The sequence below is a fragment of the Nocardia sp. CC201C genome, assembly GCF_030010695.1.
Lineage (GTDB): Bacteria > Actinomycetota > Actinomycetes > Mycobacteriales > Mycobacteriaceae > Nocardia > Nocardia otitidiscaviarum.
The window spans coordinates 1-54607 of record NZ_JASCXP010000001.1 but is presented as its reverse complement, the minus strand read 5'-3'; the positions used below and the strand labels follow the sequence as shown (position 1 = coordinate 54607).

Genomic DNA, 54607 nt, shown 5'->3' with positions numbered 1-54607 from the left:
TCGTAGGCGCTCGGCCACGCCACCACCCATCCGCACGCTGGCATCAGGGAATGACCAGCGCCGTCGCCGCGCACGCCGTCGCGGGCGGCGCGACGTAGGTGATGTGCATGTCGAGATGCTGGTCGGCGGCAATCGGGGCGAGCAGCTTGCCCGGCGCGGGCGGGTCGGGCGCGACCGCGGGCTGCAGGTCCACGTCGTAGGGGCCCACACCCCATTGCGGATTGAGCTGCGTGCGCGCGTTCTCGATTTTGAACTCGGCCGCGCCGTTCTGAATCGTGAAGCTCGCCAGGCGGCCACCGTGCAGCCACGGCGCCAGGAAGTACCCGTAGGGCTTCAAGGTCGTGCACGCGATACCGGGAATGTCGGTCCAGGTCTCGAGGGCCCAGTCGGTACCGATGACCTGCCCGACCCGGATGCCGACGGCGTTGCCGTCGTGGTCCATCACCAACGGCTGACCGAGGATCATCGCCAGCGCGTCGGGGTTGACGCCGGTGAACGCGACATTGACGTTGACCCACTTGATCTGGTCGTCGTCCTTGAACAGGTAGGCGAATCGGCCATCGGCCTTTTTCAGGCTCGACTCTTCGCCGTCCTCGTACTCGGGCGCGTACTCGACCGAGGTGAAACCGTCGGTGGCGAGGGAATTGGTCGGCCCGGCCGCGGGGGCGCCGCAATTGGTGAGCTTGGTGAGTCGTGCGACCTTGCCGCGGACGCTGGACCAGCAGGTAGAAGGCATCGGGGTCTCCAGCCGAGGTGATCGGTGGCTCGGCCCGCAGCCAGCAGCGCAGTTACTCAGAGAATAGTCGCTCGACCGCGCCCATCCCTGGTACGCGGTCGAGCCATGGGGCCTCAGGTCAGGAAAAACAGGATGGCCTCAGCCACGAACACCAGACCGGCTCGAATCAACTCCCACACGCGCACTCACCCCCTCCCCTGTCAGGTGATCCGCACGTAGGTCGCGCTGCCCGACTGAATCGTCAGCGACCCACTGAAATTCGAGGTGACCTCGACCGAGACGAGCGCGCCGTTGGCGAGGTCCATGGTGTGGCTGAGCTGCACAGTGGTCGTCTGGAATCCGGCGCAGGGTGTGGCCGATCCGGTCTTGACGATCGCGCCGTTCACGCGGATCTGGATCGTCGCCGAGACCGACCCCGCGCTGCTGTTGGCGATGCTGTACTGCACTTCGATCAGCGCGGCGGGTTTGCCGCCCTGGGTGACCAGGGCATGCGAGCTGACCGTCGATCCCGGCGCGGCCGTCGTGTCGGCGACCCAGTTCTGCACGGCCTGAAACGTCGGCGAGGTCGCGGTGATCGAGTGCGTGCCGTTCTTGTTCATCCGCGAGGGCGCGAACGTCGGTGTCGTCGGCGCGGGCATCGTCGCCGTCGCCGCCGCGGCCGGCGCGACCACCGCCATCCCCACACCGGGGACCGGCGTCGCTGAGGCTGCCGTCGCCGCGACCGCGGGTACCACGCTCGACACCGTCGCCGCCATGGCCGCCGTCGCCGTCCCGGACGGCACCGGCGCGGCCAGCGCCAGCACCGGCGCGATCGTGTCCGCTCCGGCCGCCGCCGCCGACGGAGCCACCAGCAGCACCACCGCAGGGGCAGGTAGCTGGGCGTCGGCGAGCGCGGGCGGCGTCTGGATGAGCAGCGCCGTCGTCGGTACCGGCGTGGGCATGATCGCGGTGGCGTCGGCGTACGGTGCCAGCACCGCGAGGTCCAGCAGCGGACCCGGCAGCACTGCGGACGCCAGCGCCGATGGCGCACTGATGGATTCGACGAACACCGGCTCGGCCTCGGGCATGGCAGCGACCGCGGCGGCCGAGGGTGCCCCGACGGCCAGGCTCAGCGCGGGCACCGGCAGCACGGCCGTCGTTTCGCCGGGCGGGACCGGCAGCGCGGCACCGAACGCCGGGATCGGCGCCTGCGCGCTCGCCTCGCCCGCCACCGCGGCCAGCTCGCCGCCCAGCACCGGCACCGGCAGCACCGCGGTCCCGGTCGCGGCTGGGGCGAGCACCATGCCTTCCACGTCGGCCCACACCAGCGTGCCGCCGAGGTAGACCCGCCGAATCCGCTGGTCGCCCAGATAGATTCGGTGCACGGGTGCGCCGAGAACGAACAGCCCCATCGCGGCGCTGTCAGGCCGCGGTCAGGTTCAGCACGCCGAGCGCATCCCAGATGACCGAGAACGTGATCCCGCTCGGGGACTGGTCGGCGCCGAAGTCGACGAACCCCAGCAGCGGCTTGGTCGCCGCGGTCGCGGGGGTGTCGTCGTAGATCACCAGGTTGCGGGCGGTGAATGTCGCGCTCGGCCATGAGATGTCGTTCGCGTCGAGGATGACCCGGTTCGATCCTGCGTCGTAGCTGAGCGGGATCGTAGTCAGCAAGACACCGCCAGCGGTGTATCCGGTGCCCGTGATCTCGTTGGTCACATCGGATTTGTAGCCGTGGGTGTCCTGGTTGGGGACGTAGGTGGCCGTGGTCAGCATCGCGCGGATGCTGTCGGAATCCCAGTCGATTTCCTTGTTGCACAACGCTTTCAGGCCGGGGCCGTACCACTTCGCGGTGACTGCCATGACTCAGCTCCTATTCGGGGATCACGTAGAGGGTGTGGGCATTGGGGCTGGGCAGCGCTTGGAAGGCGTCGAGGGTCATCGTCCGCGCACCGGAGATCCCGCCGAGGTTGCGCACCGCGCTCGCTTCCTCACTCGGTGGCACCGGCAGCGCGGCGGCCAGCAGCGGACCGAGCCGGACCGGGGTGGCCCAGTCGGGGATCTCGATGTCGTAGGCGCGGCCCTCGATTCGTACGCGCGCCGGACCGGGCTCGAAGTCCGGGGAGGTGAACGAGCCATCGGCCGCGATCGGCACCGACACCCATTGCGAGGTGATGATGCGATCACCGGCCGCCGCGTCCCGCAGCAGCGGCGCACGGAACTGGATCGCGCCGATGTCGGCGTGCCCGCCCAGGTCTTCGCAGGTATCGGAGATGACCGTCATGACGAGCTACTTCGCGCGTGGTGCGCGCTTGGCCGCAGGCTTGGGTGTCTCGGCGCGCGCTGGCTCGGCGGTGAATCCGGCCGCGCGCGCGAGGTCGTCGTCGACGCTGAAACCGAGGTACTTGCCGCCGGTGACGACCTTGACCCGATCGGGTCGGTCGCCCGCGGCGGCGAGCAGCTTTTCGGCGATCTCGATCGCGTTGTTGTTGACGGCGAGGATGGTGGGCACGGCAGCGCTCCTAGGTGAGGGTGACCGGGACCGCGGCGCGCACGCAGTCGTCCCACGAGACGACATAGACGCGCTCGGCGACCGACCGAATTTCGTTGGTGTTCGCGTCGAATGCCTGCGTCATGCGGGCAGGCCGATGGACGACCGGGCCCCGCCGGTAGAACACCGCGCCGGTGACCACGAGCCATGCGGTACCGGCCGCCGCCGCAGCACCGTCGGGCCCGGTGTTCGGATATCCGGCACCGAAGGCCCACCGGTTACCCAGCGCGGTCACCAGGCGCCCGGTCTCGATGCTGATCTGCTGTGCGGCAGCCGCGTGGGCGGCCACCAGCCGCGGCGCGTGCAGCACACCGACACCGCCGTAGTTCGCGGCGAGGAACGCCTCGGCCAGCGCGATCCCGTGCACGAGCGAGACCGGGGTGGCCGACAGCACCGCGGTGTTGGCGGGGTCGTCGTCAGCGGGCACGGCGACATCGCGCATCAGCCGCAGATGGGTACTCGACCACACCGCGGACTCGACAGCGGTCCATTCCCCACTCGCCAGGGCCGTGGCCGCGCGGTCGAGCATTTCCTGCTCGGTGAGACCGACAGCGCGGCAGACGAATCCGGCGTAGGTGTGGATCGGCTCGGCCCGGTCCAAGGCGCCGAGCCCGTCGTCGAGTACCCGGTTGGTGGGGGGATCGGCGCACGTGGCGGGATCGAGGTGCGCGGGCCCGCACGGTGGCGGCTCCCACGCGATGCCGCGGTTCAGGTTCGCGGCGTCGGTGACTTGGTCGGCCGCCGCGCGTAACCCGGCCCGCGCCGGGGTGAGAGTGGGGGCGGGAACGATGATCGGCGGGAATGCCACCGGATTGCCTCCTGGCTGATGGGCGGAACCGGAACAGCCCCGGCCACCACGCGATGCGGTGACCGGGGCTCAGACCGACTACGGCGCAGGCGGAACGACGTTGCCGTTGGCGTCGAGGACCTGGCCCAGCGCGGTCGACCCGTTCGCCGACAACGCGATGCTCAGCCGCCGCGGCTTGTAGCGGCGCTTGATCACCATCAGCTTTTCTTCGGTGAACAGGTGCAGCACATCGTTGTTGGCGAGATTGGTGCTGTCGTAGACCGCGCTCATGGTGATCACGTCACCGCGCGAACGCAGGTAGGTGCCCGCGACGTACACCAGCGCCTCGACCGAGGTGGGCCACGCGGTCACCGGGGTCACGCCACCGAAACCGGAGGCGACGCCGGTGAAGGCGTCCTGCCAGTCGTACACCCAGTGCACGACCGCGTTCCGGCGCGCGAACCAGTCATCGATCCGGGCGTCGACCACGTCGTACGCCTCGGTGGTCGAGGAGTTCGTGCGCACCGCCTGATCGGCCCGCACGACCGGCTTAACCCACAGCGGCAGCACCACTTCGAGTGCGGCGTCGTCGCTCATCCGGTTCTGGTAGCGGATGTCGGTGATCTGGCAATCGATCGAGTTCAGCAGCGACGGCGTCGCCGACGGACCCAGATTGATCGCGATCGTCGAACCCGCCTCGGCGACCATGCGGTGGATGGTGCGCGCGTTCACGCGGTGGGCGTGCGCGATGAGTGCGTGCGCGATCACGTCCTCGGTCAGCTCCGAATACGCGTCGTGCTGCAGGATGCCGCCCGCGATGCCGAAGCCGATCGCCTCGGCGCGCTCCTCTTCCCAGTTGTCCGGGCACGGCACCCGGAAGATCGGCTTCGTGGTTCCGGCGATCGTGCCGCCGGTCGGGGTGGTGAACCCGCTGCCCGCGATGGCCTGCGCCTCGGTCTGGATGAACCCGGTGCCGTTGTAGATCGCGGTGTAGTCCGGACCCTCGGTCCACATCAGACCACCGCGCGGGGACTGCACATCGGCGATATCGATCATTCCGGCCGAGGCGTCGGCCAGGATCGGCGACATCTCGTAGAGCCGTTCCGATGGCGAGCACCAGCCACCGGCGGCCACCAGCGAGGCGTTCGGCAGCCGCGACGGATCGACGGCTCGCTCGATCACCTTCGCGTCCTCGGTCGGGTGGCGGGTGATCAGGTCGTCGGGGAACGCGATCGCGAACTGCGCGATACCGGCGTGGATACGTGTGTTCGGCACGATGTCGCGCGGGAACGCGTCGAACTTGCTGGTACCAGCGCGTGCGACCGCACCCAGATCCGCCATCGGCGCACCAGCGGCATACCCATCGATCTCGGCGGCGGCGGTGATCGCCACACCGCGCGGCGTCGGATCGGGACGACGCACCTCACGCGCGGGCAGGTCGGACAGCCGCACGGCGCGACGCCGCGGCGGTGCGGCGGCGACGAGCGCCGGTTCGGCCGCCGGTGCCGTTGCGGGCTCGGCCGGTGTCGCCGGTGCTGTGTCGGCGGGCGGGGTGTCGGCCGGTGTCGCGTCGGTGGCGGGCTCTCCCGCGCTGGTGTCCTCACCGGTCGCCGGTTCGCCGCCTTCACCCTCGTCGGTGGTGTCGCTGGTGTCGGTGCCCTCGTCGGGGGTGGGGGTGACGCGCGCGGCCAGCTCGGCGATGCGGGCGGCCTGGTCGCTGATGACCTGCTCGCGGCGCTGGACTTCGGTGCGCACACCGGTCGCCACGTCGGCGAGGGCTTCGAGCGCGGCGACTTCGTCCTCGGAGTAACCGGCCGAGCCGTCGCCCTTCAACTCGCCGAACTTGTCGATGGCTTGGTCGAGGAGAGCCTGAACGTCGATATCGCTGGGCGCCTCGGCCAGCAGGGCAGCGACAGCATCAGCCGGGGACTGACCTTCGCCCGCGCCGGTCGCGGCATCGATAAGGGACTGAAGCGTGATCTTCACTGCTGCCTCCGTGCGGGCAACCAAAAGGATGGATGCCCGGCCCGGAGCCAGCGGCTTAGCTGCGTCTACTGTATCCGCTCACCGCTGGATCGCCTGGTACGTCCCACCGACCTGATCGGCGATCGCGCGCGCGGTCGCCTCGTCGGGATAGGTGATGGTCTGCCCGCTGGGATGGACCACCTGATGCAGGACACGCGTGGGTCCACAACCGCACCCCATGATCACTCCTTGTCTTCGGGCTGGTCGGGGCCGAGTGACTGCAGCAGCTCACGCTGCTTGACCTGCCACTCGGCGATCAGCGCATCGGCCGCGGCCTCATAGTCGGCGCGGTCGGCATCGCTCCAGTTCGCGCCGTCGATATCCAGACCGCGCGCCTTGATGAATTCCCGGTACAGCTTCGCCGTCGCACGGCTGCGGTCCTTGATGAACTCCTGCACTTCCGGGCGCACGTCCTCGCTCACAACCACATCACTCCATACCAATCCGACCCCCGCAGAATCTGCTCGCCGAGGCGGGGATTGTCCCCGGCAAGCCTGGTCAACTCCAATGGCGAGGGCCAGCCCGCCGGTGGGCCCGCGAAACGGGAAAGTAGCTCATCCATCGCCGCGGCGTCCGCGGCCGAGGTCGCCGGGTCCAGGCGCACGGTCATGATCTGGTTCATCATCGACGACCGGTTGTTGCGCGTCATGTGATCGTTGGCGTTGTTCCAGTCGAAACCCGTACGCGCCCAAGCCCATCCGCCATCGTCATCGCTGGCGAAGATGCTGATCCGTGTCGCTCCCGAGCGCTCATAGTAGCTGTGCAGGTTGTTGAACAGATCCGTCGAGAATCCGCGCCCGCGTACGGGCTCGTCGAGTTTGAGCAGCGCGTGCTCGACATGCACCTCGCCGTCGCGTTCGAGGTAGAAGGTGCGCTGCATGCGACCTACCGGATTGCCCTCGTGATCGAGGATCTGCCCGTAGGCGTGGACCATGCGCCGCCCGGTGGTCGACTCCTCGGTCTCGGCCTGGATCATCGCCAATCGCAGCGGCGGATGTCCGTCCTGGCCCCGCCCGTACTCGCCGTCGAATCCGGCTTGCAAGGTGGTGAATAGCTCGTCGTCGTCGAGGTCGAAGAGGCGGCGGATCTCCGGCATGCTCGACAAACCCCCAGCGCGAGAACGAGGTTCGGGCTCCTCGTCGGGCTTGTCCGTGCGGCCACCACCGATCGGCGACCCGATCGGCTTGCCGTACTTCTTCGCGCCCTCCGGGGTGCGTACTCGCCGCTCCTTCTTCAGCTGGGCGATGCGCCGGGCCACGGTGTCGGCGCGCAGCGCACGCATTCGCGTGGCGGCCGAGGTGACCCGTCGCCGGTGCAGCAGCGTCGCCAGATGTACCCGCGGCACAGCGGCGGCCGGACGGCGGCGCACTCCGGCAGCGACGAGCGACCGCACGCCCGCAGCGGCCAGGGCCCGGCGCAGCACCGGGAATCCCGGCACATTCACCCCCAGCACCGCGACCAGTTCGATGTCCGAGCTGCCGCGCCGGACGCCGCGCCAGTCCCCGGAGATCCCTGAGCGGCGCAGTTCGTCGACCCGCTCGTCGGAGATTCCGGGCAGGATGCGCCCCGACAGCCATGGCCCGAGCGCACCGTCGCGGCAGCGGACGACCGCGACCGCAGAGCCGGTGTTGTCGTAGTGCTCGGCTGCGGCGCGCGCGCTGGCGTGCAGGCTGGCGTGCCCGGTGCCGAGGGTGATCTTTCCGACCGCGAGCGGACCGGTGTCGGTGCGGATCTCGCCCTGGTGGAAGTACGCATACCCGGAGGCGCTGACCGGCGGCGAGACGCAGATGTCGAATCCGATGTGGCAGCTGTCGTATTCGGCGAGATGCCCGAACACGCGACCGTCGTCGGTGATGGTCAGCGCGGTCACCTCATCCGGTTCAGGCACCAGGAAATCGCGGTGGTCGTAGACGACCGCCGCCGCGGTCAGCGCCGCGGTGACTGGTTCCAGGGCGATGTCGTCGTTGCTGCCCGCGAAGGCCACCCGCAGCCGATCGAACCGAATCGGCCCGGTCGCAGAGAGCTGGTCGACCCCCAGCTCGTACCCGGCGGTCACGTGCGGCACGAACGGATCATGTTGTTCGGGGACCGGACCGCCGGTGTCGAGCAGCGCGCCGAGTACCGCCTGCCGCAGATCGGTGAGACCGTCGGCACCGACGAGGTAGACCGCGCACGGCTGCTTACCGTCGGTGTCGGGATTGAACAGCGCGTGCCCCCACACCTCACCGAGCACCGGCCCCGATGGCGCGAGTTCACTGATCGCCATGCGCACAGCGTCGGTCTGCTCGGGCGTCCACTCTGCGGCCTCGCCGAGGTAAGCCAGCGTGAGATGCAGTTCGTCGACGGGCTCACCGCCGTCGAGGGCCAGCCGCGCGGCGTCCTCGGCCGCGGGCACCAGCGCGACCATGGCGCCGGTGTGCTGGGGCTTGCCGCCGTCGCTGCCGCCCTCGTCGTCGGCCGGTGAGGTGCCGGGCTCGGCGGCGGCGGTCAAGGCCACGTCGGCGGCCGGAGCGATCTGGGCGCCCTCGAATGCCGGAGTGCTGACGAGGGTCGCGCTCATGAGTTTCCAGCGGTCGAATCGGTAGAGCCAGTCGACGACCGGGCTCGGTTCCGGTGGCTGACCGGGCACCGGCTCGGCCGTCAGCCACGCGGTGTACACCTCGGCCGGTACCTCGTTGCCGTCGGCGTCGAGCGGTACCTCGGTGACCGCGATATCGGACAGATCCGCCGACACCCATCCGGCGACACCCCGTGCCATCCGCCCCGCCCAGTCGGCGGCGATCGGGTCGACCAAGTCGAAGCTGCCCTCACCCCACACCGCACCGTCCTGCACCCACAGGCGCGTGATCAGCCCGATCACCACCCCGCCCCGGTGCCCGTCGTCGAGAGCAGCTTGTGCCATCAGCGGCAGCGGCAGCGGCCGGTGCGGCACGCTGTCACCGACGAGGGTGAACTCGCGGCCGTCACCGGAGGGTGTGTTGACCGGCAGGATCGGGCCGCGCCACCCGGTCGGCGGACCACCCGGCTCGGCGGTAGTCGGCTCGACGATGTCGACGGGAGTGGTCATCAGCGGCTCCGATCATGGAGACAGTTCGAATGTCTCTGTGATTATCGCGGCAGCGCCGGACCCGGCGCACTGTCCGGCCTCAGCGTCTAGGAGATCGCGCCGTCGGGTGGTGTCGGAACCCGTGGATACTCCGGTACCGGTCCGGCGGTCCGTGGCGCCGGAATCACGGCGAGGGCCGCGGCCAGCAGCTCGGATTCGCCCGGCCCGTACCCGCGCTGTACCGGACCGGTCGGAGTGAGCGGGAACGCGAATCCCGGGGTGGTCAGGGCCGCAGTGGTCTCGGCGTCGGCTTTCCAGTCTCGGCCCTTCCAGTTCAGCCACCGGCCGATGTGGGTGCGGCTGTACACGGTCCAGCTCATAGCAGCACCAGCAGCGCGATCATGAACCTGGTCAATTCGCCTCCATCGTCGTCGCCGTAGCGGGTGGTCGAGCGGCCGAACAGATCTTGCAATCCCACTTGGAACGCTTCGTGCGCCACCTTCGCCGGGTCGGGATGGGTGCTCGATGAGTAGGTCTTCCCAGCGTAGGGATGGCGCCACTGGTCGGCGAGGGCCATCTCGTTCGATCCGTAGTAGATCGGGGTGAGCGGTTCGAGCTGCCCGTGTTTGGTCGCGCGGCGGCGCACCAGCGCGTATTCCAGCGGCATCAGCCCCGGTATGGCCTGCTCCATGCGATGGCCGAGTTCGTGGGCCATCACCTCGCGCTCGTAGGTGTCGAACGCACCGTCGTATCCGGGCATCGTGCCCGGCTCGTTCGCGGCGATCAGGTCGTTGCGCCCTGTCCCGCCTGCCCGGAAGTAGGCGCGCGGGTCTTCACCGAGGGTCAGTTCGCCGCGTGCGTCGGCGGCCTCGAGCCAGCGGCGGGGGAACACCTGCTCGGCCGCGCGCAGGTCATCGAGGGCACCCGGTGACGGCCGCCGAACCCCGAACGGCGGTGCCATGCTCGCGCGCTGCTCGTGTCCGGCGAACTCGCGTACCTCGGCCAACGCGGCGCGGATGATCTCGGCCTCGATTTGTACCCGCGTACGCCGGGCTTCGTGCAGTTCGTCGAGGCTGAGCGGGCGGCGGTTCTCCGCACGCCGGGCCCGCTGCAGCACCGGATCGCGCTGCAGCCGCGCGGCGATGTCGTCCCACATGGCAGCGCCGACGGCGAGCACTTCGTCGAGGTGCGCGTCGAGCGCGGCCGGTGGCAGGAGGTTGCCGTAACTGTCCTTGCGGTAGGGCGACTCGGTCAGCGGCCACACCTCGCGCTGCCAGGCCGCGCCGGTCGGCGGGTTATCGCGCATGTCTCGCAGCGTCTTCTCGTTGACCTCGATGCGGTTGCGCACGTTCATGTACTGCTCGATCACTGTGCGTTGAGCGCGCGTCTTGTCCAGGTCGCGGCGCAGTTTCTCGATACTGCGCGGGGACCGGGCCCGCGAGAGCTTGCCCTCGAGTTCGGTTTCGAGCCGCTGGAGTCGGTAGGACTCCGACCACAGCGCATCGGTGTCCAGCTCGCGCAGCCCGGCCAGACGGCGATCGGTGGCGAGGGTGGCGAGTTCGGTGCGCTGTGCGGTGAGCTCGCGCTCGGTTTGCCAGATCGTTCGTTCGAGGAACGTCTCCCGCGGCCGGACCGTCACCGGCGCGGTGAGCGCGTCCCATTCGCTGGCGCCCTCGGGTAGCGCGCGGGCGGCCTGCTCGATCCGTTTGCGTGTCGCCGGGGACAGGATCGGCTCGGTGTCCTCATCGAGAACGGGCTCGTGCTCGTCGGTGTGGTCCTCGTCGTCGTCGAACTGGGCGAAGAACTCATCGACCTCGTCGCGGTCGTCGTCGGTGTCCTCGTCGGATTCGTCAGGCTCCTCGTCCTCGTCCTCGTTGTCGAGTTCGTCCTCGTCGTCGAGCAGATCGCCGTCGTCGCCCTGGTCGTCGAGATCGTCTTCGTCGTCGATCACGAGGTCGTCGAGGTCGTCGTCCTCGCCCTGGTCCTCCGGCTCCGGGTCCGGGTCCGGCTCTGGGTCTGGGTCTGGGTCTGGGTCCGGTTCGCTGTCGTCGTCGGCGGGCTCGTCCTCGGGCGGGGTGGGGTCTTCTCCGTCGTCCTCGATGGCGTCGGTGTCGTCGACGACTTCGCCGCGTTGCTCGCGCCGCCACCGACCCAGCGCGGCGTCGACCTCGTCCTCGTCGTCGGGGCCGATGCGGGCACCGCCGGGGGACACACCGCGCCCACCCCATGGGCCTTGCAGCTCGGCCTGTACCTCGTCCTCTCGCATAAACAGTGCGGTGCAACGGCATTGGATCACTTCGTGCGCGGGACCACCGGCCTCGCCGGGATGCTGCAGCTCGGCGCGGCCCACCCGGAACGGTTCGCGCAGCTTCACGATCTGCCCGTCGGCGACCACGTGCGATCCGCGGGTGCGTTCGTCGGTGGTGGCGAGCCACCGTTTGTACGTGGCTTGACCGCCTGCCTCTTCCACTGCCTGCGCCGCCGCCAGGGCGCCGCCCTCGATCGCGCCGTGGGTCTCGGTCCGGGCGATACGCCGGGCCTTCCACTGCCATTCGAGCAGCGACTCGTCGTGTTGCTCCCACAGTGCGCGCCGCCGAGCTCGCAGTGCGCGCCGGTCGGCGGCCGAGATATCCGGGTCGGCGATCTGGCGATCGATCTCGGAGATCTCGGCACGGATGCGGCGGGTGGGTGCGTCGATATCGAGGATGCGGCCGATGCGCTCGGTCATCTGGTCGTAGTCCATGCCCTCGGACAGCATTTCCAGCAGCTCGGGGCGCAGTTCCTCGAACGCTTCCTCGGGCCAGATCTTCAACCGGTCGTGGACGCGCTCGAGATAGTCCAGCTGGAACGGCAGCGGTGAGATGTCCGCGCGCCGGGACGCGTCGAGGAATCCCTCGCCGAAGGCTTGCGAGAGGACCGGGTCGACGTGCTCGGCGATCCCGCGCGCCCACACCTCGGTCGCGGCGCGGGCGGCATCGATGTCCGGGGCGCCGGCCGCGGTCACCGCGCCCGGCCGGTCGAGCAGCCGGACCGCTGCGGCGGGAAGCTGCTGGCCGAGGACCAGGGCGCGGGCGGTGTCGAGCCACACCCGCATCACGGCCATCACGCCCGCGTGGACGCCGGTCTCGAGGCGGCGTTGCCGGTTGCTGGCGTGCAGGCGCGCCCCGAGCCAGGGGTCACGGCTCACAGGCCACCGCCAGCACGCGCCGTAGGTCCGCCGCCCGGTGAGGCTGCTGGGTCACGATCAGCTCGCGGGTGTACCAGTCCGCAGCCGCCAGGACCCGCGCCTGGTCGGGCAGTACGGTGCGCAGCAGATCCCACGCACCGGTGAGCAGCCGATCGCATTGGGCGTGGGTGGTGGCGAGGCGGCGGCGGGTGTGGACCTCCCACGCGTCGAGCTTCCACAGCTCGCCGCGCTGAGGGCGTCCGCCGGTATGGCGTGCGCGTTTGCCCGCCAGTTCGAGCGCGCGCAGCACACCGACCTCGACGGCGAGCATCAGGCAATCCGGGTCGCTCATGGCGTCGGTTCCTGATCGGGGCGATCACCGGGGGAGCCCGGCCCCTCCGGCAGTGCGCGCTGTCGGTCGCCGGTGTCGTCGTCTGGCGGTGGTGTGGGCTGGTCGTCGGCGGGTGTGTCGGGGGCGGCGCCGTCGGTGGCCTCGGCGATGGCGCTGGTCTTGTTCAGCACCGACGCGTCGACCTCGATGCCCAGCATCGGCAGCAGCAGCGGTGCCAGCGACGGCGCGCCGACGAGCAGTTTCGTCAGCAGGTTCTCGCGCGCTTGCTGATCGTCGGGCAGGTCGGTGTCGCCGAATCCGTTCTCGCGCAGCATCGCTTCGCGGCTGAGCGCGCCGCGGTCGAACAGATCCCGCGCGTCACTGGATCGGTCCGGGCGCAGCCGCAGGGCGCTGGCGTCGAACCATACGAGGTAGTTCTGCCAATCGGTGACGCCCTCGGCCTGCAACAGCGGATGCAGCCACCCGGTGGTGAGCGCGTGCAGGATCACCACGGCCACCGGCGCGACGGCGAGTTTCACGTCTTCTTCGCCGATCGCCCACGCCGACCAATGATTCGACCCGGAGCCGAGGCCGAGCAGCACTTCGGGTGGGGAATCCATGCCGAGCGCGATGCGGCGGATCGCCTCGGCGCGCAGCTCTTGGGCCTTCGGGTCCAGCGGTTCGGAGAATTTCAGGTGCTTGATCTTGTCGACCAGCGCGCCGGGAACCTTCGCGACCAGCGGCACCAAGGCCGCGGCGCTGGACCGATCTTTGATCGGGGTCAGCATCATTTCCATCAGGTCGCGGATGAACGGATCGAGATCGTCGTCGGCGTCCTCAGGGGTGGGGCTGCCCTGGCCGCGCAGCGTCTCGATCTCCTGCGGTACCAGCAGCACGCCCGCACCGGCGAGGCGCGAATCGATCTGTGCCGACACGTGTTCGGTCAGTCCGCGCAGCTCACGCGCGACCGGCAGGATCGCCCGCGCTCCGCAGTCGGCCCACGCCCGTTGCATCGGCGCGGGAATCCAGGCCCGCACGACATGTTCGGTCGGGTCCAGGCGGCGGGTATCGAGACCGTCGTTGTACTGCCAATTCTTGCCTGCCGGGGTGAGCTCCTGCACCGAGCAGGGCTCCCACTCGAACCGTCCATCGTCGATATCGCGGATGATCGGCAGCGTCTCGCCGTTGAAGACGACGTGCTGGGCGGCACGGAACAGTCTCTGGCTGGTCGCGCTCGGGTCGGAGAACATCCGCAGCCCCAGCTCGGCCGGTAGCCCGTCGGCGACCTCCACCGGCTCGTCGCCGAGAGATTCGACCTTGGCGATGATCGGCCGCATCAGCGATACCGACCGGGCGATCCGGTCACCGGAGAACCGGAACTCGCCGATGTCATCGCGCAGCTGCCAGACCTCGTCTTGCCATTTCTGTTTCGTCGACTTCGCGTTCGTGCGCGCGACCGTCGGCCCGGCGAGGATCTGCGCCGCTGCGGTGATCGCTCGTGGTGGCGCGGTCGGATTGCGTTGGGTGCGTTGGTCGATGAGGTATTCGGCGACGACCGCGCCGGGCATCTCGCGTACCCGTGTGCGGCGGCCGGGCCGGGCGTCGGCGGCCAGCTGCGCGGCGATCAGTGCCGCGGTCGATTCCGGGCGGCGCTTCACTGCTCGGGCCCGTCGAGATGGGTCGCGGCCAGGCCGTAGAGCCATGAGGCGGTCAGTGCAGCGGCGGGCCAGATGAACCACGGCTCGCCGCCGTGGAAGTAGGCGAGGGCGAACACCGCAGCGGCGACCCACACGCTCAGACACCACGCGCAGGTCACGAGGTAAGTCAGGATGCTGTCCGCGCCGGTGCGGCGGATGACGAACACGCGCAGACCGCGGGTGAGGTAGTCGTCGGTGACCAGCCGGGTCAGCCGGGCGATGGCACCGAAGGCGAGGAGAAAGGTCATGAATGGCACGGTGCGCACCCTTCCGAGCAGCGATTCATAGAGACAGTGTGACTGTATCCTCTGGTTCATGGAGCAGGTGACCGCGCGAGCCGAGCAGGCATTCGGCGACTGGGCTATCGGTGAGATCCGCACCCTCGACCGCACCCCGGCCGTGAACACGCTGATCAGCGACGGCAGACTGACCGTCCTGCCCGAGCCCGCGCCGCGCCCGGACCTGACCGACGAGGCCACGGCCAGCACCGCACCGACCGCCGCCGACCTCGGCCAGGCGCAGGCCACGGCCGCCGAGCAGATCCCCGCCCTCGCCGAGACCGTGCGCGGGCGGCGCCGCCGCAGTGACAAGGCGTAACCGGTGACCGGCTCGCGTGTGCATCGCGCGCGGATCGCCTCGGTCATGGCGACCGCCGCCGGGCAGTGGGGCGACCGGGTCGGCCGCGAGATCGCCAACCGGGCCCGCGCGAACTGCCCGGTCGACGAAGGTCGCCTGCGGTCCTCGATCACTCACCTGGTGACCGCCCTGCCCGGCGGCGGGGTGAGCGTGCGGGTCGGGTCGCCGCTGGCCTACGCCCGCTACCGCCACGAGGGCACCGGCCTCTACGGGCCACACCAGCAGCGCATCTACCCCGTGACGGCGAAGGCGCTGAAGTTCCGCAAACCTCGCTTGGTCGGGCCGCTGCCGCGCGGAGTCCGGCAGCTGCCCACACACCGGCGCCCGTTCGTCTTCGCCAAGAGCGTGCGCGGCATCGTCGGCTCGCCCTACCTGACCAGCGCGCTCGAGGAAGTCTTCGGCGCCGCCGCCATCACCCGCCACCCCACCAGTTAGGAACCCCCGCAAATGCCGCCTCGCACCCGCCAGCCGAAGACCGCCGCGCCGCTGCCCGCCGAAGATGTCGACACCGCGCTCACCGTGATCAACACCCCTGATCAGGTGATCCCGCCGGTCGTCGACGACGACGCGCGACCGATCCCGGCCGCGCTGCAGTTCACCACCGGCGACGGCGATGAGCAGGCCAGCGAGGAGATCGCCGAGGAAGACATCCTCGAGTTCAGCGTCGACGGGCATGTGCTGGTCGCGATCAAGCCCTCACCCGAGCAGTGGGGGGTGATGATGGCGATGCTGTCGAAGTCGGCCACCATGGCCGAACGCATCCACGCCATGCAGCAATTCGCCTCCCACGTCCTCGACGAACCGTCCTACCTCTACGTCGAAGGCCGCCTGCTCGACCGCAGGGACCGCTTCGGCACCGAGGTGTACACGCAGATGCTCAACGCGATCATCGAGCACTTCTCCCCGCAGCTCAGTCGCCGCGACCGGCGTCGGCTCGCCCGCGATATGCACCGGTAGGTGTCTGCCGCGTGGAAAGGGGCGGCGCACGCGTGGACGCTCGACGAGCGGATCGTGCACCTCGCCGACCCGCTACCGCCCACCCGCCACCTGGTCGCGCTCGTCCTGTCGGAATACAGCTGGCGGTTGATCGTCGGCACGATGCGCGATACCCACGATGCGAACTGGCTGATCGGGCAGATCCTCCTCGGCGACCGCATCACCGTGCGCGTGCTCGACGCGATCGCCGACGCCCTGGCCGAGCAGATCTTCGGGCACCCGCGCTGGGTCGTCGAACGCATCTGGGCCGAGACCCTGGGCATGTGGCGTGAGGTCGACGCCGAGCTCGGACAGCGCGGGGTCGACCTGCTCGCCCTCGCCCCCGACCGTGCCACGAACACCGCCTACGGCGTCTTGCACCGCCGCCACTCCCACAAACCCGAGACGCTGCGCCGCTGGCTGGCAGACCTCGAGCAGAAGCCCGCGCGGGTCCTCGACAGCACCGCCGGTGACGAGGCTGCCGCCGCTGACTGGTTCGCCGCCGCCGCGATGCTCAACGGTGGCGCGCCGCCGATCATCGCGGCACCGGCGGGTGTCGACTCCGAGCTGCAGATCACCTAGACCGATACGCTGATAGCGATCCATCTGCTGCTGGCTGCGGGCCGGGCGACAACTCTGTTGCTCCCCGGAGGCCGCGGTGACACTGCCATTCGCAGAGGCTCACGTCTCCGCCCAGCTGGATTGGAACGACCTCGACGACGAGCTCGATCGTCGCGTCGCAGCCGCAGCCGAGAAGGCACGCAAGACGCTGCAGGAAAAGCTCGACAAGTGGTCGCTGACCGCAGCGGTCAAGCTCAATCCCGCTGTCGGCGATTTCCGGCGCACCGCGCGCGAGAAGCTGGCGCAGATCACCGTCGTCAAGGACGTCGAGCTACGCACCACCGCGGCCGAGCTGAACAAATGGACCCTCGATCTGCGCGATCGACTCAAGCGCAAGGCATTCCGGGTCAACGTCACACCGCGCCTGGACATGACCGCGCTGAACGCACAGCTGGCGAACCTGCCCGAGGCGCGGGTCAACGTCACACTCCGGGTGACCGCCGCCGAAGCTGCCCGATTCGCTCGCGATCTGCGGAAGTTTTTGCGCGATGCGGACTTTCGAGTGCCGATCCGCCCGGACCTCACCAACGCCGCCGCGTTCTCCGCGGCCCTGGATCAGCTCACCCGCGACCGCACCGTGGATGTCCGCGCGAACATGCGCGGCGGGCTCGGTGGCTTGGGCGGTCTCGGTCGCGGCCTGAGCATTCCCGGCATCGCCAAACTGGCGACCGGCATCACGGCAGTCACGGCGGCGATCGCAGCCCTCGGCGGGGCGGCCGGGGCCGCGCTCGGCGCGGTCGGCGCGCTCGCGGTCGGTCTGGCCGCGCTCGGACCCGCGGCGATCGCGGGCATCTCCACGCTCACTGTCGGTCTGGGCGGGGTCAAAGACGCGTTTTCGGCGCTGTCGTCGGCCGAGGAGTCCGCAGCCTCCGACGCCCAAGCCCAAGCCAAGGCGATCAAGTCGGCCACCGATCAGGTGACCGCCGCCGAGAAGGCGAACCGCGACGCCAAGAAGGACTCCAAGCAGGCCGAGCAGGACCTCACCCGCGCCCGCAAGGACGCGACCAAGCAGATGCGCGATCTCAACCTCGAGGTCCGCGGCGGGGTGCTCAGCGAGAAGGAAGCGCAGCTCGACCTCGCCGACGCCCGCAAGGAACTGGCGAACCTGAAACCCGGCGACGACTACGAACGCGCCCAGCTGCGTGTCGCCAAGGCCGAGCAGGCGCTCATCGAAACCCGCTACCGCAATCACGATCTCGCCGAGAAGCAGCAGGAATCCCTCGCCAAGGGGGTCGAGGGCAGCGACCTGGTCACCGCGGCACAAGACCGGCTCACCGCGGCGCAGGAACGCGTCGACGAGACCACCAGCGCGCTCGCCGACGCGCAGACCGCGCTCAACGAGGCGATGACCCAATCGTCGGGCGCGCAGGACAAAGCAGCGCAAGCGCTGGCGAAGTTGTCGCCGAACGCGCGCGCGTGGGTGCTGGCGGTGCGCGAGATCAAACCCGCGTGGGAATCCCTGGTCGCCACCCCGACCCAAGATGCGCTGTTCGCCGGGGCGGCCGAGGGCATCACCTCCCTCGCCGAGGCGGCGCTGCCCGTGCTCGGGCGCGGCATGACCCTCGTCGCGACCCAAATGAACGCGCTCACACACGATTTCGCCAAGTTCTGGAAGGCGCAGGAAAACCTCGCCGGGATCGAGTCGATCTTTGCCGGTGCCGCGAACTTCATCGCAGGCATGGGACCGGGCCTGAAAGAGGCCACGACCGGATTCCTGTCTCTCGGTAAGGCGTTCGAGCCGGTCGCCGGTCAGATCGGCGCCTCGGTGGGTGGGCTGTTCGGGCAGATCGGCGCCGCGTTCACCACCGCATTCGAATCCGGTGCCCTGACCCAGCTCATCAGCACCTTCGGCACGATCCTCGACGGTCTCGGCAGCGGCCTCAACGCGCTGATCGGCGGCCTGATCGAGATGGGCAACATCGTCGGCCCCACCCTCGGCCCGCTGTTCGCCACCCTCGGCGCGGCGATCGCCGAACTCGCCCCGTCGCTCGGGCAACTCGGCGCGACCTTCGTCACCACCTTGACCGAGCTGATGCCGACCCTGACGACGCTGATCGATGCGCTCGCCCGCGGACTCGAGCCCGTGCTGCCGGTCATCGGGTCACTGCTCGATTCCCTCGGCCGTGCCCTGATTCCGCTGGTCGAACCCATGTCACAGATCGCGCAGGTCGTCGGCACCGCACTCGTGCAGGCCATCGACGCCCTGGCACCCGCGATCGGCCCCCTGGGTGAGGCGTTCGCGTCGATGATCACCGCGTTCGCGCCGATCATCCCGGTCATCGCCGAGATCGTCTCGGGCATCCTGTCCGCGCTCGCACCGGCCTTGACCACGATATTCGAGGCGCTGGGCCCGGTGATCAAGCAGGTCGGCGAGCTGCTGATGCCGGTGTTCGAGCAGCTGCAGCCCATCCTCGCGCAGGTCGCGCAGCAATTCGGTCAGGCCATCGCCTCGGCGATCCAGCAGCTCGCGCCCCATCTGCCCGCGATGGCCGAGAGTTTCGGCGGCCTGGTCGCCGCCATCGCGCCGCTGCTGCCGCAGCTGCTCGAGATCGCGATGTCGCTGCTGCCGCCGCTGATGAACATCATCATCGCGATCCTGCCGCAGATCCAGATGATGATCGACGCGTTCACCTGGCTCGTGCGCAATGTCATTGAGCCGTACGTGATTCCGTACTTCGAGAAGATGGCGACCACGATCGGCGACCAGATGAACAACGTCGCCACGATCATCACCACCGTGCGCGACATCCTCACCGGCGCGTTCGACACCATCCTCGGCGGCATCAAGACCGCTGTCCGCGCGATCGGCGAATTCCTGACCGGCCTGCCCGAGATCAAGATCCCCGACCTGCCCGGCATCCCCGGCCGCGGCACCACGATCGGGCTCTCGGGGGTGGGCCGGGCGATGGTGAACTGGGCCAACTCCGAAGGCTTCGCCGAGGGCGGGCGGCTGATCCGCGGGCCCGGCACCGGACGGTCCGACTCGATCCCCGCGCTCCTCGACGGCATCCGGCCACTGCGGGTTGCCAATGGCGAATTCATCAGCACCGCACAGGCATACGAGAACGGTGCGCCGCTGCTGGAAGCGCTCAATGCCGGGTGGGTGCCCTCGCCGGAGTTCCTGCGGATGCTGTTCACCGGCGCCCCCGGATTCGCGCAGGGCGGACTCGTCACGCCCGAGCAGCTGGTCACCTTCGCCAAGGACATCGAAGGGCAACCGTACAAGTGGGGCGGGGTGGCGTGGGGCGACTGCTCCGGCGCGATGTCGGCGCTGGCGAACTACGTCGTCGGCAAAGACCCGTTCGGCACCCGATTCGCCACCGGCAATATGGAATCCGCGCTCGCCGCCATGGGCGCACAGCCCGGCCTCGGACCCAAGGGGTCGCTGTCGTTCGGCTGGTTCAACGGCGGCCCCTACGGCGGACACACGAGCGCGACCCTGCCCAACGGGACCAATGTCGAGATGGGCGGGCAGCGCGGCGACGGCCAGTACGGCGGGCAGGCCGCCGGTGCGAACGACCCGATGTACACCGATCACGCGCACTTCCCGCCGGAGTTCTTCCTCGGCGGCGACCCGAAGACCACCAGCAGCGGCGGCACCCCGGCCGGCCAGAGCGGCAGCACGCTCGCCTCGGGCGCGGCGTCGCTCTCGCAGACGGCCACCCGCCACGGTGGCGGCGGCGCGCCGGTGATCGGCGCGACCGGCGAGCCCGCGATCCCCGACCTGAACATCGACCCCGCCACTGGCGCACCGGCCACCGGTATCGACGCGGCCAACCGGTGGGCCGAGCAGCAGAACTTCGGCGAGAAGTTCCAGAACTGGGGCATCGAGGCGCTGAAAGAGATCGTCGGCGAGTTCGCTGATCCCTTCGGCCTCACACCGTTGACCGACATGGGGATCGACCGCGGCGTGGAGGCCCTGCGGTCGGTGAAGGTCGCCGAGGTCATGAACTTCTACGGCTACGACCCGCAGAAGATCGCCGACGAAACCGGCCGCATGTTGTCGGACCGGATGAACCCGGTCTCTGAGACCTACCGAGCGGGGTGACCAGGTGACAATCTGTCTGACCAATCCGGGCCGGATCATGCAGCTGATCCTGCGCGACACGACACCGGGGTCGCCGACCTTCGGCGAGGACCTGATCGTGCTGGATCTGCTCGGCCCCCACGGTGGCGAGCAGGGAATCCATCTACTCGAGGGCAGCTTCGAAGACCTGTGGCACGCCGGTATCACACAGGTGCGCGAGTCGTGGGCCTACCAGGAAGGCAGCACCCTCGATGAGATCCCGCGCGTCGAGGAACGCCTGTGCACACTGCGGATCGGCACCATCGGCCGCACCACGCGGCTGTGGGAAGAGATCGATGATCTGCTGTGGCGCGTACTGGGCCCGCGCTGGGACTGCTACCTACGCGCCTACTCCGAGATCAGCGCACCGCGCGAGCTGCGGCTGCGCTGGGAGAAGAAGCCGAAGCCGCTGACCCAACGCGACCCCGGCCGCACGAAAGCCCTCGCGTGGGAGGTCTACACCCTCTCCACCGATCCCTACTGGTACGGCCCGGAGATCACACACTCGATCACCCGTGAGCAGATGACCGAGATCGACCCCCTCACCGGCGATCCCGCCGCCGGGACCGGTGTCTACGAGGGCACGATCCCCATGCTCAACCCTGCCGATGTGGACTGCTGGCCGCAGTTCGCCAGCAACGAACTCGAAGCCGACACGGTGGTGTGGCTGCCGGACGGCCTGTCCGGCAACACCATCCAGATCCCCGCGGTCGGCAGCCTCGGGCCCGGCCGCGAGTTCCTGGTGCGCACCTACCCCCTCGACGAGACACTGCTCGTGCGCGACAACTCCCAAGCGTGGGCGGACATGAACGCCCAAGCCTTCGAATCACCCATCCCCGCGGGCACCGGCTCGCCGGTACAGGTGCCCATCCGCATCCAGGGCGGCACCTCCGCGACCGAGATCAAAGCCTGGTATCCGCAACGGTTCACGCGGTTCATGGGCGGGGAGGCGGTGTAAATGCCTCCGCTGATGTCGGCCGACGAGGTCCGTTCGACGCTGCTGCAGCACTCGATCCAACGCATCGAGGAAATGCGCACGCCGCCCCGCATCACCCTGTGGGATAAGAACTGGGAGAACCCCGTTCCGCTGTTCGGCATCGTGTCGGCCAGTTTCGAGGAACGGCTGAACGAGACCGGTGAGGCGACGCTCGTGCTGCAGGCGAGCACGAAACTCTATCGCCTGCTGATCGAAGACCTCGGCCTGTGGGAAGACCTCCACATCACTGCCGAGCTGTCCGGCAAACGCTGGTCCGGCAAGTGCGCGGCGATCAGCGAAGGGCAGAAGTCCGGCGAGATCGGACACATCGAGCTCAAATTCCTGCACGAATACGAGCACGTCAAAAAGATCGTGTGCTACGCGAATCCTCTGCTGCCGCCGGAATTCCAGTACCCAAAGCTGTATGCATTCGCGGGTCCGAGCGTTTTCGGAGCCAAGACTTTAATTTTCCTGAACCTACTACGACGCTTTGCGCCATTGTGGGCATTGCCCGAGGATATCTTCAATCCCGGCGACTGGCTGTCGAATCTGGACCCGAACAACTGGCCGATCGTCGTCATGCCGGGCGCGCTGCTGACCGACACCTCGATGTGGTCGGTCATCTCCACCCGGTTCGGCAACGCGCACGATGTGCTCGCCCCGACGCTCTCGGATGCGGGGCTGCAGCTGGTCGTGCGCCGCTGGCTGCCCGGCGACCCGCAACCCGCGCCCGAGCACATGCACCTCACCAAGGCGACGCTGCTGCTCGACGTGGTCGACAAGTCCGGGTACCGCGGCCTGACCGGCACCATGATCGACGGGCTGATCCACTACGCGGTCGCGGTCGCCGACGACCTGATCAACGAAGTCGCCACCGAGATCGGCATCCCGGACGCACCCGAGTACCTGATCGCCGGATGGCTCGGCACCGCACCGCAACGGCCCTGGGTGGCCTGGCGCAACGCGCGCCGCACCGGCGTCTCGGGCATCGGGCAGTGGCAGGCCACCGTGCACAAGGCACTCGCCGCAGCGATCGTCACCGGTGGGCATAGTCCGGACTGGGTCAATACGGGATTGAAGCTGCTCGCCAACGCGATCCTCGGCTACATCGGTGCGATCTTCGGCAACCCCGGCCTGACGCTCGGCATCTTCGACAGCCAGCTCGAGGACGTCGTGCTCGCCTTCCACCGTGTTGGCAACCCGATCCGGTTCGCGCAGATGGGTATTCGCGGCCCGGCCTACGGCGAGTACTGGGAGTCGACCGGCGGCACAGGATTCAGTCTGTCTGCGCTGCAGGCGATCCGGACCGGGTTCGACCGCACGAAGGCATACCGCAGCTACAAGGTCGACGTGGTCAACGGCATGCCCTATTGGGTCGGACGGCATTTCGACGTCGGCGACCGTGTCGCCGCCGAGGTCGGGCGCAATGGCCGCTGGTACGTCGACCACGTCTACGCCCTGAAATACGTAATCAGCCGCGACCGGGCCGCGCACTGGCAGATCAGCATCGGCGACGACCGCGCCGAGGACGACGCGGGCGCGATGCTGGCCCGCCACGTCGCGATGCTCAAGAGCCTCGTGCAGATGGTCGGGGTGTCGAGCTGACCTCGTAATACTGGATACAGTTCGAGTGTTACCGAGGAGGCTAGGAAGATGGGCAAACAGGGACGACGGCCGCCGCGGCTGAGCTGGTCGGAGCGCAGCGACAAACTCGACGGCATCCGCCGCGACAAGGCCACCGGCATCGTCCTCGCGCGCGAGCACCGGCATCCGCTGGCCGATTGGCTGCGCTCGGTCCCGATGGGGACCGGCCTGCCGGGGATGCAGATGCCACCGGAGATCGAGCACCTGCTCGCCATCCATCTATTCGACAACCTGCGCCTGCCCGCACCTACCGCGCCGCTGTACACCCCCCGCGTGGACAAGGCCGCGCGCCGCGACATCGGCAAAGACGCGGTGATCTGGGTACCGATCGGCACGCCCGAGGAAGAGGAAACCGAGCCGGTCACCGGGCAGCCGGTCACCATCGCCGACATCTCCGACTACACCCCCGCCCAGCTGGCCGCGATGAAGGCCGCGATCCGGCGCGCGGAGATCGAGGCGAAGATGGTCGAGCAGTCCGACACCGGCGGTGCATCGTGACCGCGCCCGACCTGCCGGTACCCGAACAGGCGTGGACCCCGAACACGGTCTACGAACTGCAGAACGTCGACCGCGAGCAGTTGGCGATCGACGACAACGCCGCCACCTGGGATCTCGCCGAGACCGTGCGACAGACCTTCTTCACGGTGATCTACCAGCAGGTCGAACAGATCCCGATCATCGGCGGGCTGATCGCCGACATCATCGAGATCTTCACCGGCGTCGAGGACGGCGACCTCAACGACCTCGGCACCTGGGTCAACAACCTCGGCAACTTCGTCAACAACTTCATCGCCGCCGCTCTGCACGCCCTGGCCGACCTGCTCGACATGGTCCCCCTGGTCGGCGACACCCTCGCCGAGATCATCGACGGCATCGCCGACGGCATCAACGGCACCAACACCACCGCGAACACCGCCAAATCGACCGCGGACTCGGCCACGGCCGCAGCCGCGGCTGCCCAGTCCACCGCCGACACCGCGCTCACCAACGCGGGCACCGCGGTGTCGACGGCGAACGCGGCGGCCAACGCGGCGGCCAACGCCGCCGAGGTCGCCGACGTCGCCTACGCCAACTCCTCGACCTGGCTGATCGAATTCGTCGTCGCCTCGGCCGAAGTCGCCGAGGGAGGCAACGAGCTGCTGCTCGGCCCCATGCTGGTCGTGCGCGACGACCAGACCGCGATCCTCACCGATGTGAAGGTCGCCTTTCTCGAGCAGTACGGCGGTTTGCAGTTCGAGATCCGCAAATGGAACGCGGCGGGCACTGCCTACGTCGTGGCACATACGGGCGCGATCGACCCGAACGTCACCCGCCGCAGCTTCTCCGGGCTCAGCGTGCCGGTACTCGATGAGGAACGGTTCTTTCCCTACGTCACCGACATCACCGGAACAGTCCCCCCAACCGTCATGCAGGTCACCGTTTCCGGTGTCTGGATTCCCGAGGAGACCCCGTGAAATCCTTCGAGCACATCGCCGACGGCGAAACCTCCGCGGCATCGGTGTTCATTCAGCCCTACCGCGAACGGCTCTGGGCAGCGGCGTTCTCGGTCGACACGCTCGAGGGCCTGTTCGACATGACCCCCGCCGACTCGGCGCTCGCGATCCTCGACGCGGCGATCGGCCGATTCAACGCGATGCCCGACGAACTGCGCGCCTACCTCGCGGCCGAGGACACGCTCGGGCTGCGCGGCAACCGTGGCCTGCTGCTGTCGCTGCGCAACCGCCTGGCGAAGCTGGGCGGCACGATCTCCGGAGCAGTCGACGAATCCTCGACGCCGTCGTGAGCTGGCTGCTACGTCGCCACTGGCCGCAGGCGCGGGCGGGCTGGCGCGACCTCGACGCCGCGCACGCTCGCCCCGACGAGAACCCGATCCAGAAACCCTGGCGCAGAACCAACAACAACCGCACGGTGAAACTGCTGGGCAACGTCCTCGAGATCACCGACTACTCCGAAACGGTGATGCAACTGGGCGGGGTCAGCTACGAGCAGATGGCCTTCACCCCGCACTGGGGCTTCGAGTGCGATCTGAACATCGACGGCAACATCATCCAGCAGCAGTTCTTCGGGATGGTGATCAGTCCGTCATGGGCGCAGGTGACGTTCACCGATATCGCGGGTCTGCCGATGGTGGCGATCCATCGGGCGGTCACCTCGGCGGTGAACACCATCGACATCATGGTCTACCACGATCTCGGCACCATCGACACGCTGGTGAAGACCGGCACCTACGGCGGCCTGATGCACCGCAACTGGTATCAAGTGCGGCTGCTGATCGACCGAGATCGACTGGTGCGGTTCTATGTCAACGACAACCTGCTGCTGCAGTACTGGCTCCCGGACCAGTACAAGGGCGGACCCAAGCACCGCGCACTGAACTTCATCAACCAGACGAGCGCCTGGTCGGAGATGAAGAACTTCCACCTGTTCGATCAAGAGCCGATGTTCCTCACGGGCACGCAGTGGGCGCTCGACTTCGGCGACGACTTCAACCGCCCCAACGGTGGCGTCGGTCCCGATTGGGTGCAGTTCGGGACCAACGCTGGCATCGTCGCGCAATCATGGTCGACGACCGGCACAACCGACGGCAGCCGAATGCTCACCCGCACCGCGCCGACTGCCACGGGCGCACAGCGAGTCGAGGCGGTCATCGGCGGCAACATCGACACCAACAACGACACCGCTGCCTCGCTGTTCGTGCGCGGCAACAACACGTGCACAGAAGCGCTGGTAGCCAACATCTTCCGCAACGCCATCTATCTCGCGCACATGACAGGCGGGCCGACGAACCCGACAATGTCCGACTTCACCTACACCGACGAGGTGACCGTGACCGAGGGCGACACCGTGGCCCTGTCGATCATCGGCAACGGCGCATGGGTGGAACTCAACGGCGTGGTCGTGCTGTGCGCCGACATCAATGGCGCGCTGCCGACGACGAACCAGCGCTACGGGTTGCGCGTGGCTCGTGCCAGCTTCGCCAATAGCGCCAGCTGGGATTCCGTGTCGCTGATGCAGGCGACATAGTCGACGCGCGATATCCTCCGATTAGTGCTGCTGGCTGTGGGCCGAGCGAAATCCTCGCCCTCAGGAGCGCCTGCCCATGCCGCCCAAGTATCTGCCGCTGGCGCCCGGTACCTACCGCATCAGCTCGGGCTACGGTCCACGTGAGGGCGGATTCCACTACGGCACCGACTACGCCGCTCCCCTCGGCACCCCGTTCTACGCACCCGTCAATGGCGTGATCGTCGAAGGGGCCGAGCGCGCGAACGTGCAGGGTTTCGGCAAATGGGTGTGGCTCGACGCGCAGGAATCGGCAGGCGTCGACCTCATCATCGGCCACGGTGATCCCGCTGTGCGCCGCGGCGACCACGTGCACGCGGGCCAGCTACTCGGCCACGTCAATTCACACGGCCAATCCTCGGGCCCGCACGCACACGTCGAGATCTGGACCCCGCCCGGCCGCCTCGGAGGCCGCGCGATCGACCCCGCTCCCTGGTTCGCCGACGCCGTCGACCCACGCACCGCCCCCGCAGCAAGGACCCCCATGGACAGCCCCATTACCCGCACCGACCTGTCCAGCAACCACCACGGCGGCGGCAGGAATGTCTCGTGGGTGGCGATCCACACCCAGGAAGGCCGCGGCCTGGCCCGCGACATCATTCCGTACCTGAAGAATCCCGCGCCCGGCGGCGACCCCGGCCGCGCGGTGTCCTACAACGCCGTCGTCGACGACCGCGAAACGGTCCTCGTCGTGCCGTGGGACCGCAACCCGTGGGCCGCGGTGAACGCCAACTCGCGCGCCGATCACATCCTCATGGCAGGCACCTTCGCCGCATGGTCACGCGACAAGTGGCTCGACCGCGACGCCAGCGACGGCGTCGACGAAGACCTCATGCTCACCCGCACCGCGGCCCTCGTCGCCTGGCGCTGCATCGTGCGCGGGCTGCCGATCGAATACGTCGGAGGCGCCGGCCACTATCCGCCGCCACGGCCCGGCATCTGCGGACACGTCGACTTCGGCGCGTGGGGCGGCGGCCACACCGACCCCGGCCGCGAATTCCCGTGGAACGAATTGATCAGGCGCGCACGCGCTTTCGCCGAAGGAGATGACATGTCCGCGATCCGGTTCACCAACTTCGCAGGCGTCGAGGTCGACGCACCGACCGCGCTGAAATGGATCGACCAGCGCGCCTGGCAGAACGAGCGCATGCTGATGGCGATCCTCGACCAGCTGCTCGGCCCCGGCGCGGGGGAGAAGATCCGCGACCAGGCAGCCACCGAGTTCGACACCTGGACCCAGAACGGCGGCCGGTCGCTCAACGACCTCACCGCCGCCATCGGCGCGCACATCGGGGTACCGGGAACCAGCGACACGCAGGCAGGCCAGAAATGAACACCTCACCCGTCGCCGACTACATCCAGTCCACGCCGATCTACCGCCGCTACGCCAAGGGCATCACCGCGACCGTGGCCGCCGCGATCAACGCAGTATGGCTGCTGACCGTGCTGCCGTTCGAGCTGGTCCCCGAACGGGCCGCGATCACCGCGGCGATCCTGGTGCAGGTACTCGGCGGAGTGATCGGCGTAGTGTCGGTCCCCAACTCGCCCACCGCCCGGCAAGCCCGCGAGATCGATGAGTACATCGGCCGCCACCGGAAGGCGGACTGATGGAGTGGCTGACCGCCGAGCTCGTGCAGGCATTCGGCATCGCGATCGGCTCGGTCATCGGCGCCGTCACTGCGTGGCAAGCCCGCGAGGTGAAGAAACTGCGCGCCAGGGTCGACGCCCTGGAGATGCAGGCGGGTGAAGATCACAAGCTGATCCGCACCGCCGGACGGGTGATCCGATCCCTGCTCGCTGACCGAGATGCGTTGCTGCACTTCATCAGCCTGCACCTGCCAGGAATCGAACCACCCACTATGCGAACCGTCATCCCGAAGGAGTTTGACGAGAAGATCTAGGCCGTGATCTCCAGCAGCCGATCCGACGCGGCCGTGAAGATCTGATCGGAAAGCTCAGGGATCAGATGTGTCATCACGACGTTCTTCGCTCGCGTCAGCAACATCCGCAGAACACCTTGATTGGCCTCTGGATCGCCGCTGGCGTTCTCGATTTCATCAGCGATCCAGTTGACCTCATCTGCGTTGGCAGGTTCCTGCTCTGAGTACTGACGCAACAGTGCGACCAGGTCAACGAGCTTCTGCTCGGTAAGGCCGACGGTCATGTTCTGTGTAAAACCGCTGCTGTGCACCGCGACCTGAGCCGGACCGTGATTGGTGATATGGACATTCTGCTGCTCGCGCTCAGCAAGCGCCCCTGCGTTAGGGGGCAGAAGCCGAAGCGAACGACCTGACCGTGCGAGCTCATACCCTCGCTCAGTCAGCACCGGGTTGAGCACTCCATGGCCCCATGACCCGTCACCTACGATCAGACCTTCGCTCTTCAGGTGCATAGTCGCTAGCACGAGCTCATGCGGCTCGATCGCGTCAGACGACCAACCAGCAGCTTCCTGGATCGTCCTGGCGTATCTCGAGATATCCCCTAGGTCTCGGTTCCCAGCTTCGAACTCCGTGCCCAGCCACCGCAAGGTGGCATCACGCACATCCCATTCACGGGAAGCGTCCATCAGCGGCCCTTTCATTTGAGGTTGATCGTCGTTCGTGGCGGGCGTGCGGGTCAACTGAATACGGGCATGAACGCAAGAACCTGCTGCATCATCTGCTGACCAGCAGTAGTGCCTGCAGCCGTCGTGATCGCGCCGAGAAGGCTCGCGAACAGCGCCGTGATCGTGGCGCTGTTCTGCTCCGGATCGTTTGCTGCAGTGCGCAGTTCACGTGTAAGGCGATGCACTTCAGTGCTGTCAGCCATCTGCTGGTCAGCGAATCTATCGAGGTCGTCAGACAACGCGCGAAGCCGGTCGACCTTCGCCTGCACGGTCATGTTCTGGGTGAAATCACTGCTGCTGAAAGCCATCTGCGATGGTGCATTATTCGTGATGTTGTACGTGTTGCTCACACCCGTGACATTCGCTGGCTGGTCAGCTCCCGGCCGCACTGTCCGTCCCGATGCCGCTTGGTCCATCCCTTGTGTCGTGATCTCGGCGAGAGCTACGCCTTGGCCGTACATCCGGGGGCCAGTGATGTAACCAGCACCGCTCAGGTACTCGGTGGCCGTCGCCCACTCCTCTGTCGTAACCGGGGCTCCTGCCCAGCCCGCAGACGCCATCAGGCCCACAATTCCGGGAGCCCGTTCCCCCGCGAACGATTGTCGGTATAGCCCAAGCAGGATCGCATCGCAGATGCTCCACATCCGATCCTCGGCTGTTGTCATTCCAATCTCCTGCGCTGTTGAGCGGTTGGGGTTCGGTGTCCTCGCTGAACGTAGAGCGATGCGGCCGGAAGGGAAAGGGCTGCCGTACAGTCAAGGCTCCAGGGGTAACAGTGTCTCGGCGAAAGGGTGACAGTGTCGCGCGCGTTTGGGTGGAAGGCCGACAACAAGACCGTCGACCTCGCCGAGGCCGAAGAGATTCGGTACTGGGCGCGCTACCTGCTCGACGATTCCGATACGTCCCCGACCCTGCGCAGGCTCGTTGCCGACATCGAATCCCGCGGCGTCTCGACCGTGACCGGCGGGCGGCCCTCGCCGACGGTTGTCCGCCGGGCACTCGTAGCGCCCCGTATGATCGGCCGCCGCTTCAATGACGCGGGTGATCTGGTCGACACCGACATCGAGCCCATTCTCGACGAAGGTACCTGGAACCAGCTGCGCGCGATCCTGCTCGCCCCCGAACGACAGAAGTTCGCCCCCACCCGCACCAACGTCTACCTGCTCTCCGACGGCCTCGCCGAATGCGGTCTATGCGCCCATCACCTGAGCTACAACACCTCCGGCGGGCGGGCACCGGTCTACGGCTGCAGCACCGCCGGGGGCGGCTGCGGCAAGGTCAGCATTACCGCGGCCCTGCTGGAGGCCGATATCACCGAACGCGTCCTGGCCCGGCTCACCGATCCGGGCTACCGGCGCAAGCTCGGGCGGGCGATGGCGGCGGCCGGAACGATCGAGGATCAGCAGCGCGTCATCGCCGATCTGCGCGCGCGGCTGGCCGTACTCGGCGAGGACTTCGCCGACCGCAAGATCGAGCGCGAGACCATGCTCGCCGGGACCGAACGCGCCCGCGCGAATATCGCTGCGGCCGAGCACAGCATCGCGGCGATGACCACTCTCGCCGACGTGCCCGGCCCGACGGTCGAGGACGTGCTCGCGTGGTGGGAGGACACCTCGGCGACCCAGCGGCACGAGATCGTCGCCGTGCTGCTCGATCGGGTGGTCGTGCGCTCCTCGGAAGGGCGGCAGGTGATCGGAGCCGACCGGCTCGAACCCCACTGGCGCAGCTTCGACTAGCTACCGCATCGATCCGCCTGGCAGACACTCGGGCGCATAGCCCATCGACCCGTCGGCGAAGACGCCCGTTCCGGGCTGGTAGTTCTCGTCAGCGCACTCGACCAGCGCGCCGCCCGCCCCCAGCGGACGCCCTTGCGAATCCAGCGCGGTCGGCGGCGCGAGCGCGGCCGTGGTCGGCACGGTGGTCGCCGCCGGGGCGGGCGCGCTCGTCGGCCCCGGCACGGGAACGGCGGCCGTCGGTGCGGAGCTGTTGGCGAGGTGGTCCGGCACGTCCACGCGGACCGCCGCCGGGGTGACGGTCAGGATCTTGATGTTGTCGATCGTCGAGGACTGATCGCCGACCAGCGGCGAATAGACCAGCTCGGTCGGTGCGGACTCGGCCCGCACGGTGAACCATCCCTCGGTCTTCCCGCCGGGCGCGGCGGTGACCGCCTCCGGATAGTCCGCCTCGCACCCGTAGATGCTCGCCGTCTCGACTGCGCGGCTCGCGCCGATCTCGTCGACGTACTGCAGCTGATAGACATCGGGGACCGGCAGCTGCTCGCCGACACCGTTCTCGATCTCCACTCGGATCGCGAGGGTGACACCGGTCCGGTTGCCCGCGATGCAGTCGGTCGGCAGCGCTTCGATCGTGACGAACCGGATCTCGCCGATCCGTGCGCCGGTGTCGGTCCGGGCGAACGCGATCGATTGACCAGGCACGAGCGCGGTCGGCGTGGTCGCGATCGTCGTGGGTGTGGCCTGCGCCTGGTCCGGCGCGCTGTCGGTGCCAGAGTTCGAGCAGGCGACGACAGTCGCGGAGAGCAGAGCGAGACCTGCGGCAGCGGCGAATGTACGGCGAGGCAACGAATTCCCCCTAGACGAGTCGGGCGCCGCCACGCTAGCACCGCGCGGCGACGCCCGTGCCGAATCAGCTCGTGGACTTGTGGGCCCCGGACACGGCCCGCAGTCGCACGGTGGCGGTCATCGACCATCCCAGCTGAGCCGCGACCACCTCAGGCGGGATGCCAGCGCCGAGCAGACGTGATCCGCACATGCGGCGCAACTCGTGCACTCGCGGGCGCCAGCGGCCGAGCTCGCCGCCCGCGTCGAGTACGGCTTGCCCCCAGACCCGCCGATACTGGGCCATCAGCCCCGGCCCGAAGGTGAGGCCGACGCGGAAAAGTTCCTCGTCCTCGCGGGTCAGGTCCAGCGATTCGATGATCATCTCGGGCAGCGTCACCGTCCGAACCTGCCTGGCGCGAACCACTTCCCAATACTGGGCAGCGCAGACCCATGTGCGCTCGATCCGGCAGGTGCCAGCGCCGGGGTCGATATCGGGTGCGGTGAGCGCTGCGGCTTCGCCGAGCCGGACGCCGGTCACGGCAAGGAACTCCGTCAGCGGACGCCACTGCTGCGGGATACCGGCGGTGATGGCCTGATAGTCCGCCGGGGTGAGGACGCGTTCGAGGCGCGGGATCATGCGGCGGTCCCCCTGCGCAGTGCGACCACCTGACCGGCCGGAGCCGGTTCGGTGGGTGGGGCGAGCATCGCGGCCATCGCCGCCGCCGCTGCCGCCCCGGCCTGCCGGTCGAGGTGGCCGTACCGGTCGACCGTCGTCGTGATCGACTCATGCCCGAGGTGGGATTGGATCACCGGCAGCGGCACACAGGCCGCGATCATCCACGAGGCGCAGGTGTGGCGCAGATCGTGGATGCGGGGTGTCTTGCCGTGCAGCGGATCATCGGGGTCGGCGGCGAGCTTGTCGAGTGTGGGCACCCACACCGACTTGTAGAAGGTGCTGATCTGGACCGGGTCGCCGTGGGAGTTGGTGAACAGCCACGCCTTGTACGGGCGCCCGCGCAGCGGCAGCTCGTCGATCAGATCGGGGGCGAGGTTGATCGTGCGCCGTGACTTCTTGGTCTTGGGCGTGCCGAGGACCCGAGCGCCGCCGGTGTACTTCCACGCGCGCCGGATGCGCACGGTGCCGTCCTTGCGGTTGACGTCGCCGACCTGCAGCGCGGTCACCTCGCCCCACCGAACTCCGGAAACGACAAGGAATTTCACCAGCAGCCGCCACTGCTGGGGCAGGGCGGCGAGTAGGGCGGCGACCTCGTCGGATTCGAGGAAGGTCATCTCGGCCTGGTCGATGTCGGGCAGCCTGGTTTCCAGGCACGGATTCTTCTCGATGTGGCCTTTCTTGCAGAGCCATTTCATGAGTCCGCACAGGTAACCGTGTTTGTTCGCAATGGTTTTCGCGGAGTTCTTTTTCTCGCGGGCGAGGTGATTGATCCAGCGGGTCACGGTCTCGTCCGTGATGCGGTCGACGGGCAGATCCGCGTTGAAGAATGGGCCGAGGTCGTTGCGCAGATAGCGCTCGTATCGCTGCCGTGTCCCGTCGCTGATATTGGTGCGGCTGTCGTTGTAGTCGTCGCACGCCTGTTTCAAGCTGGGGACGTCGTCGTTGCTGTCGGCGATGCGCATCATCTCGAGGGCGACTTCGGGGCCGCGCTCGTTGAAGATCTTCTGCCATTTGACGGCGTCGGCGTAGTCGGTGAATTCGACGCTGGGCTGCTTGCCGTTGAGCCGGTACTGCAGCTGATAGGTGGTGTTGCCGCCGCGGCTGGTGCGTGTGCGGATCGATGCCATGTGGCCGGTCCTCTGCTGGTCGGTACAGGGGTGCCGACTTCCCGCAGAGACACGTGCGACAGGCTGCTGTTGCCGCCGCTGTTGCCGAGAGCCCTGGTAGAGAGGGTCGAAACCACTCCCTACCAGGGCTTTCCCTGGCGGAGGATAGGGGATTTGAACCCCGCCTCTGACCAGCGGAAACAGTCGCAAACTGCGCGAACGTGAATCTCCGTGAAGCTCGGTGCTTCTCGCAACCTGCAGGTTACGGGACCGGTGTTGCCGTGGCAACGGGGTCGGGGCCGAGGATTTCGATCGGCTTTCCCGCCGGTGGCGACGCGGCGGCCGTTCGTGATCGGGTGCCGATGATCAGGGGGCGTGCGCCACGGTGGGGCGCATGGCACGGGCGCGGAAGCTGTTCGCGCACACGATGTCTCGGCGGTCGCTGAAAGGGCGCTGACTGGGTCACCGCCGCTTCGAGACCTAGCGGTATGTGCCAAGTGATCGGGAGCGCACCTTGGCAAGATGTACAGTCGCTCAGGTCATTTGGAGGATTTCTAGAGCAAAAGGTCAACCCGCGAGTGTATGCCCGTGTCGGTTGCTGGGGGGTAGATTCGTGCCCCTAAATTTAGCGAATCCGATTCCATTCAAAATCGATTCGAGTAGTTTGTCCCGTGGGTGGTACGGAGCGGAGCCGGGCCCCCGCCTCCAGTCGTTCGTCGGTTTGTTGCACCCAGGGGAAGACGTGTGGGGTCTTGTAACGGCACACCGCTCTATACAGGCGCGGAATCATGACCAGTGAGGTTTCCGGGGGTAGTCCGCCCGGTCATCCTTATGAGCTAGCCAGTTTGTCGGCGTCGTTGGCGGAGTACTTCGAATCGCTGAAAGAGCTGGGCATCGAGATCAATTCAGCATGTGGCGAGGTCGAGATCGAGCTCGCCCGAGGGCGGCTGAAGCTCGGGCATTTGGTGATCGTCGACGGCCGAGTCGAGGTGTACCCGCGGGCTGGGACGACGCTGCATCAGCTCGGCGAGCTGATCGCGCAGGCGCAGGTCGCTGTGTTGTCCGGTCCGGACCCGTCGTCAGGGTGGCGGCCGGTCGACGGGCTCGGATGGAGTGTCGCGGTGTATCAGCCGATCGAAGTCGAACAGCCTTCGCTGACCGATCGGCCGGTCTGTTCTCCGATCCGCAGTGTGCAGATCGTGTGTCAGCCGCGCGGTTCGGAGCGCTCGCGCACCTTCTTGGCGCGGGCGACGCGCAGCATGCTGTCGTCGTCGGGGGACTGCGGCGCGGTGTAGCTGCCTTCGCTGGTGACGAGCGGCCCCGATGCCTCGGTGCCGGGTTTGGTCCTGGCGCGCCGTCGGCGGCGGATCGCTTCGAGTTCTTCGTCTTTCCGGTGGGCGAGGGCATCGCGGCCGCCGATGCCCTCGATGGCGACGCGCTGCGCTGTGCGGGCGAGTTCGTAGGTGGCGTCGACGAGGCTGTCGAGGGCGTTGATCACTTCGGTGACGTCGTCGCTGGGGTCGAAGCCGTCGGCGGCGCGGGCGGCAACCTCGGCGTCGTCGGCGCGGAAGGACAGCTCGACGAGTCCGGTGCTGTCGATGGGTGTGGTGGCTTGGCTGTCGCTGTCGGGCGCGGTGTAGCCGATGTCGGTGAGAGCGGCGTCGAGGACCGTTCGGTATGGGGTGCCGGTGAGGTCGGCGACCGCGTCGAGCAGTCGGCGCTCGGGGAGGGCGCGTAAGCCGCGGTTCTTCCACGAGTTCAGCGTTTGCGGGCTGCTGCCCATGCGCCGGGCGAACTCGGCCTCACGTACTCCGGTGTTGTCGAGGTGTGCCTGTACGAGGTTCCACAGATTGCTCACGGGTCAACCGTCCTGGTGCGGGTGTGGCAGGGCAACGCAGCCGTCAACCGACCCGTCCACCCGGTGATGGGTGCGTCGTGTCGGTAAGTCGTCCACCAATCTATGTCGAAGATTGTGCCCCATCTCCGCAGGCTGCGGAAATGTCCGCAGTCGTCCGCTTGACAATCGTCCACCATCATCGGACGATTCATCCGCAATTACTTGACTTGATTCGTCCACCAGGGGGAAGATCAATGCCGTCATATCCGTCATATCGTCGATGGCCGAAGGGGTGCTGGATGCGGGTTGCTTCGCAGGAGACGCTGCGGGCGCTGATGAAGCAGCGAAACTTCTCGATGGCGCGCCTGGCCCGATACGCAGGGTGTTCGAAGAGCTTCATTCATCAGCTGTGCGATGGCACCAAGAAGACGTGCACGGCGCAGCTGGGGGCGCGGATCGCGGAGGCGCTCGAGGTGCCCGTCGAGATCCTTTTCGTGGTCGAACAATCCGCAGATAGCGGACGAAATGTCTGCGATCGAAGGACGCATGGCACGAAGTCGCCGGACGCCGTCACCGTCTAGCGGCACAGAAGGGACAGCCACAGTGACCAACCTGAGCGAGACCAAGACCTACGACCTAACGCACGTGATCGAGGTGACCGGTGCCCCGTCGCAGGACTGGGTGAAGCGTCGGATCAACGCCGGGCTGATTCCCGCCCGGCGCGCTGGCCGCAAGTGGCGCATGACCGAATCCGATATCGCTGCGCTCGTGGAGTACATGAAGCGGCCCGCACGCACGGGGGCCGCTGCGGCGACCGCTCCCGTGCCGACATTCGAGGGGCCTGTCGGGCTCACTCCTCGCGCGCGCCGCAACCTGCACCGCCAGACCGCCTGAACTTCCCGGCGCGGCACGCCGACGCCGCGCCGGGGATCGCCGCCCTCGGGGAGGGCCACCGGGCGGACTCCCTCAGCGCCCGCTCTCCGGGGGTGGCACCACTACGGAAGGAACCGCAGTTGACCGAGCTGACCGAGGGTCGCATCCGCGAGATCGTCCGCGAGGAGATCGCCGCCGAGATGCGACGCCAGGCCGAGGCCGCCGCCGCCCACGTGAGCGCGGGAATGGCGCGGCTCAATCGGCTCTCCAGGACTCCCGTGCGGGGAGAGGTCACCCCCGACCGGCGCGACGTACAGCGTGCCGGTCGGGGGTCCGCCGACGAGGCGAGCTCATGATCAGCGCCGCCGAGTTGGAGCAGCGCCGAGACCGAATGCCGCTGCGCGAACGCGTCGAAGCGCGCCGCGCGCTGGACCGAGCGGCCGGAATCATCTATCCGCCGCTGACCGATGCAGCCGCCGCCACTCTGGCGGGGCTACTGAGAAAGGAGAAATGACATGATCAAGTTCCTCGCGCAGGTAATCCACCCGTGGCGATTCGACGCGCCGCTGCTGGTCATCCTCGACACCTGGTCGTGGGGGCCGGGCCTGTGAGCGACACTCGCCTGTTCCTGCGCTACGCCGGGTGCCGCGATACGCCGATGACGCAGTTCTTTCCGAGCCTGCCGATCGGAGACGAACGCGATGCCCTCGCCGCGTGGACCCTCGCGCGATGCGCTGACCACTGCCCGGTGCAATCGGCTTGCGCGTCGGATGCTTTGCGCCGCAAGGCCACACACGGGCTGGTCGGGGGCGTGGACCTCGGGCCCGGACCGAACCCGCGACCCGATGCAGTGACCGAACTGCACCGGATCGCAAGCCGCGTAATCAGTTACTGACCCTCACCGGCGGGGGACCGACCTCCCCCGCCGGATCATTCACAGAAACAGTAGGAGTGTAACCATGATCATTCGACCGATCACCGGCAGCCCCGACGCCGCCGCCGTTGCTGCCGACCTGCGCGCCCTGGCCGACCTCGTCGCCAGCGACGGCGACGGATTCCTCGCCGCGATCGTCGGGAGGCTGTTCGCCAGCACGCAGGCATGGCCCGCCCATGCCGCCAGCTACGACTACGACGACCAGGGCCGCGCGGTCATGGCCGAGACCATCCGCCGATTCAAGACCATCGCGGCCGGGCCGATCACCAAGAACTACCGCGACGGCGGCCTGGGCTACCTCGAAGTCGGCGTGCCGCTGCAGGCGTTGCGGATCGAACTCGTCGAACTGCGCGAGCAGGTGTGCGAGCGGGTGGTCACCGGCGTCGAGACCGTGACCGAGGAGATCCCCGACCCTGACTACATCGCCGCCGCGCCGACCATCACCCGGACTCGCGAGGTCGAATCCGTCGAGTGGCGGTGCGCGCCGGTCCTGGCCGCCGAGCAGGACAGCGAGGCGAATGCGTGATGCAGTCCAACGCTATCGAGATCGCGAAGATCCTCACCGCTGCCGAGGGACTGATGCGCGCGGCGATCACCACGGCCGCCACTGACCCCGAGCGCACCGCGCAAACCATCCAATCCGCCATCGGCACCATGCAATCCGTTCGGGGGTTCCTGCTGTGACGCACCATCTCGATCACCGCAGCGAGCAGCCGACCGAGCCGCTGCCGCGCTACGACGACCGCAGCGACCTCGTCGACGAGCTGGTGCTGCTGGCCTGCGGCGCGGTGTTCGGCGCGCTGTTCGGTGTCCTGCTCGGCCTGTGGCTGATGGGCGGGATCTCGTGAGCCGCGACCGCCGCGCGGCTTGGGAGCCGAATTGGGAACGCGCCGAGCAGCGTTCGACCGAAGCCGCCTGTGATTACCGACCCGACCCACGCCGTGGCTCGCTCGACGACCCGGACGGCCCGAGCCCACGGGATCGGTGGTGACCATGACACCCGATCGCGAGATCCTGATCGACTGGCACGAACTCGCCGCCTGCGCAGGCCGATCCGACATCGACAGGTGGCACAGCCAGACCGCGACCTCGTCGGCCGCCGCCGCCGCGAAGCGTGTCTGCGTGAACGACTGCCCGGTGCGTGAAGCCTGCGGGCGCGACGCCGTCCGGGTCGGCGACAGCACGGGGATACGCGCCGGATTCCACACCGGCTCACGGGCGGAGTGGAAAGAGCTGCATCGCTGGCTCGGCCTGCCTGTGCCCGGCCGGTCCCGGCGCGTCGACCAGGACGCGTGCGTGCGTGTGGTGTGTTCGTGTGGCGACGAGTTCGAGGTCACCGCGCAGTCCGTCGCGAGGAAATGCCCGCCCTGCCGCAACGACCTCGTCGATGTCACCGCCACCCGCACGCGGGTGCGCGAGGTGTACGCCGAACGGGGCAGCCTCCGCGCGACGGCCCAGCGGCTCGGGATCACCACGGAAATGGTGAAGTCCATCATGACCAGCCGCACCCATGTGAAGCGGCGTACCGCCGAGAAGGTGCTCGGCACTCGAATCGAGGTCCACGCATGACCTACACCGATTTCTGCACCGAGGTTCTGCCGCGCGAGACCAGCCGCGAGGAGTGGCTGCGCGTGCGCCGCCAGGGGATCGGCGGCTCGGACTGCTCAGGCGTGATGGGCATGTCGCCGAAGTACGCGAGCCCGTACACCGTGTGGGAGGACAAGACCGGCCGCGCCCCTGAGGACGAGGAGTCCGAGGCCGCGCTGTGGGGCAATCTCCTCGAGCCGGTCATCCGGGCCGAGGCGATGCGTCGGCTCGGCCTCGACTTCACCCTGCCGGGCACCCTGCGCTCGCTCGAACGGCCCTGGCAGCAGGCCAATCTCGACGGGCTGGCCTCCGACGGCGGGATCATCGAGTGCAAGAACACCAGCTCGTGGATGGCCGCAGACTGGGACGGACAGGTGCCCGATCACGCCGAGCTGCAGACCATGCACAACATGGCGGTCACCGGCGCACCGCACGCGTGGGTGGCTGGCCTGGTCGGCGGCAACCGGCTGCGGCTGGCACGCGTCGAGCGCGACGAGGAACTGATCGCGCTGATCATCGCCGAAGAACACCAGCTCTGGCATGAGCACGTGCTCACCGATACGCCCCCACCCGCGGACCCCTCGGAGGCCACCCGCGCGGCGCTGCTGCGCCGGTATCCGATCGAGGATCGCCCGATCGCGCTCGACGACCCCGAGACAGCGGTGCAGGCGGTGGAGCTGGCCGCCGCGTGGGCGCGCGGTCGCGAGATCGAAACCGCCGGCCAGTCCATGAAGCGTCAGGCCGAGAACGGGATGCGGCTGCTGATGGGCGGAGCCACCCGCGCCACCGTGGCGGGGAAGGTCGTCGCCCGAATCAGTGGCGGCACATGGGCATCGAAGAAGTTCGAGGACGCCGAGCCTGCCCTCGCCGCCGAGTACCGCACCAAGGTCGACGTGATCGACTCCAAGGCGCTGCGCGCCTCCCGGCCCGAGGTGTGGCGGCGCTATCAAGCGCAGGTGTTCAAGGCATTCCCGCTGACCATCGACCAGGAAGGCTGATCCTGTTGGGCAAGAACCTCACCCAGCGCGCACAGCAGAAGATCGCGCAGCGCGGCAGCGCGGCGCCGGACAGCGGCGAGGGCAAGGCGAAGCCGCCGAAGCTGGCGCATGTCATCACCCAGATGCAGGGCGAGATCGCGCGGGCACTGCCTCGGCACATGGACGCCGACCGCATGGCCCGCGTCGCGCTCACCGCGGTGCGCAAGTCTCCCAAGCTGGCGCAGTGCACACCGCAGTCGTTCGCCGGTGCGCTGCTGACCGCGTCGGCGCTGGGCATGGAGCCGGGCGTGAACGACGAGTGCTACCTCGTCCCCTATCGCCACTGGGACAACGACACTCGGCAAGCCTGGATGGAATGCCAGCTGATCGTCGGATATCAGGGCTACGCGAAGATGTTCTATCAGCATCCCCTCGCCGCCCACCTCGACGCGCACGTGGTCTACGAGCGCGACGCGTTCGAGTACCGGTACGGCACCAACGCCTACCTGCACCACACGCCCGCGCGCGGCGAGCGCGGCGAGATCACCGACTACTACGCCATCGCCCATCTGACCAGCGGCGCAGCCCCGTTCGTGGTGCTGTCGCCGGAAGCGGTCAGGGAGTTGCGCAACGGCAGGGAAGGGCCCAGCGGCGATATCCCCGATCCGCAGCGGTGGATGGAGCGCAAGACCTGCATTCGGCAGCTGACCAAGCTGCTGCCGAAGTCGACGAGCCTGGCCGCTGTCCTGGCCGCCGACGAGCGCGGCGGCACCGAGCTCTACCGCGAGCGCCTGGCCGAGCGCGGCGACGAGGACCTGATCGACCTGTCGCCGACCACCGTCACCACCGATGCCCCACCCGGCGACGGTCCGGCCCGCCGCGAGGAGATCACAGCGCTGATCGCGGCCATGCGCGCCGACGCCCTCACCGACGAGAGCACCCGACTCGAGTGGGCACGCAGCAACATCGGCGACCCCGACCTCGCCACGCTCGAACACCTCACCAGCGCGCAGGCCGCCGCCCTGACCCAGATCCTCACCACCGCTTCGAAAGGTCCCCAGCAGTGACCGAAACCGTCAAGATCGATACCACCGTCTATACGACGACCACCCACCGCACCCGTGTCGAATTCCCGGCCGCCGAACTGAGTGACCTGCTGCTCGATGATCTGCGCGCCGCCGTCGCCGGTGCCGCGCACATGGCGGGGGACGCGGCCGTCTCCTTCATGATCGACGGTTCATGGCGCACCCCGACCCAGATGGTCATCGAACGCATCCGGACCAGCGACGACGCCAGCGCGCACCACTGCAGCGAGCACTGCGATCCCGGCAACTGCGCGACCGAGCGCGCCGCCTGGTACGGGCCCTGGCTCGATGACGAGCAGGGCCATAGCGCACAGTCCTGAATCCCACCACCGTCCCACCGCGAGGACGGCCCACGCCCCACATATCCGCAGCTCTACATCGAAGTAGGAAAGGGCATCACATGGCCAAGGTCATCACCCACAACGGCGTCAAAGGTGGCACCGCCGAAGGGTTCACGCGCTACCGGTTCTCCGGCAGCCCGACCGATCAGTTCGAGCACCGCGGCGAGGTGGGCGAGCTACGCCGCATGACCGTCACCGTCGAATGCGTCGCCGAGGGATACGACCAGATCAACGACGGCGTCCGGCACCAGACCAAATGGCGGGTCCTCGAGGCCAGCCTCGGCGACCCGGTCGAGCGGCCCGCCGACCCCGAGCTGCCCTTCGACGATGAGGACCAGGCCGAGGGCGACGCCTACGGCGACTACTCCGAGCCCGACGCGTCGCCGGGCGGCACCGTGGCGTTCTCCGATCGCGGCGACACCGCCGACTGACCCATGAACCATGGAGACAGTCACTCTGTCGCCGTCGATTGGTCTGCTGTCGCGGCGCGCCCGGAACCTGGGTGCGCCGTGGCGCAGCGAGCGGCGAGCGCCGTGGCGCTGTACGCCGAGATCGGCCGCCCGCTACCGCAGTTCGGCCCCGAATCCGGTGGCGAGGGTGCGCATGCGTGAGGCCGCGCGCGGGGTGCTGGCGTTCCTGCTGGTGTTCGTCGGCTACGCCGGGGTGATGTACGCGCTGGCGGCGCTCGGCCCGTGGCTGTGGGGCAGCTGATGCCGATACGGCCGGAGAACCGCGGCCGGTACCCGAAGCACTGGCCCGAGATCAGCCGATGGGTGCGGTTCACCCGCGCCCGTGGCCGCTGCGAATGCCGCGGCGAATGTGGACGCCCCCCAGTGCATCTCGCGGCCGATCGCCGGTGCCCGAACGAACACAACCAGCGGGCGCACGACACCAGCAAGCCGGTCGTGCTGACGACCGCGCATCTGGATCACACCCCGGAGAACTGCGCGCCGGAGAACCTGCGCGCGATGTGCCAGGGCTGCCATCTGCACTACGACCGCGAACACCATGCCCGCACCCGCGCGGCGACGCGTCGCGCGGCGCTCGAAGAGCAGATGCATCCGTTGTTCGACCTCGACGCGAATGACTGACGAGGTGGCGAAAGTGGTTGGGGTGGAGGAGGTTTGGGGCTTGACGGAAGGTGGCGACGATGCCCGATCCGCAGATGCAGCCGATGGACCGGTTCGATTGGGAACGGGTGATCAAGCGGCTGCGCATCGCGCAGCAGTTCAAGTACATCGCCTTGATGCTCGCGACGTACGCCGCCCCCGACGGCACGCAGGTTTTCCCCGGTGTCGACGAACTGGTCGATGTGACGTGCACGAGCAAAGCCACGGTCAAACGCGGGCTGACCGAGCTGCGACGGCTCGGACTGATCGAGCTGGTCAGCCGCGCCGACCGATACGCCGGACTCGCCGACGAGTACCGGCTGACGGTCCCGGCGGACATCGCCGAGATGCCGATGCTGCCACCGGAACAGCTCGGCAGGAACAGAGCTCGCCGATGAGCCGTGACCGCCGCCGATATCACAGCTCACCCATGAGCCTTGCCTGTGGACAACGTTATTCACAGCTGGGGACAACCGGCCACCGGCACCCGCAAGTTAGGGCGACCTCAGGGCTCAAATGGCGAGGGGTCAGGGCTCATTCGAGAGGGGGTCAGGGCTCAACGGTGAGCCCCCACCATCTTTTACCAACCACCCACCAACCCGGTACCAGCGTCCCCACCTCCCAACGCAACTCACGACAGGCACACCGCCTGTGGACAAACCCACCCGAATCATCCGAGAGGACACCATGACCCAGCCGACCCACGACTCGACCTATCTCTACGGTGCCGAGCCGGTGCTGTGCCCGGAATGCGGACACGGGATCGACCCGCACGGCGTCGACCCCGGCGACCACTGCGCCGTCAGCGACGGCCGCGGCAACTACTGCCGATGCATGATGTCGCCCAACGGCATCGCCCACGCCCTGCTCAACCAGCCCGCCACCGTTATCACCGCCAGCGCCGCCCAGCAGCTCGACGCGCTCGAGGTCGTCGAGGCCGCCGCACGCGAGCACCAGCAGGCGCACAGCAGCGCGGCACTGCGAACGCTGCGCCGACGGATCGTCGAGCAGGCCGAACTCGATCTCGCCCTCGGGGCCGCACTGCACCGCGAGCTCATGCAGCACATCCGCAGCCAAGTGCCCTACTACGAGCACTTCACCGACGCGCCCACCGATCCCGCCGTCGCCGCGGAATTCGCCGCCATGCTCCGCACGGCCGTCAGCGCGACCGGCGCCACGATCGCCCTGCCGCAGAAGACCACGCCCCCCAGCGCCGAAGGCGACGCCGATGCCTGACCCGACCGCAGCGCAGCTGCGCGCCCAGCTGCTCAGCCGCCACGCCTCGCCCGACCATCTCACCGAGGAGGACGCACGGCGCGTAGGCGACGCGCTCGCGGCCTACCTCGGCGACGTGCTCGACCTGGTCGACCTCGCCGACCGGCTCGGCGTCGAGACCGGCGACGCTGGCGAACGCGAGATCCAGCGCGCACTCGGCGTCATCGCCGTCGCCGCAACCGAGCACACCGCAACGCTCGCCCCCGACCCCGTGGTGCTCTCGGGCCCACAGCCAGGCATCTGCCTGGCACCGAACCCGCCCGCGGCCCCGGCGATCCCGGTCGGCTACGTCGTCGGCTACCGCACCGCGCGCGGCGACTGGTGGATCAGCAACGACGGCCCGCCCTGGACCGACCGAGACGAAGCGGTCACCGACCTCGCCGACGCCAGCGCCGCCATGCCCGGCGTGGACTGGCGCGTGCTCACCGTCTACGACGAAACCGGCGCACCCTACCGGGCACCCGAACCGCCACCATCCACGGTCTACCTGCCCGGCGACACCCCACCCGAACGCGCCGCCCTCGAACACCTCGCACGAGAACTGTTGACCGGCAGGCAATTCCACTCAACCGCCGTGTTCGCGCTGTGCTTCATCGACGCCATCCTCACCCACACGCCGCAGCCCTCGGCCAGCCCCGACCACAAGGACACCGATGCCTGACACCCGCCGCGACCAGCTCGCCGCCGTCATCAACCCCATCACCACCTCCCACCGCGCGCCCGCCTGGCTCGCCGTCCGCTACCTCGAGGCCATCGTCGCCGCGAACTGGCAACCACCCGCCCGCGAGATCCCCGACGCCGCCGCCCTGGTCCACGAAGCCGACGGCACGGTGATCCGGCTGCGCGGCGGCGAGATCGGCGCGATCAACACCGCCTCCGGCCGCTGGCCCGGCCGCGTGCACCAACTCGAACCCGGCTACTGGATCTCACCCGCCCAGTTCCACCCCGAGGACTTCCCCGCCCGCGTGCTGTGGGAGGCCAGCGCATGAGCCGCGGCCAGCTCGCCCGCACCCCCGCCAACTTCCCCCGCATGAAGTACCGGGCCCGCAAACGCCACCGCCGCGCCCAGCTGCCGACCCCGCAGCTATTCGCGCAGCTCAACGCCACACTCCGGCAGATCGGCGTCGCCGTCGGCCGCATGATCGAACATGCCATGCCCGGTCTCAACGGCCTCGCACAGCAGATCGCGCAGATCCAGCAGTGGACGCCCCGCTGCGACATCTGCCAGGGCACCGGCGACAGCAACGGCGCGGACTGGTGCACCGAATGCGAAGGCACCGGCTACCTCCTGCCCGACCACCCCGAACCCGACACCGACGACGAAGACGACGACGGCCACGCCTACACCGGCGTCGACCCCGACGCTGCCCGCGATATCGCCCGCGCCATCGACGACGGAGTGCTGTGATGCCCGATCTCGACTGGGAGCTCACCCGCCAACGAGCCGAAACCGTCCCCTGCTCTCACTGCCACGCCGCCATCGGGCACACCTGCCGCAACCGCCTCGCCAACCACCGCCACCTCATCCACGCCCCCGCCCACGACGCCCGCATCAAAGCCGCCAACACCGCCGACACACAGGGAGCCAACCAATGACCACCGTCGTCGGCATCGACCACGCCCTCGGCCGCACTGGCATCGCGATCATCCGCGACGACCACGACCCCGACCTGCGCGCCGTCACCAGCACCGGCAAATCCACCGACACCCACAGCGCCCGCGCCCGCCGCATGATCTCCATGCGCAACCAGATCATGCGCGAGATTCCCCGCGACGCCGACCTCATCGTCATCGAAGGACTGTCGTTCGGACACAACCAGCCAGGCCAGGACCGGATACACCACCTGTGGTGGTTGATCGTCACCGCCTGCGACCGCATCGGCCTGCCGCTGGCATCCATCCCACCAACGACCATGAAGAAGTGGGCCACCGACAACGGGCAAGCCAAGAAACCCGATGTGCTGGCAGCCATCTCCGGCATGTGGCCCGGCGTCCGACTACCGAACAACGACCTCGCCGACGCACTAGGCTGCGCGACCGCCGGCGCCCAACACCTCGGCATGCCCGTGCGCTACCTGGTCCAGGAACGGCACACGCTCGCGCTGTCGAAACTCGTGTGGCCGTAGCGGCTGCGATACTCGGAAACAGACACACCGTCACCACGGTCGGTGCGATGGAGAGGAAGGGGCGAGGCCATGGCGAAGGCAGGCACCCAAGGACGCCGACGCCTGGCCTCGGCCGCCGTACGCCGCGAATACGCCCTCGAGATGTACGTCGAGGGCAAGACGTTCCAGCAGATCGCCGACGCCCTGGACTACTGCGACCGCGGCAGCGCCCACCGCGCCGTGCAGACCGCGCTCGAAGAATCCGCCGCCCGCACCACAGCACTCGCCGACCAAGCCCGCCCGCTCGTCCTCGAACGTCTCGAACGCCTCTGGGGCCCCTGGTTCACACGCGCGCGCTCGGGCGACCCAAAGGCCGCCGACATCTGCCTGCGCATGATCGATCGGTTCTGCAAGATCCACGGCCTCGACCGCATCCAAGTCGAGGCCACCATCACCAGCCGCACCGAGCTCGACGCCGAGATCGAGGAGTTGGTGAACAAGCTGCGCACCGGCGCCCCCAACGAACCCACACAGGAACCCATGACCGCCAACACTGAACACGTCGAATGATGAGACCTCTGACCGCCGCCGATACAGCGACCTACTTCATCGAGGCACCCGACACTGAAAGCGAGGAGACACCGTGACGTACGAGAACGTGACCGACGAGCCCGTGGAGGTACCGGTCGTGAACCTGGCCGACTTCGACCAAGCCGTCCGCCTACTCGGCCTGACCCCCACACCCGAACGCCCGTTGATGTCGGTGCACATCGAGGACGGCCGGGTCTACGCCACCTACGGCCAGTACGTCCGCATCAACGGCAACCCGGCGGAGCAACCTGAGCCCGCACCGAACTCGACGCCGAGATCGAAGAGCTGGTGAACAAGCTGCGCACCGCCGCCATTGCCGAACACACGCCGGAAACGACGCCGCAATCTGAGCAGACAGCGCGATCCGCTCGCTAGCTGAGGCTGACGGCGCGAAGGTAGAGGACGAATCTGCAGGAGTTGCTGAAATCTGTAAATAGATCCGATCCAAGTCAAGGGACGGTACCGTCTGTGGTACCTCATGTTAGGTCCGGACCTAACATTTGTGATGTCTGTGGTAGGTCCGGACGCAACATTTGGTGCACCATGTGCCAAACGTGAGGCCGGGCCAGAATCGCGGGAACGACTCTGGCCCGCTGTCAGGGCATCAGCAGATCCGTCCTAACGAGGCGGTACGAACTGCAGTACAACCACTGCCGCCGGGATGACACCCAGCGCCAGCGCCCAACGACACCGCACGGAGACCTCGGCGGTCACCCGAATGACCGCCGAGGATCTCCCACTCTTGTTGCGGTTCTTCCCCATTGCTCTCCTTCGTCAGTAGGTAACGGTGTACCTAGCGTGGGACATCCCCACCTGCCGACCAAGGTGCAGCGCGCTCAGCGTAGCCACCGAACCCGTTGCGATATGGGGAAATACTGGGATTTCCCGACGAAAATCGCATCGGCCCAGGACCATTGCCACTTTGCATGCGGAGCCGTTCCCAAAGTGAACGCAGGTATTTCCGAAACGGAAAACAGGACCTACCCGAAACGGAAAAAGCGTGTCATCCAACTCGGAAAAAGGTGCCCTAGCCGCCGCTGAGATCCCCGCGATCCGGACTAACGGGATGCCTTCGGCGGTGCCAGGACTCGCAGCCGCGGCGCGTACTCCCATCGGTAGAACCAGCTCGGCGTACCGTCGGGCTCCGGTTCGCCCTTCCACGCCACCACCACCCAGTCGCCGGAGTCGTCGGGTGGGTCGCGTTCCTCGCGCGTGCGAGGGTTGGGCATGTCGTCCGCGCCGAGGAATTCGCCATCGGTCACCACCGGGTAGTGCCCCGGTGGTGCGACGTAGCCGATGCGGTCCCCGCCGGTGCTGTCGGCGAGGTCCGGCCGGTCGACCTTCGTGCGCGGCGGCAACCCCACGGTCCCAGCCTGCCACACTCTGGCCCGGTGGCCCCGTCACTGCGTCGCGCGAGAATGGGCAGGTGACGTCCGTTCTCGACGGCGACGGCTGGCGTGGCCTGCCCGATCGCGACAAGCAGCACCTACGCGACCGGCTGCGCGAGGCGTGCGCCCGCGCGGGAGTGGCCCTCGATACCAGCGACACCCCCGGCAGGCTCGCCGAAAAGCACGTGCCCGGCACCGCGCGGCGCGACTACCTCGACCGGATCGATCGCGATCTGGTGTGGGTGCGCGACACCCCCAACGCGAAGCTGATGATCTTCACCCCTTCCCAGGTCGGCAAGAGCACGCGCGTGTCCCGGTGGTTTCCGTTCTGGTGGCTCACCCAGAAACCGCGTGACCGCATCATCCTCGCCAGTTACGCGTCCTCGCTGGCGATGGGCCATGCCGCGGCCTGCCGCGACTTCATCGCCGACTACGGGCGCGAGTACGGGCTACGCCTGCGCGACGACGAGGCCACGAAATCCGACTGGACCCTCACCACCGGCGGCGGCTACCGGGCGCGCGGCGTGCGCTCGGGCCTGGTCGGTCAGCCCATGGATCTCGGCATCATCGATGACCCGTTCGCCGACCGCGCCGCCGCGGACTCGCCCACGATCCGCGAAGCGGTGTGGAACTGGTACTCGTCCGCGTTCGCCACCCGCCGCGCCCCCGAATGCCGCGAGGTGCTGGTCATGCACCGCTGGCACACCGACGATCTCGCCGGGCGGCTGCTGGCGCGCGAGGGCCGCGAAGAAGAAGGCGGCCAATGGCGGGTGCTGCATCTGCCCGCTATCGCCCTGGCCCCCGACCGCGAGCGCGGCATCTACCCCGACCCGCTCGGCCGCGAACCCGGTGCGCCGCTGCAGCATCCGAAGATCGCCGCCGACGACACCACCGCGCAGCTGCGGCACTGGGACAACCTGCGCATGTCGCTGACCGCCCGCGACTGGCAGTCGCTCGCGCTCGGGTTGCCGATCTCGGCCGAAGGCGCCCTGCTCGACGACACCCTGATCCGTGCGCGCACCGGCACCCCCGGCCCGGCGGTCCGGATCGGTGTCGGCGTGGACCCCTCCGGCGGCGGCCGAGACACCGCGGGAATCGTCGCCGGTCTGGTCGACGAGTCCGGCCGATTCTGGTGGACCCATTCGCGCACCGGCCGCATGTCCTCGGATCGGTGGCCGCGCGAGGTGTGCCTGCTCGCCAACGAGGTCGGCGCCGACCGGATCGTGTTCGAATCCAACTATGGCGGGGACATGTCGTCGACGCTGATCCGCCAGGCGTGGTCCGCGCTGCAAACCGAGGGTGCCATCCCGGTCACCGCTCTCTGTCCGTACATCCGCAGTGTGCACACCCGGCGCAAGAAGATCCTGCGCGCCGAGCCGATCGCCCAAGCGGTCACGATCGGCCGGATCGGATTCGCGACCGACCCCTCACTGCGCGACCTGACCACCGAGTGGACCCAATGGGAACCGGGCTCGACCTGGTCGCCCGGCGCACTGGATGCCGCGGTGCATTTGGCGGCTGACCTGCTGCCGCAGATCGGGGCAGGCGCGACAACCCACAGCGTCGCCGCCAAGCGCCGCGACAGCGTCGCCGCGTCCGGGGGAGTCGCCGCCCGCCGCCGATGACCGCCAAGGCTAGAGCTGGTCGGTCACGTCGTGCCCGTCGAGCAGGACCGCAGTCGTTCCGCCCTGCTGTGCGAGCCATTCGAACAGCTGTTGTCCGGATTCCATCAGCGCGTGAAACGATGGCGCGAACTCTTCGACAACGGCCACCGGTACCGTTGCGCGCAACACGAATTCGCGGGTGACCGGCTCGGTCATTGACGCCCCTCCCTTACAGCTTGTCTGTGATCTCGTCCTCGCCGTCGAGTAGACAGCGAACCGAACTGCCTTGCACGCTCAGCGCGGCGGGTGCGGTGTCCAGATCCACCTACCGGCCAGAAATTCGGCCGCAGTTGGGACCGCCGGGCCGCATCGCCTCGCGCTCGTAGAGCACCTGCCAGAACAGCTCACGCTGCGCCGGGAACAGGTCAAAGCACTTCCCGAGATCGACACCGTCCTCACCGGGCGGCATGGGCAAGTCGCGCCGACCGCTGCGCACCGCGAAAACCGTTGCGACGCCGCCCACGATCGCCCAACGCGCTGTGCCGCTCGCTTCTGTGGTGGCGTACATCGTCGGCGTGATCGGTGTGCTCACGCGGGCCACCCCGCCGGTACGAGCTTGCCGTCGCCGACGAGCTTCTTGTACGCGATCGTCTTCGTAAGGCACTGGCCTACTTGGCATTCGCGGTGTGCCTGCATGGCCTCGTGCGGGTGCTCGGCCGCCCACCGCAAGCTCGCGTGGTTGATGATCGCGGCGATGGTCGAGGCGTCGATATTCGGGGGAAGATGAATCGCCACGGCTACCCCCGCATCGGAACGAGCGCGCGGGCGGCCTCGGCGTCGAGACGGGCTCGGATTTCGGCGACGGTGGGGCCGCGGTGGTGCCGCGCGGGTACGGCGCGATCGGCCGCGGCTGCGACGCCGACCAAGAGGAGTAGCGCAATCACCATGATTGCGAGGATGATTTCCATAGTCGGGTGCCTCCAGCTCCCTGGAACGGATGGAGTGCACCCGGCGCCAGGGGATAAGGGGCCGACCTGGCGGCGGGTGCTGTCTTCACCTTCACCGACCAGGCACTTTCATCCCACCCACAAACCTGCTACGGAAGTCCTACGCTTATCCGACGAGTCGTTGCGAGCGCAGACCGGGGGCACGAATGATCGTCAGCAAGTGGACGGCGACCGAGGTCAAGACACTGCGGAAGGTCGCCCTACGGATGACACAGGCCCAGTTCGCCGACGATCTCGGCTGGGACGTGAAGACGATCCAGAAATGGGAACAGCGAGCGACCGTCGACCGGCCGGTCGTCGGCGAGTCCGCCGAGTCGCTCGACACAGCGCTTGCACGCCTGGACCCCGTTCAGCTCGAGCGGTTCCGCCTGGCTCTCGCCGCTGCGCCACGAGTGGCGGACGGGCATCCTGGTCGTGATGGCATCGAACCTGTGGGTGCAGTATCGGAATCGCCGAGCGCGGGTGAGCTCGGCATGTACGCATGGGAAGTCGACGACGACGTGAGACGGCGGGAATTCGGGAAGCTGGCAGCCCTCGGCGCTGTGACCATGCTGGCGGGTGAACACGACCGCCTCGGTGCGTCCGACGTGCGGCGTCTACTCCATGGAGTAGACACCCTCGAACATGAGGACCAACTATCCGGCGGGGCGGCCCTCGTCGACTTCGCCGTCGAACAGCTGGCACGCGCGAAGCACAAGCTCGACACGTGCGCCTATGACACCGCGACCGGCGACGCATTCACCAGCGCCACAGGGCAGCTGGCCGTGCTGGCGGGCTGGCTCGCCTACGACGCCGACCGGCATCCACTCGCCCGACGCTGCTATGCCGACGCGCTGGCGCTCGGTACCGAAGCCGACGACGCCGATCTGATCGCACATACCTGCCTCTACGCAGCCAATCAGTCGATAGCGCTCAGCCGCGCCGGGGCCGGAAGCCCCTACCACGCACTCAAACTGGTCCACCGCGCCCGCGATCTCATGCGCGGGCGGCCACCCGGGCGAATCCACGCGCTCATCGCGATCCGCGAGGCGCAGGCGTACGGCGTCGTCGGCGACCACACCGCCTTCGGCCGCACACTGGCAACAGCGTGGCGCGAAATGGATGCCGCCGCGCAGTACGAACCGATCGACGAGTGCCCGCAGTGGCTCCGTTTCGTCAGCCATTCCGAGATCGCCGGGCATGAGGCACGCGGCTACGGCGACCTCGGCGAGACATCACGATCTGTCGAGCTCTACAGCGCTGCCGCCGCCGAACAGACGAGCCCCCGCAACGCGATGAACCTGCACGCCTGGTCGGCCGCCAGTCGGGCACAAGTCGGCGACGTCACCGGCGCTGTAGCCGAGGGACTGCCCGTACTCGCGTCCCTCGGCGAAGTGTCGTCCACGCGAACCCTGCGCGTGCTGGAACCCGTGCGCCGCACCGTCGAGCCTCTCGCGGTCGGCAGCGAATTCTGCGGTCGGTTCGACGCTCTCGCGCAGAAAGCCATCGCGCGATGACCACCACCATCGAAGGCCTCATGTTCCGGCACTGCTCGGCCGCGCAAGCACGCGAACTGCGCGACGTTGTCGAGGATATCTATCGACGGTCGTATGTCGATGCCATCGCTTCCGGTGACCCGTTCGACTCGCCCGCCGAGTTCATGCACCGGTTCGACGCCTACACCGATCCGGCCCGCGGCAGCGGTTTCGAACTGGTGATGGCCACTGTTCACGGCAACCCGGCCGGTCAGACTTGGGGCTGGCCACTGCCGACGAACGCGCGATGGTGGGAAGGGCTCACGCTCGACGAGGGCGATATCGACGCGTTCACCGTCGAGGACGGTGCCCGGACATTCGCGCTCAGCGAGATCATGGTGTGCCAGGAGTACACCGGCCACGGACTCGCGCGCAGGCTGCACGACGAACTGCTCGGCGGCCGTTCAGAGCAGCGCGCCACCCTGCTCGTCGAGCCGGACAACACACGGGCCTACGCCGCATACCGGAAATGGGGCTGGAGCAAGGTCGGATCGCTGCGCCCACATTGGCCCGACGCTCCACAGTTCGACGTGCTGCTCTACCCGCTCACACCGAGCGAGTCAGTACCGATCGTCGTCGACCCGTAACGGCTCGCAGTCGTACTCGTCGTCGGCCGCCTCGCGGTACAGGACACGCAGCCGCGCGATTAGCGAGTCGAGCGACTCGCCCGGCATATGCCCGATGCCGTCCAGCACGGCGACGACCGAGGCGACGATCTCGGCCGCCGGTGGGTGGCGCAACGTCGCACGCACCGCGGTGACGACATCCCGCTCACCCGCAGCCCGCGCCGCGACGACGACCCGCAGCAACTCGCGCTGCGCGGGTGTGGGGAATTTGTCGATATCGCTCATTCGGTGCCCCTGATCCTGGCGTGCCGTGAGTCGAACGCGGTGTGATCGCACCCGGCCGCGGGCGGCGGCGAGTAGATCACCACGCCGCATTCCCGGCAATCGTACGTCCGGTGCCCGCCGCCGACAGCGGTGCAAGCCTGCCACCCGACCAGCGTCCGACCAGCAGTGAGCCGATGACCGGCCGGACAGCATTCGGGCGCGCCCTCGGCGTATCGACCATCGCGAATCTGCCGGAGCGGGCGGCGGCGATTCGAATACATGTGCGGATACTATTCGGTTTGTGTCGGACGGAGCAGCGGACAGAATGTGCGGACTCTGCGGCGAGCGGCCGGTCGGTCCCGGCGGCCAGATGTGCCCGGAGTGTCGGTCTCGAGTCGAGAAGCAGAACCGAGAGAACCCCTATCCGCTGGTTCCCAAGTCGGACTAGCCGCGCGCCCATCCGCGCGACTGCGCCACCCGCCAGCGGCCCGGCCGCGCAGCGACCCACGCGCGCCATGCGCGCACCTCGGCGGCGTAGGCCGCCACCTCGGCGGCGGACTCGGCGAGTTCTGCAGCGGCGAATTGGGCTGGGCCTCTACGTGTCGTGCGGCTCCGGATGTGGCTCATGCACATCTTTGACGCGCCACGCCGAGCTGCGGTTCCCGCCGCATCACCGATGCCAAAGCAACACTTCGGCAAACCTTCTCAAGATCGGCGCTCACTCCTCTCTCCGTGGGAATAGCGTCGCAGAATGACAGATATCGACTGGGCGAGCCAGGCTGAGGAGTGGGGCGATCGCGCTGATCGGCGGCTTCGGGACCTCCTCGACCATCCAGGCCCCACTAACGAGATGAATTGGGTGGTCGTACGCGCCGTACAGGCACAGGCGCAGTTCTGCGCAACGATGGCGGTTCGGGATCGCCTCTATCAGCTTTCGCTGCCGCCGGACGAGCGCTACACCTAGCTCGCAACCGAGCTATCGCGTTCAGGCGCGGGGGTCGCCCGGCAGCATCGGCACGAGTTGATCCAGCGGCGGGATCGCCGCACATCCGGCGCAGGTATCGACCTGGACCGTGACGGTCATCGTGCCGCCGTGAATGCCGCCGGACGGGCCGCGTGGCGTCCACGGCCCGAGCACGACATCGCCGGAGAGTCCGGCACATTCGACCGCGCGGCGCATCGCGGCGGCGTCGTCGAGGACATCGCGCGCGAGGCTGTCGAGCACCGCGATATCGGGCATCGCGTTGTCGTCGGTGTTCCAGTAGCAGCGGTCGACGCCGAGCTCGATCACCGCGGCCAGCTGCGCCACCCGGCCCGCTGGTACCGGCTGCGACAGCGGGGCGGGGAATCGCTCGGTCGGACCGACCGACACCACCCGCGTCCACGCCATCCCCTCGCCTTCGTCGCAGGCGCACCACCCGTAGGCGGGGGTGAGCGTGCCCGGATGCACGACCGAGATACACGGCGCCCCGGCACGCGTGGTGGACAGCGCGGTCGTCAGCGCGCCGATCAGCGTGTGCGCGACCTGGTAGACCCCGGTGTCCATGTCAGCGGACCCGGATCGGGTCGAGCATGTCCACGGAATACGCGCGCGAGGGTGCGCGCCGCTGACCGGGATTCACTGCGGCGAGCCAGCGATCCACCGACTCGACGCCGGTGAGTCCGGATTCGAACAGCGCGGCCGGATCGATCAGCTGGATATCGACGCCCTGGCGCGAGATCTGCTGTGCCCGCGCGGGTATCGCGCACTTGCCCGACCCGCCGCGCGCTTTCAGGAACTCCACCGCCAGATCCACGAGCACGGCCAGGCCGTCGGCGGGGATGGGCAGCCCGCGCGTGTAGGTCACGACGAACGCGGCCGGATCGTCGCCCACCGGCCACAGCTCGCCGTCGGTGCGCACCAGCCACCGCCGGTTGTGCACCTCATAGGCGTCATCGACGAGCACCACGCCGTCGACGACAACCGAGGTGATCGACTGGACCGGGCCCGGCAGGTGCGCGCGTTTGCGTGAGGACGCGCACCGGCACGCCTGCACACATCCGCATCCCGCCCGCCCGAGCAGCCGCGACGACCCGTAGGGGCCGTCGTAGGTCGGGTGCTGTCCCGGCTCCACGCGCGGGGAGACCGTCTCCTCGCACACTCCGTACACCCGGCCCGAGAGCGCCCACAGCGTGGCCGCGGCCAATGCCTCGGCCGCGGCCTTGTCCGCCGTGGTGGCCGAGTCGTAGGCGCTCGGCCACGCCACCACCCATCCGCACGCTGGCATCAGGGAATGACCAGCGCCGTCGCCCCGCACCCCCTCGCGGGC

At 68.3% G+C, this 54607-nt stretch carries 73 protein-coding genes; 44 read left to right on the top strand and 29 right to left on the bottom strand.

What is annotated here, in order from left to right; genetic code table 11:
* Positions 1-43: 43 nt before the first annotated feature.
* The 15 genes from QK444_RS00365 to QK444_RS00295 form a co-directional block, all read right to left on the bottom strand.
* Positions 44-736 carry a hypothetical protein gene (locus QK444_RS00365; protein WP_282775905.1) on the bottom strand — a complete coding sequence of 231 codons (693 nt, stop codon included), beginning with the start codon at positions 734-736 and terminating at the stop codon, positions 44-46.
* Between the two features lie 200 nt (positions 737-936).
* Positions 937-2127, bottom strand: coding sequence for a hypothetical protein (locus QK444_RS00360; RefSeq protein WP_282775903.1), 1191 nt, complete (start codon positions 2125-2127; stop codon positions 937-939).
* 10 nt (positions 2128-2137) lie between these two features.
* Positions 2138-2575 carry a hypothetical protein gene (locus QK444_RS00355; protein WP_282775902.1) on the bottom strand — a complete coding sequence of 146 codons (438 nt, stop codon included), beginning with the start codon at positions 2573-2575 and terminating at the stop codon, positions 2138-2140.
* A gap of 10 nt (positions 2576-2585) precedes the next feature.
* On the bottom strand, positions 2586-2996 hold the full coding sequence (locus tag QK444_RS00350; RefSeq protein WP_282775900.1) for a hypothetical protein: 411 nt from the start codon (positions 2994-2996) through the stop codon (positions 2586-2588).
* Positions 2997-3002: 6 nt separating this feature from the next.
* Positions 3003-3224: a hypothetical protein gene (locus QK444_RS00345; RefSeq protein ID WP_282775898.1), complete on the bottom strand. Its 222-nt coding sequence runs from the start codon at positions 3222-3224 to the stop codon at positions 3003-3005.
* Positions 3225-3234: 10 nt separating this feature from the next.
* Positions 3235-4071 carry a hypothetical protein gene (locus QK444_RS00340; RefSeq protein WP_282775896.1) on the bottom strand — a complete coding sequence of 279 codons (837 nt, stop codon included), beginning with the start codon at positions 4069-4071 and terminating at the stop codon, positions 3235-3237.
* Between the two features lie 78 nt (positions 4072-4149).
* Positions 4150-6036, bottom strand: coding sequence for a major capsid protein (locus QK444_RS00335; protein WP_282775894.1), 1887 nt, complete (start codon positions 6034-6036; stop codon positions 4150-4152).
* 78 nt (positions 6037-6114) lie between these two features.
* Entirely contained in the window at positions 6115-6255 is a 141-nt protein-coding gene (locus QK444_RS00330; protein WP_282775893.1) for a hypothetical protein, read from the bottom strand.
* A 2-nt stretch (positions 6256-6257) separates the two neighbouring features.
* On the bottom strand, positions 6258-6497 hold the full coding sequence (locus tag QK444_RS00325; protein WP_282775891.1) for a hypothetical protein: 240 nt from the start codon (positions 6495-6497) through the stop codon (positions 6258-6260).
* Positions 6494-9142, bottom strand: a complete 2649-nt coding sequence (locus QK444_RS00320; RefSeq protein WP_282775889.1) for a 2'-5' RNA ligase family protein — start codon at positions 9140-9142, stop codon at positions 6494-6496. Before QK444_RS00320 ends, QK444_RS00325 begins: the two co-directional genes overlap by 4 nt.
* An 86-nt stretch (positions 9143-9228) precedes the next feature.
* A complete protein-coding gene (locus QK444_RS00315) occupies positions 9229-9501 on the bottom strand; it encodes a hypothetical protein (protein ID WP_282775887.1) in 273 nt (90 codons plus the stop codon).
* Positions 9498-12308 (bottom strand): phage minor head protein, encoded by a 2811-nt coding sequence (locus tag QK444_RS00310; protein ID WP_282775885.1) that lies wholly within the window; start codon positions 12306-12308, stop codon positions 9498-9500. The genes QK444_RS00315 and QK444_RS00310 overlap by 4 nt, the downstream gene beginning before the upstream one ends.
* Entirely contained in the window at positions 12298-12639 is a 342-nt protein-coding gene (locus QK444_RS00305) for a hypothetical protein (protein ID WP_282775883.1), read from the bottom strand. The genes QK444_RS00310 and QK444_RS00305 overlap by 11 nt, the downstream gene beginning before the upstream one ends.
* Complete coding sequence (locus QK444_RS00300; protein WP_282775881.1) at positions 12636-14276, bottom strand: hypothetical protein; 1641 nt, start codon at positions 14274-14276, stop codon at positions 12636-12638. The genes QK444_RS00305 and QK444_RS00300 overlap by 4 nt, the downstream gene beginning before the upstream one ends.
* A complete protein-coding gene (locus tag QK444_RS00295; protein WP_282775879.1) occupies positions 14273-14563 on the bottom strand; it encodes a hypothetical protein in 291 nt (96 codons plus the stop codon). Before QK444_RS00295 ends, QK444_RS00300 begins: the two co-directional genes overlap by 4 nt.
* A 67-nt stretch (positions 14564-14630) precedes the next feature.
* Here QK444_RS00295 and QK444_RS00290 point away from each other — a divergent pair, with 67 nt between their 5' ends.
* From QK444_RS00290 to QK444_RS00225, 14 genes are all read left to right on the top strand, one after another.
* Entirely contained in the window at positions 14631-14912 is a 282-nt protein-coding gene (locus QK444_RS00290; protein WP_282775877.1) for a hypothetical protein, read from the top strand.
* A gap of 3 nt (positions 14913-14915) precedes the next feature.
* Complete coding sequence (locus QK444_RS00285; RefSeq protein WP_282775875.1) at positions 14916-15386, top strand: HK97 gp10 family phage protein; 471 nt, start codon at positions 14916-14918, stop codon at positions 15384-15386.
* Between the two features lie 12 nt (positions 15387-15398).
* The gene (locus QK444_RS00280) at positions 15399-15908 is read left to right on the top strand and encodes a hypothetical protein (RefSeq protein ID WP_282775873.1); all 510 of its coding nucleotides are present in this window, start codon (positions 15399-15401) and stop codon (positions 15906-15908) included.
* Positions 15909-16508 (top strand): hypothetical protein, encoded by a 600-nt coding sequence (locus QK444_RS00275; RefSeq protein ID WP_282775871.1) that lies wholly within the window; start codon positions 15909-15911, stop codon positions 16506-16508. It abuts the gene before it with no gap.
* Positions 16509-16584: 76 nt separating this feature from the next.
* Positions 16585-20595 carry a hypothetical protein gene (locus QK444_RS00270; RefSeq protein WP_282775869.1) on the top strand — a complete coding sequence of 1337 codons (4011 nt, stop codon included), beginning with the start codon at positions 16585-16587 and terminating at the stop codon, positions 20593-20595.
* Positions 20596-20599: 4 nt separating this feature from the next.
* Complete coding sequence (locus QK444_RS00265) at positions 20600-21571, top strand: hypothetical protein (protein WP_282775867.1); 972 nt, start codon at positions 20600-20602, stop codon at positions 21569-21571.
* Complete coding sequence (locus tag QK444_RS00260) at positions 21572-23194, top strand: hypothetical protein (protein WP_282775865.1); 1623 nt, start codon at positions 21572-21574, stop codon at positions 23192-23194.
* A 48-nt stretch (positions 23195-23242) separates the two neighbouring features.
* Positions 23243-23731, top strand: a complete 489-nt coding sequence (locus QK444_RS00255) for a hypothetical protein (RefSeq protein ID WP_282775864.1) — start codon at positions 23243-23245, stop codon at positions 23729-23731.
* Positions 23728-24687: a hypothetical protein gene (locus tag QK444_RS00250; protein WP_282775862.1), complete on the top strand. Its 960-nt coding sequence runs from the start codon at positions 23728-23730 to the stop codon at positions 24685-24687. The genes QK444_RS00255 and QK444_RS00250 overlap by 4 nt, the downstream gene beginning before the upstream one ends.
* Positions 24684-25016: a hypothetical protein gene (locus tag QK444_RS00245; protein WP_282775860.1), complete on the top strand. Its 333-nt coding sequence runs from the start codon at positions 24684-24686 to the stop codon at positions 25014-25016. The genes QK444_RS00250 and QK444_RS00245 overlap by 4 nt, the downstream gene beginning before the upstream one ends.
* Before the next feature lie 125 nt (positions 25017-25141).
* A complete protein-coding gene (locus QK444_RS00240) occupies positions 25142-26257 on the top strand; it encodes a hypothetical protein (protein ID WP_282775858.1) in 1116 nt (371 codons plus the stop codon).
* 76 nt (positions 26258-26333) lie between these two features.
* Positions 26334-27626, top strand: a complete 1293-nt coding sequence (locus tag QK444_RS00235; RefSeq protein ID WP_282775856.1) for a peptidoglycan DD-metalloendopeptidase family protein — start codon at positions 26334-26336, stop codon at positions 27624-27626.
* Positions 27623-27901 (top strand): hypothetical protein, encoded by a 279-nt coding sequence (locus tag QK444_RS00230; RefSeq protein ID WP_282775854.1) that lies wholly within the window; start codon positions 27623-27625, stop codon positions 27899-27901. The genes QK444_RS00235 and QK444_RS00230 overlap by 4 nt, the downstream gene beginning before the upstream one ends.
* Positions 27901-28194 (top strand): hypothetical protein, encoded by a 294-nt coding sequence (locus QK444_RS00225; protein WP_282775852.1) that lies wholly within the window; start codon positions 27901-27903, stop codon positions 28192-28194. The genes QK444_RS00230 and QK444_RS00225 overlap by 1 nt, the downstream gene beginning before the upstream one ends.
* Here QK444_RS00225 and QK444_RS00220 read toward each other — a convergent pair.
* Both QK444_RS00220 and QK444_RS00215 read right to left on the bottom strand, forming a co-directional pair.
* The gene (locus tag QK444_RS00220; RefSeq protein ID WP_282775850.1) at positions 28191-28913 is read right to left on the bottom strand and encodes a hypothetical protein; all 723 of its coding nucleotides are present in this window, start codon (positions 28911-28913) and stop codon (positions 28191-28193) included. The genes QK444_RS00225 and QK444_RS00220 overlap by 4 nt on opposite strands.
* Positions 28910-29563, bottom strand: a complete 654-nt coding sequence (locus QK444_RS00215; RefSeq protein ID WP_282775848.1) for a hypothetical protein — start codon at positions 29561-29563, stop codon at positions 28910-28912. Before QK444_RS00215 ends, QK444_RS00220 begins: the two co-directional genes overlap by 4 nt.
* 132 nt (positions 29564-29695) lie before the next feature.
* On the opposite strand from QK444_RS00215, the gene QK444_RS00210 reads away from it, so the two are divergent.
* Positions 29696-30634, top strand: a complete 939-nt coding sequence (locus QK444_RS00210; protein WP_282775846.1) for a zinc ribbon domain-containing protein — start codon at positions 29696-29698, stop codon at positions 30632-30634.
* Here the strand turns inward: QK444_RS00210 and QK444_RS00205 are convergent, their stop codons facing one another.
* Genes QK444_RS00205 through QK444_RS00195 form a run of 3 tightly spaced genes read right to left on the bottom strand, consistent with a single transcriptional unit; the run spans position 30635 to position 33262 of the window.
* Positions 30635-31513: a hypothetical protein gene (locus QK444_RS00205; protein ID WP_282775844.1), complete on the bottom strand. Its 879-nt coding sequence runs from the start codon at positions 31511-31513 to the stop codon at positions 30635-30637.
* Positions 31514-31544: 31 nt separating this feature from the next.
* Positions 31545-32096 carry a tyrosine-type recombinase/integrase gene (locus QK444_RS00200; protein WP_282775843.1) on the bottom strand — a complete coding sequence of 184 codons (552 nt, stop codon included), beginning with the start codon at positions 32094-32096 and terminating at the stop codon, positions 31545-31547.
* Complete coding sequence (locus QK444_RS00195) at positions 32093-33262, bottom strand: site-specific integrase (RefSeq protein WP_282775841.1); 1170 nt, start codon at positions 33260-33262, stop codon at positions 32093-32095. The genes QK444_RS00200 and QK444_RS00195 overlap by 4 nt, the downstream gene beginning before the upstream one ends.
* 767 nt (positions 33263-34029) lie before the next feature.
* On the opposite strand from QK444_RS00195, the gene QK444_RS00190 reads away from it, so the two are divergent.
* A complete protein-coding gene (locus tag QK444_RS00190; RefSeq protein ID WP_282775840.1) occupies positions 34030-34536 on the top strand; it encodes a hypothetical protein in 507 nt (168 codons plus the stop codon).
* Here the strand turns inward: QK444_RS00190 and QK444_RS00185 are convergent.
* Entirely contained in the window at positions 34446-35099 is a 654-nt protein-coding gene (locus QK444_RS00185) for a hypothetical protein (protein ID WP_282775838.1), read from the bottom strand. The two genes, QK444_RS00190 and QK444_RS00185, sit on opposite strands and share 91 nt — an antisense overlap.
* Before the next feature lie 278 nt (positions 35100-35377).
* Here QK444_RS00185 and QK444_RS00180 point away from each other — a divergent pair, with 278 nt between their 5' ends.
* The 24 genes from QK444_RS00180 (at position 35378) to QK444_RS00065 (ending at position 46247) form a co-directional block, all read left to right on the top strand.
* A complete protein-coding gene (locus tag QK444_RS00180; RefSeq protein WP_282775836.1) occupies positions 35378-35659 on the top strand; it encodes a helix-turn-helix transcriptional regulator in 282 nt (93 codons plus the stop codon).
* A gap of 22 nt (positions 35660-35681) precedes the next feature.
* On the top strand, positions 35682-35972 hold the full coding sequence (locus tag QK444_RS00175; protein WP_282775835.1) for a hypothetical protein: 291 nt from the start codon (positions 35682-35684) through the stop codon (positions 35970-35972).
* A 119-nt stretch (positions 35973-36091) separates the two neighbouring features.
* On the top strand, positions 36092-36307 hold the full coding sequence (locus QK444_RS00170) for a hypothetical protein (RefSeq protein ID WP_282775833.1): 216 nt from the start codon (positions 36092-36094) through the stop codon (positions 36305-36307).
* Positions 36304-36465 carry a hypothetical protein gene (locus QK444_RS00165; RefSeq protein WP_282775831.1) on the top strand — a complete coding sequence of 54 codons (162 nt, stop codon included), beginning with the start codon at positions 36304-36306 and terminating at the stop codon, positions 36463-36465. Before QK444_RS00170 ends, QK444_RS00165 begins: the two co-directional genes overlap by 4 nt.
* Before the next feature lie 93 nt (positions 36466-36558).
* A complete protein-coding gene (locus tag QK444_RS00160) occupies positions 36559-36846 on the top strand; it encodes a WhiB family transcriptional regulator (protein ID WP_282775829.1) in 288 nt (95 codons plus the stop codon).
* Positions 36847-36910: 64 nt separating this feature from the next.
* Positions 36911-37411 (top strand): hypothetical protein, encoded by a 501-nt coding sequence (locus tag QK444_RS00155; RefSeq protein ID WP_282775828.1) that lies wholly within the window; start codon positions 36911-36913, stop codon positions 37409-37411.
* The gene (locus tag QK444_RS00150) at positions 37411-37569 is read left to right on the top strand and encodes a hypothetical protein (RefSeq protein ID WP_282775826.1); all 159 of its coding nucleotides are present in this window, start codon (positions 37411-37413) and stop codon (positions 37567-37569) included. The genes QK444_RS00155 and QK444_RS00150 overlap by 1 nt, the downstream gene beginning before the upstream one ends.
* Complete coding sequence (locus QK444_RS00145) at positions 37566-37733, top strand: hypothetical protein (protein WP_282775824.1); 168 nt, start codon at positions 37566-37568, stop codon at positions 37731-37733. Before QK444_RS00150 ends, QK444_RS00145 begins: the two co-directional genes overlap by 4 nt.
* A 145-nt stretch (positions 37734-37878) precedes the next feature.
* On the top strand, positions 37879-38454 hold the full coding sequence (locus QK444_RS00140) for a WhiB family transcriptional regulator (RefSeq protein ID WP_282775822.1): 576 nt from the start codon (positions 37879-37881) through the stop codon (positions 38452-38454).
* Entirely contained in the window at positions 38451-39470 is a 1020-nt protein-coding gene (locus tag QK444_RS00135) for a lambda-exonuclease family protein (RefSeq protein ID WP_282775820.1), read from the top strand. Before QK444_RS00140 ends, QK444_RS00135 begins: the two co-directional genes overlap by 4 nt.
* Before the next feature lie 5 nt (positions 39471-39475).
* Complete coding sequence (locus tag QK444_RS00130) at positions 39476-40516, top strand: recombinase RecT (RefSeq protein ID WP_282775818.1); 1041 nt, start codon at positions 39476-39478, stop codon at positions 40514-40516.
* Entirely contained in the window at positions 40513-40854 is a 342-nt protein-coding gene (locus tag QK444_RS00125; protein WP_282775816.1) for a hypothetical protein, read from the top strand. Before QK444_RS00130 ends, QK444_RS00125 begins: the two co-directional genes overlap by 4 nt.
* An 80-nt stretch (positions 40855-40934) precedes the next feature.
* Positions 40935-41306 carry a hypothetical protein gene (locus QK444_RS00120; RefSeq protein ID WP_282775814.1) on the top strand — a complete coding sequence of 124 codons (372 nt, stop codon included), beginning with the start codon at positions 40935-40937 and terminating at the stop codon, positions 41304-41306.
* A gap of 10 nt (positions 41307-41316) precedes the next feature.
* Positions 41317-41586, top strand: coding sequence for a hypothetical protein (locus QK444_RS00115; RefSeq protein ID WP_282775812.1), 270 nt, complete (start codon positions 41317-41319; stop codon positions 41584-41586).
* Positions 41586-41966, top strand: coding sequence for a hypothetical protein (locus QK444_RS00110; RefSeq protein ID WP_282775810.1), 381 nt, complete (start codon positions 41586-41588; stop codon positions 41964-41966). The genes QK444_RS00115 and QK444_RS00110 overlap by 1 nt, the downstream gene beginning before the upstream one ends.
* A 59-nt stretch (positions 41967-42025) precedes the next feature.
* Positions 42026-42382: a helix-turn-helix domain-containing protein gene (locus QK444_RS00105; RefSeq protein WP_282775808.1), complete on the top strand. Its 357-nt coding sequence runs from the start codon at positions 42026-42028 to the stop codon at positions 42380-42382.
* A gap of 289 nt (positions 42383-42671) precedes the next feature.
* On the top strand, positions 42672-43220 hold the full coding sequence (locus QK444_RS00100; RefSeq protein WP_282775806.1) for a hypothetical protein: 549 nt from the start codon (positions 42672-42674) through the stop codon (positions 43218-43220).
* Positions 43213-43920 (top strand): hypothetical protein, encoded by a 708-nt coding sequence (locus QK444_RS00095; RefSeq protein ID WP_282775805.1) that lies wholly within the window; start codon positions 43213-43215, stop codon positions 43918-43920. Before QK444_RS00100 ends, QK444_RS00095 begins: the two co-directional genes overlap by 8 nt.
* A complete protein-coding gene (locus QK444_RS00090; RefSeq protein WP_282775803.1) occupies positions 43913-44248 on the top strand; it encodes a hypothetical protein in 336 nt (111 codons plus the stop codon). Before QK444_RS00095 ends, QK444_RS00090 begins: the two co-directional genes overlap by 8 nt.
* Positions 44245-44667, top strand: coding sequence for a hypothetical protein (locus QK444_RS00085; protein ID WP_282775801.1), 423 nt, complete (start codon positions 44245-44247; stop codon positions 44665-44667). The genes QK444_RS00090 and QK444_RS00085 overlap by 4 nt, the downstream gene beginning before the upstream one ends.
* On the top strand, positions 44667-44855 hold the full coding sequence (locus tag QK444_RS00080) for a hypothetical protein (protein WP_282775800.1): 189 nt from the start codon (positions 44667-44669) through the stop codon (positions 44853-44855). Before QK444_RS00085 ends, QK444_RS00080 begins: the two co-directional genes overlap by 1 nt.
* Complete coding sequence (locus QK444_RS00075; protein WP_282775798.1) at positions 44852-45385, top strand: crossover junction endodeoxyribonuclease RuvC; 534 nt, start codon at positions 44852-44854, stop codon at positions 45383-45385. Before QK444_RS00080 ends, QK444_RS00075 begins: the two co-directional genes overlap by 4 nt.
* Before the next feature lie 69 nt (positions 45386-45454).
* On the top strand, positions 45455-45934 hold the full coding sequence (locus QK444_RS00070) for a hypothetical protein (protein WP_282775797.1): 480 nt from the start codon (positions 45455-45457) through the stop codon (positions 45932-45934).
* A 73-nt stretch (positions 45935-46007) separates the two neighbouring features.
* A complete protein-coding gene (locus tag QK444_RS00065; protein WP_282775795.1) occupies positions 46008-46247 on the top strand; it encodes a hypothetical protein in 240 nt (79 codons plus the stop codon).
* Positions 46248-47013: 766 nt separating this feature from the next.
* Here QK444_RS00065 and QK444_RS00060 read toward each other — a convergent pair.
* Positions 47014-47319 (bottom strand): hypothetical protein, encoded by a 306-nt coding sequence (locus QK444_RS00060; protein WP_282775793.1) that lies wholly within the window; start codon positions 47317-47319, stop codon positions 47014-47016.
* Positions 47320-47381: 62 nt separating this feature from the next.
* Here QK444_RS00060 and QK444_RS00055 point away from each other — a divergent pair, with 62 nt between their 5' ends.
* Positions 47382-48968 carry a terminase family protein gene (locus QK444_RS00055; protein ID WP_282775791.1) on the top strand — a complete coding sequence of 529 codons (1587 nt, stop codon included), beginning with the start codon at positions 47382-47384 and terminating at the stop codon, positions 48966-48968.
* A 9-nt stretch (positions 48969-48977) separates the two neighbouring features.
* Here QK444_RS00055 and QK444_RS00050 read toward each other — a convergent pair whose 3' ends face one another.
* The 4 genes from QK444_RS00050 to QK444_RS00035 form a co-directional block, all read right to left on the bottom strand.
* Positions 48978-49163 (bottom strand): hypothetical protein, encoded by a 186-nt coding sequence (locus QK444_RS00050; protein ID WP_282775789.1) that lies wholly within the window; start codon positions 49161-49163, stop codon positions 48978-48980.
* 109 nt (positions 49164-49272) lie between these two features.
* Positions 49273-49539 carry a hypothetical protein gene (locus QK444_RS00045; RefSeq protein ID WP_282775787.1) on the bottom strand — a complete coding sequence of 89 codons (267 nt, stop codon included), beginning with the start codon at positions 49537-49539 and terminating at the stop codon, positions 49273-49275.
* On the bottom strand, positions 49536-49742 hold the full coding sequence (locus tag QK444_RS00040) for a hypothetical protein (protein WP_282775785.1): 207 nt from the start codon (positions 49740-49742) through the stop codon (positions 49536-49538). Before QK444_RS00040 ends, QK444_RS00045 begins: the two co-directional genes overlap by 4 nt.
* A 2-nt stretch (positions 49743-49744) precedes the next feature.
* On the bottom strand, positions 49745-49915 hold the full coding sequence (locus tag QK444_RS00035) for a hypothetical protein (protein WP_282775784.1): 171 nt from the start codon (positions 49913-49915) through the stop codon (positions 49745-49747).
* 185 nt (positions 49916-50100) lie between these two features.
* On the opposite strand from QK444_RS00035, the gene QK444_RS00030 reads away from it, so the two are divergent.
* Complete coding sequence (locus tag QK444_RS00030) at positions 50101-51450, top strand: hypothetical protein (protein ID WP_282775782.1); 1350 nt, start codon at positions 50101-50103, stop codon at positions 51448-51450.
* Complete coding sequence (locus QK444_RS00025; protein ID WP_282775780.1) at positions 51447-52055, top strand: GNAT family N-acetyltransferase; 609 nt, start codon at positions 51447-51449, stop codon at positions 52053-52055. Before QK444_RS00030 ends, QK444_RS00025 begins: the two co-directional genes overlap by 4 nt.
* On the opposite strand, the gene QK444_RS00020 is transcribed toward QK444_RS00025, so the two are convergent.
* Positions 52029-52319, bottom strand: a complete 291-nt coding sequence (locus QK444_RS00020; RefSeq protein ID WP_282775778.1) for a hypothetical protein — start codon at positions 52317-52319, stop codon at positions 52029-52031. The two genes, QK444_RS00025 and QK444_RS00020, sit on opposite strands and share 27 nt — an antisense overlap.
* A gap of 730 nt (positions 52320-53049) precedes the next feature.
* On the opposite strand from QK444_RS00020, the gene QK444_RS00015 reads away from it, so the two are divergent.
* Complete coding sequence (locus tag QK444_RS00015; protein ID WP_282775776.1) at positions 53050-53262, top strand: hypothetical protein; 213 nt, start codon at positions 53050-53052, stop codon at positions 53260-53262.
* A 21-nt stretch (positions 53263-53283) separates the two neighbouring features.
* Here the strand turns inward: QK444_RS00015 and QK444_RS00010 are convergent, their stop codons facing one another.
* Positions 53284-53844 carry a hypothetical protein gene (locus tag QK444_RS00010; protein WP_282775774.1) on the bottom strand — a complete coding sequence of 187 codons (561 nt, stop codon included), beginning with the start codon at positions 53842-53844 and terminating at the stop codon, positions 53284-53286.
* Position 53845: 1 nt separating this feature from the next.
* The coding region (locus QK444_RS00005) for a hypothetical protein (RefSeq protein WP_282775772.1) at positions 53846-54607 on the bottom strand (762 nt) is incomplete at its 5' end.

Coding starts and splice junctions, on each gene's coding strand:
- QK444_RS00365 (WP_282775905.1), bottom strand. CDS start 736: ATGCCTTCTACCTGCTGGTCCAGCGTCCGCGGCAAGGTCGCACGACTC.
- QK444_RS00360 (WP_282775903.1), bottom strand. CDS start 2,127: ATGGGGCTGTTCGTTCTCGGCGCACCCGTGCACCGAATCTATCTGGGC.
- QK444_RS00355 (WP_282775902.1), bottom strand. CDS start 2,575: ATGGCAGTCACCGCGAAGTGGTACGGCCCCGGCCTGAAAGCGTTGTGC.
- QK444_RS00350 (WP_282775900.1), bottom strand. CDS start 2,996: ATGACGGTCATCTCCGATACCTGCGAAGACCTGGGCGGGCACGCCGAC.
- QK444_RS00330 (WP_282775893.1), bottom strand. CDS start 6,255: ATGGGGTGCGGTTGTGGACCCACGCGTGTCCTGCATCAGGTGGTCCAT.
- QK444_RS00320 (WP_282775889.1), bottom strand. CDS start 9,142: ATGACCACTCCCGTCGACATCGTCGAGCCGACTACCGCCGAGCCGGGT.
- QK444_RS00315 (WP_282775887.1), bottom strand. CDS start 9,501: ATGAGCTGGACCGTGTACAGCCGCACCCACATCGGCCGGTGGCTGAAC.
- QK444_RS00305 (WP_282775883.1), bottom strand. CDS start 12,639: ATGAGCGACCCGGATTGCCTGATGCTCGCCGTCGAGGTCGGTGTGCTG.
- QK444_RS00295 (WP_282775879.1), bottom strand. CDS start 14,563: ATGACCTTTCTCCTCGCCTTCGGTGCCATCGCCCGGCTGACCCGGCTG.
- QK444_RS00290 (WP_282775877.1), top strand. CDS start 14,631: ATGGAGCAGGTGACCGCGCGAGCCGAGCAGGCATTCGGCGACTGGGCT.
- QK444_RS00280 (WP_282775873.1), top strand. CDS start 15,399: ATGCCGCCTCGCACCCGCCAGCCGAAGACCGCCGCGCCGCTGCCCGCC.
- QK444_RS00260 (WP_282775865.1), top strand. CDS start 21,572: ATGCCTCCGCTGATGTCGGCCGACGAGGTCCGTTCGACGCTGCTGCAG.
- QK444_RS00255 (WP_282775864.1), top strand. CDS start 23,243: ATGGGCAAACAGGGACGACGGCCGCCGCGGCTGAGCTGGTCGGAGCGC.
- QK444_RS00235 (WP_282775856.1), top strand. CDS start 26,334: ATGCCGCCCAAGTATCTGCCGCTGGCGCCCGGTACCTACCGCATCAGC.
- QK444_RS00230 (WP_282775854.1), top strand. CDS start 27,623: ATGAACACCTCACCCGTCGCCGACTACATCCAGTCCACGCCGATCTAC.
- QK444_RS00225 (WP_282775852.1), top strand. CDS start 27,901: ATGGAGTGGCTGACCGCCGAGCTCGTGCAGGCATTCGGCATCGCGATC.
- QK444_RS00215 (WP_282775848.1), bottom strand. CDS start 29,563: ATGACAACAGCCGAGGATCGGATGTGGAGCATCTGCGATGCGATCCTG.
- QK444_RS00200 (WP_282775843.1), bottom strand. CDS start 32,096: ATGATCCCGCGCCTCGAACGCGTCCTCACCCCGGCGGACTATCAGGCC.
- QK444_RS00195 (WP_282775841.1), bottom strand. CDS start 33,262: ATGGCATCGATCCGCACACGCACCAGCCGCGGCGGCAACACCACCTAT.
- QK444_RS00190 (WP_282775840.1), top strand. CDS start 34,030: ATGACCAGTGAGGTTTCCGGGGGTAGTCCGCCCGGTCATCCTTATGAG.
- QK444_RS00180 (WP_282775836.1), top strand. CDS start 35,378: ATGCGGGTTGCTTCGCAGGAGACGCTGCGGGCGCTGATGAAGCAGCGA.
- QK444_RS00165 (WP_282775831.1), top strand. CDS start 36,304: ATGATCAGCGCCGCCGAGTTGGAGCAGCGCCGAGACCGAATGCCGCTG.
- QK444_RS00155 (WP_282775828.1), top strand. CDS start 36,911: ATGATCATTCGACCGATCACCGGCAGCCCCGACGCCGCCGCCGTTGCT.
- QK444_RS00150 (WP_282775826.1), top strand. CDS start 37,411: ATGCAGTCCAACGCTATCGAGATCGCGAAGATCCTCACCGCTGCCGAG.
- QK444_RS00140 (WP_282775822.1), top strand. CDS start 37,879: ATGACACCCGATCGCGAGATCCTGATCGACTGGCACGAACTCGCCGCC.
- QK444_RS00135 (WP_282775820.1), top strand. CDS start 38,451: ATGACCTACACCGATTTCTGCACCGAGGTTCTGCCGCGCGAGACCAGC.
- QK444_RS00120 (WP_282775814.1), top strand. CDS start 40,935: ATGGCCAAGGTCATCACCCACAACGGCGTCAAAGGTGGCACCGCCGAA.
- QK444_RS00115 (WP_282775812.1), top strand. CDS start 41,317: ATGGAGACAGTCACTCTGTCGCCGTCGATTGGTCTGCTGTCGCGGCGC.
- QK444_RS00110 (WP_282775810.1), top strand. CDS start 41,586: ATGCCGATACGGCCGGAGAACCGCGGCCGGTACCCGAAGCACTGGCCC.
- QK444_RS00105 (WP_282775808.1), top strand. CDS start 42,026: ATGCCCGATCCGCAGATGCAGCCGATGGACCGGTTCGATTGGGAACGG.
- QK444_RS00100 (WP_282775806.1), top strand. CDS start 42,672: ATGACCCAGCCGACCCACGACTCGACCTATCTCTACGGTGCCGAGCCG.
- QK444_RS00095 (WP_282775805.1), top strand. CDS start 43,213: ATGCCTGACCCGACCGCAGCGCAGCTGCGCGCCCAGCTGCTCAGCCGC.
- QK444_RS00090 (WP_282775803.1), top strand. CDS start 43,913: ATGCCTGACACCCGCCGCGACCAGCTCGCCGCCGTCATCAACCCCATC.
- QK444_RS00085 (WP_282775801.1), top strand. CDS start 44,245: ATGAGCCGCGGCCAGCTCGCCCGCACCCCCGCCAACTTCCCCCGCATG.
- QK444_RS00080 (WP_282775800.1), top strand. CDS start 44,667: ATGCCCGATCTCGACTGGGAGCTCACCCGCCAACGAGCCGAAACCGTC.
- QK444_RS00075 (WP_282775798.1), top strand. CDS start 44,852: ATGACCACCGTCGTCGGCATCGACCACGCCCTCGGCCGCACTGGCATC.
- QK444_RS00070 (WP_282775797.1), top strand. CDS start 45,455: ATGGCGAAGGCAGGCACCCAAGGACGCCGACGCCTGGCCTCGGCCGCC.
- QK444_RS00050 (WP_282775789.1), bottom strand. CDS start 49,163: ATGACCGAGCCGGTCACCCGCGAATTCGTGTTGCGCGCAACGGTACCG.
- QK444_RS00035 (WP_282775784.1), bottom strand. CDS start 49,915: ATGGAAATCATCCTCGCAATCATGGTGATTGCGCTACTCCTCTTGGTC.
- QK444_RS00030 (WP_282775782.1), top strand. CDS start 50,101: ATGATCGTCAGCAAGTGGACGGCGACCGAGGTCAAGACACTGCGGAAG.
- QK444_RS00025 (WP_282775780.1), top strand. CDS start 51,447: ATGACCACCACCATCGAAGGCCTCATGTTCCGGCACTGCTCGGCCGCG.
- QK444_RS00020 (WP_282775778.1), bottom strand. CDS start 52,319: ATGAGCGATATCGACAAATTCCCCACACCCGCGCAGCGCGAGTTGCTG.
- QK444_RS00015 (WP_282775776.1), top strand. CDS start 53,050: ATGACAGATATCGACTGGGCGAGCCAGGCTGAGGAGTGGGGCGATCGC.
- QK444_RS00010 (WP_282775774.1), bottom strand. CDS start 53,844: ATGGACACCGGGGTCTACCAGGTCGCGCACACGCTGATCGGCGCGCTG.